Origin of the sequence: Achromobacter sp. Marseille-Q4962, assembly GCF_943737005.1 — a bacterium.
Lineage (GTDB): Bacteria > Pseudomonadota > Gammaproteobacteria > Burkholderiales > Burkholderiaceae_B > Achromobacter.
This window is the reverse complement of sequence record NZ_CALSFU010000024.1, coordinates 1-56751: the sequence shown is the minus strand read 5'-3', so window position 1 is coordinate 56751 and position 56751 is coordinate 1. Positions and strand designations below refer to the sequence as shown.

The following is a 56751-nucleotide window of genomic DNA, read 5'->3' as shown; positions in this document are numbered from 1 at the left end:
TGGGCAACCGCGTGGTGGAAAGCGGGGATCATGTGCCCGCCCATTTCGAGCACGAATACAGGCAGCGCGAGCACGGCCGCCACGACGAGATCGCGCAGCAGCGCGTGGCGCTCGGCTTCCTGGCGGGCGTCCAGCGCATCCGGCTCCGCCTCCTGGCCCGACACGGGCGTGGCTTCGTAGCCGGCCCTGGCCACGGCCGCCGTCAGCGCCGCTACCGACACGCCGCCCACGGCCGCGACCTGGGCCCGGCCATTGGCCAGGTTGACGCTGGCGCCCGTGACGCCGGGCACCGATTTCAGGGCTTTCTCGACCCGGCCCACGCATGAGGCGCAGGTCATGCCGCCGATGGCGAGGTCCAGCTCGTGCGTCGGCACGTCGTAGCCCGCCTTGCGCACCGCCTGCACCACCGCCTGCGCGTCGGGGGCCCCGTCGAAAGCGATGTCGGCGCGCTCGGTGGCGAGATTGACGCTGGCCTTGGCCACGCCGGGCACCGCGCCCAGGGCTTTCTCGACGCGGCGCACGCAGGAAGCGCAGGTCATGCCCTCGATGGGCAGGGCGAGCGCAGCGGCGCGATGTAGGCTTTCCATGGCAACTCCTGGTGTCCTGGGGCGCGGCAATGCCGCGATGATTCACACTCCAGGTTCACACTCTAAGGATTACCACCATGGGAAGGTCAAGCGGCAGGCCGGGTGGCGGCGACGAGGTGGCGCGCAAGTTCGGCCAGCTGCTCGTCCTTGCGGGCCTGGGCCGCATGCGCTTCCTGCAGCCCCTCTTCAGCCCGCGCCAGCCGCGATTCGAGCGCCTCGATCTGCTGGCGCGCCGCGTTGAGCGCCTGAATGGCCGTGTTTGCCCTGCCCTCCAGCGCGGCCCGCTGCCGAGCCAGCGCCGCGGCCGACTCCGCCTGCAGCGTCTGGGCCTTGCGTTCGGCGGCGCGCGTGGCTTCGGCCAGCGCCGCTTCCATTTCGCGCACGCGCGCCTGCAGGCCCTGCTCGCGCGAGGCGGCCTCGTCCAGCCGGGCGCGCAGTTTCCGCGCCGCTTCGCGCTCGGCGTCCAGCGCGGTCAGCCAGCGGCGCTCATGCGCCGCGTGCCGGGCTTCCAGCGCCTGCTGCGCCTCCTGGTGGGCGATGCGCGCCTGGCGGTGCTCGGCCTGCTCGGCGTCGGCGCGCGCCCGGGCCTGGGCCAGTTCGGCGGCCAGGGCCTGGACCTGCGCGTCCTGCTGGGCCAGCCGCGTCTCGGCGGCCTGCAGGCGCGCATTGCTGTCCCGCAACTGCGCGCGCGCCAGCTCCACGGCTGCCGCCAGGTCTTGCTCGCGCCGCTGGAGCGCTTGCTCGCGGGCTTGCAGCGCCTCGGCGCGGGTCGCCAGCGCGGCCTGGCGTTCGTCGCATTCGGCCATGCGCTGGCGGTGCGCTTCGGCCTGTTCCTGGCGCGCCGTGGCCAGGGCCGTTTCCCATAGTTGCGCGGCGGCCTGCCGCACCGGATCGGGCGCGGCAGGCGCCGCCGCGAATGCGCCGGGGTCTTTGATGCGCGCGCCGAGCGCGCGGAACCAGCTTTCCAGGTGCGGGCTGACCGTATTGGGCGAACCGCGCCCGATCTTCTGCCTGACCCGCTCGATGGTCGGCCGCGCGCCCTCCATGAGCAGCGCATCGGCCGCCGCCCATACGTCTTGTTCGCCTATGCCCGTTGCCATGCTCGCCTCCTTGCCTGCCCGGCTTGATTGCCCGGCGCGTTGCGGCCAAACTACTCACGATAAGAGAACATTATCGTGATTTATCTGTTCTATACGTTAGATATCATACATCATATGTATTATTTATTATTTCCTACAGGATGCGGCACGCCATGAAACCCGGCCAGCGCGCCCTGCCCGTCAAATGGCTGGATCCGGACACGCTGGACCGGCGGGCCGAAGCCGCCGCCCGCGCCTTGCTGCGCGAAGGCAGCGCCCCCAACACGCTGGCCAGCTACCGCAGCGCGCTGCGGTACTGGGCGGCCTGGTACGAATTGCGCTATGGACGCCCTTTTGCCCTGCCGCTGCCGGAGGCCGCCGTCATGCAGTTCGTGGTGGACCATGCCCAGCGGGCCGAGGGCCGCGCGCTGGTGTGCGAATTACCCGCGGAAATCGACGAGGCGCTGGTGCGCCAGGGCGCCAAGGCCCGCCTGGGGCCGCCCAGCCTCAATACGCTGATGCTGCGGATATCGGTGCTGTCCAAGGCGCACGATGCCCTGCGCCACCCCAATCCGTGCCGCAGCGCGGCGCTGCGCGAGCTCTTGTCGCGCACCCGGCGCGCCTACGCGCGCCGCGGCGCCGGGCCTCGCCAGAAGCCCGCGCTCACGCGCGAGCCGCTGGAGGCGTTGCTGGCAACCTGCGACGATTCGCTTTGCGGTTTGCGCGACAGGGCGCTGCTGCTGTTTGCCTGGGCAAGCGGCGGGCGGCGCCGCTCCGAAGTGGCGCAGGCCACCGTGGAGAACACGGTGGCCACGGCCGACGGCTACCTGTACCGCCTGGGCGCCTCCAAGACCAACCCCTCGGGGGCGCCGCGCGCCGACGACGCCAAGCCCATCGTGGGCGTGGCCGCCCAGGCGCTGGCCGAGTGGCTGCGCGCCAGCGGCATCAGGCACGGCGCCCTCTTCCGGCGAATACGCCGCGGCGGGGTGGTGGCCGAGCCCCTGGCGCCGGCGGCCGTGCGCGACATCGTGCGTAAACGCTGCCGGCTCGCGGGTCTGGAAGACGCCTACTCCGCGCACAGTCTGCGCTCGGGCTTCGTGACCGAAGCCGGGCGCCGGCAGGTGCCCCTGGGCGACGCCATGGCCATGACGGGTCATGCCAGCGTCAGCACGGTCATGCGGTATTTCCGCGCGGGATCTGCCGCGCAGTCTCCCGCCGCCCGCCTGCTGGAGCCGCAAGACGATCGCGCGGATCCGGCCCCCGGCAGTTCCGCCCCGGACTCCGTCGCGGCGGACCGCGCCGGGCCTTAGGTTTCCCTTTCCGCCGATGCGCGCGCTTTTTTCGTTCGCGCGCAATCTGCCGCCGAGGCGAAATAAAACGCAGGTATCCGCAGCCAATTGAAATTCAAACCGGGACCACAACGTTTTATTTCATGCCAATTATCAAGAAATGTATTTTCTGTGGCACAGGGACGCCGCCCGTTCATATTTAAAGTATTCTCCGCAGCAAACAGAACGGGCATCCCCTCCGGTATATGCTGCGCAGCGCTTTTTCCGTGAAATCCCTGGAACGCTATTTTCTGCTTCTCGCAGTGGCGGTCCTGGTTCCGGTATCCATACTGACCGGCATGCTGCTGATGCATAACTGGAAGGCATTTTCGTCGGCGCGCGAGGCGCAACGCGGATTCGACATCGTCCGCGCCACGCTCCAGGCGATGGAACGGGTTTCGGCGGAACGCGGCCCCATGAATGCGGCATTCGGCTTCGATTATCCCGTGCCGGCTTCCGCGCTCGAGCGCGTGCGCATCGCGCGCGAACAGAGCGAAGCCAAAATCGCCGATCTGCTGGCGCTGTATCGTGCGCCGCTTTATCCGGATTCGGCGCCCGAGTTCAATAATGTCCAGCGGATCCGCCATCTTCTTCTCGAAGCGCGCGAAATGGCGGACCGGCTTTTCGCCACGCCGCATGCCGAAGTGTCGGGCCGCGTCTTTCTCCAGGCCGTGGAGAAAATGGTGGCGATTATCCCGGAACTGCAGGCATCCATGGCGGGCGGCGTGGCCAGAGTGCTGCGCAACGACACGGACGCGCCCAGCCTGCTCGCGCTCTCCCTGCTGGCGGCGGAGCTGCGCGAGCAGGCCGGGCTGCTGGGTTCGATGTTCACGCCCGCGCTGGTCAAGCAGAGAAAGCTGACGCAGGACGACGAGTACCGCATCGAGCACACCCTGGGACGCATCGACACGCTGCGCGCGCTGATCGCCGCGCGTATCGACACGCTGCCCGAGCCGCGGCCCTCGGCGGCATACCGGAGACTGCTGCAAGGGTATTTCGGCGAGGGGCTGCAATATATTGCCAAGGTGCGCGACGAGGCGGCGCGGCAGCCCGCGCCGGTCACCACGGCCGAACTGGCGGCCAGATATGTGCCGATGATGCGGTCGATCACGGAGTTCCGCGACGTGATGCTCGCGGACCTGCAGGCGCACATCGAAGCCCAGCGCCGCGAATCGTTGCGGCTACTGACCGTTACCCTGCTGGCGGCCGCCACGCTGGCCGCGGCCTTGCTGCTGTCGCTCGGGCAATTCCGCCGCCGCGTGATCCGTCCGTTCGTGCAGGCCACCCGGCTGATCGGCGCCATCGCCGACGGCGGGCCAGTGGGCGAAATCCCGGTGGGAAAGTACCGCGGCGAGGTGGACGGGATGTTCCATGCGCTCAATGTCCTCAAGGACAATGCCGCCACGCAGCGCCAGCTCCAGCGCGAACGCGACCGCCTTATCGAAGACCTTGCCCATATGGCGGAAACCGATTTCCTGACGGGCCTGCTCAACCGCCGTGCGTTCGAAACGCACTTCGAGACGCTGCGCAGCCAGTGGCGCGGCTCCCCGCCCGTGCTGGCGTTCATCCTGTTCGACATCGATGAGTTCAAGCGCGTGAACGATACCTGCGGCCATGCGGCCGGCGACCAGGCGCTGCGCACGGTGGCCGATCTGTGCCGCAAGACCTGGCGGCAGTCGGATGTGGTGGCGCGAGTGGGCGGCGAGGAATTCGCGGCGCTGTGCCTGGGCGAAAGCGTGGCGCACGTGGTGGAAATGGCCGAGCGCATGCGCTCGGCGATCGAACGCGCCGAAGTGGTGGCCGACGGAGGCTTCCGCTTCCGCATTACGGCGAGCTTCGGCGTGGCGTGCCTGCGCTGGCACAAGGGCGCGCGCAGCGACACGCTCTTTCGCCATGCCGACGAAATGCTCTACCAGGCCAAGACGGGCGGGCGCAATCGCGTGCTGTACCAGGCCTGGGGAGAAAGCAGCGACGCCGCGCCGGCGGCGCAAAACCTGCGCGGCCAGACGGCGGGGCATTGAGCGGAGCCCGCGGCCGCCCCGGCCCTCCGGGCGCGCCGAAACCCCGCCGCGCCGAAGCCCGCTACATCCAACCCGGGGGACGCCTGAACGCGGAGCGCCGAAACGCGGGCGCGCCGAGGCCGTGGAGGGATCGGGATGCGCAACGCATCAATGCACAGGGCGGGCAATCCTGCGATTGCCCGCCCTGTAAGGAAGCCTTGCCGACCGGCGCCCTGCGCCGGCCCTGGCGCGCATTACGCAGCGCGGCGGCGCTCCGCTTCGCCGGAATGGTCCTGGGCCGATTTCACCGGCTTGGATTCGGATTCCTTTTTCTGGCCGGGAGCTTTCCAGTTAAGCGGAGCGACTTCAAAGTTCCATTTCTTGCCAATGAATTTCTGCGACATGCGCGCTCTCCTGTATGCGGGCCCCGGACTCCCCCGCCCTCGTGCGCAGCCCCGGATTCAGCGCGCCGAATAATTGCCGGTGGTGGCGGGGGACGGCAATTCAGGCGCACCGCGAAAGGGATGTCGGCGTTTATTGTTGTTTTTGATATTTGACATATCTTGGCCGGCAATTCGAAGATTTTAGCACAAAAATCGCCGAAATAACAGAATTATCCTGTCACTTTCAGGAACGTTCCGCGGAATGGCCGTCAATATGGCCCAGCGACCGGCCGGGATCCAGCCGGTCGCGCAGGCGCTGCTTGAGCGTCTTGGCGTCGGGGAAACCGCCGTCGCGCTTGCGGTCCCAGATGAGATCGCCGTTGCAGGTAATCTGGAAAATGCCGCCGGTGCCGGGCTGCAGCGCCACCTCGCCCAGATCGGTGGAAAACGTGGAAAGCAGTTCCTGCGCCATCCAGGCCGCGCGCAACAGCCATTGGCATTGCGTGCAATAGGAAATGACGATGCGGGGGCGGGTCGAGGGCGTATCCATGGCCCATCCATTCTATCTATCGCACGCCGCGGCGGCCGCAATTTCCGGCAGGTCCGCAGGGCCTTCGGCGGAGAGCCCCCCGCCGGCGCAACGGCCCGCCCCGCGGACTATAGGATAATTTCAGGTTTTTTCAGGGCCGGAGCGGCAGCCGGCAGGGACAATGGCATTTGCGGAGGCGCCGGCGCGGCGCGCATGGCTGGTTGGATTGCTGATGGGGCTGGTGACGCTGGCGCCCATGGCGATCGATATCTATCTTCCTTCTCTGCCCGCGATGGCGGCGGCGTTCGGAGCGCCGATGAGCGGCTTGCAGGCCAGCATCACGCTCTTCATTTTCACCGTGGGCCTGGGCCAGGTGCTGATCGGGCCGCTTGCGGACCGGCACGGCCGCCGGCCCGTGGCGCTGGCCGGCGTGGCGGCATACCTGGCGGGCTCGGCGCTGGGAGCGCTGGCTCCTTCCATCGAGACGTTCTATGCGGCGCGCGTGGTCCAGGGGCTGGGCGCGTGCGCGGCTTCGCTGGTGGCGTTCGCGGCGGTGCGCGACCGCTACAGCCCCACGGAAGGCGCGCGCATCTACAGCTATCTGAACGGGGCGTTGTGCCTGGTCCCCGCCCTGGCGCCGATGGTGGGCGGATTGCTCGCCATGCACGCGGGCTGGCGCAGCACCTTCGGTTTCATGGCGGCGTTCGCTCTGGCGCTGGCCGTCCTGCTGGTCCGGCGCTTCGAGGAAACCCATGCGCGGCACGAGCGGGCCGCCAGCGCGCCGCTCTACAGCGTGGCGCGCTACAAGCCCATCGTGGCGAGCGCGCGCTTTTACTACTACGCGGCCTTCGCGCTGGCCGGCATGGCCATGATCCTGGTGTTCGTGTCGGCCGCGCCCGTGGTGCTCGTGCAGCAGCTCGGCTATTCCGAACTGGGGTTTTCCGCCTGGTTCGGCGGCAACGCCGCCATCAATATCGGCGCGTTCTTTCTTGCGCCCCTGTTCATCAGGCGTTTCGGGCGCCGCGCCATGGTGCGCACCGGCATGGCGGCCCTGCTCGCGGCCAGCGCCATGCACGTGGCGGCATGGCTGTGGCTGCCTTTGTCGGCGGCGGCCTTCATGGCGCCGGTCGCCGTGCTGACGGTGGGTTTTTCGCTGGCCCTGGGTTCGGCGCTGAGCCTCGCGCTGGAGCCGTTCGCGGATCGCGCCGGCACCGCCGCCGCAGTGTTCGGGCTGCTGGAAATGAGCGGCTCGGCGCTGGCCGCCACGCTGCTGCTGGAAAGCGGCATCGCGCCGCAGGCCGCCATGGCGCTGGCGGGCGGAGCCATCGTGGGCCCCCTGTGGCTGCTGGCCGGGCGCATGAACCGCGAAACGCCGCCGGCCGCGCGGTCCTGAGGCGGCGCCGAAGCGTTAACATGCCCCAGCGCGTGCCGGCGCCGGCAAAGACCGGCCCGGCCCCGAATCCCGACCATGAGAGGAGAACGCCATGCCCGCCTTGCAGACCGCTGCCGAAGCCCCCATGCTCGAACGTTCCGACGACGGCGGCGTCACGACCTTGCGGCTGAACCGGCCCGCCCGGTTCAATGCGCTTTGCGCCGGCCTGCTGGACGCCCTGCAGCGCGAGCTCCAGGCCCTGGAGCGCGATGCCTCGGTGCGTTGCGTGGTGCTGGAAGCGGCGGGCAAGGCGTTCTGCGCCGGCCACGATCTCCGGGAGATGCGCAGCCAGCCCGACCTGGATGACTACCGCGCGCTGTTCCGCAAATGCAGCGCGGTCATGCAGGGCCTGCAGGCCCTGCCGGTGCCGGTCATCGCCAAGGTGCAGGGCATCGCCACGGCGGCCGGCTGCCAGCTCGTGGCCAGCTGCGATCTGGCCGTATGCGCCGACACGGCGCGCTTCGCGGTGTCGGGCATCAACGTCGGGCTCTTCTGCTCCACGCCCGCGGTCGCGCTGTCGCGCAATATGTCGGCCAAGCGCGCTTTCGAAATGCTGGTCACCGCCCGGTTCATCGACGCCGCCCAGGCGCTGGACTGGGGCCTGGTCAACGATGCGGTGCCCGCCGAGCGGCTGGACGCCCGCGTGGCGGAGCTGGCGCGGGACATCCTGGCCAAGAGCCCGGCGGCCATCCGCTACGGCAAGCGCATGTTCTACCGGCAGCGGCAGATGGCCCTGGGCGACGCTTACGAATACGCGGCGGACGTCATGGCGCACAACATGATGGAGGACGACGCCCGCGAGGGCATCGACGCGTTCCTGGAAAAGCGCCCACCGCGCTGGCGCCGGGCCTGAACGGCCCGGGCCGCCGCCGGCCCCGTCCTCACGACGGCATCCAGCCGAGCAATGCGCCGCCGGCCGCGCCCATGACCGCCACCCAGAACGGCGGGCAGCGCGCGTAGACCAGCAGCGAGAACAGCCCCAGCGCCAGCGCGAAGTCGGCTTTGCCGTGGATGGCACCCGTCCAGACGGGGTCGTACAACGCGGCCAGCAGCAGCCCCACCACGCTGGCGTTGACGCCGGCCAGCAGGTTGCGCGCGCCGGGCCGGCGGCGCAGGTTTTCCCAGAACGGCAGCGCGGCCACCAGCAGCAGCATGCCGGGCAGAAAGATGGCGGCCAGAAGCGCCAACGCGCCCAGCGGGCCGGAAGACGCCGCACCCAGGAAGGCCGCGAAGCTGAAGAGCGGCCCGGGCATGGCCTGGGCCGCGCCGTAGCCGGCCAGGAACTCCGGCCCGGACGGCATGCCCGTGGCCTGTGCGGTGGATTCCAGCAGCGGCAGCACGACATGGCCGCCGCCGAACACCAGCGCGCCGGCGCGGTACACGCCCCAGACCTGGGCGGCCAGGGCGGACCCCGACCCCACCGACCAAACGGGCAGGACGACGAAAAGCGCGGCAAAGAGCGCCATGGCGGCGAAGGCGGCGGCGCGCGGCACGACCGGGGCCGTGTCGCCGAATTGCGGGCGCGGCGCCACGTCGAGCAGCGCCATGCCGGCAATCGCGCCCAGCAGCAGCGCGGAGAGCTGCGAGGCCGGCCCGGGCAGCGCCAGGCACATGAGGGCGGCGGCGATCGCCAGGCCCGCCCGCAGGCGGTCCGGGCAGAGCGTGCGGCCCATGCCCCAGAGCGCCTGCGCCAGCACGGCCAGCGCGGCGATCTGCAGGCCGCGCACCGCGCCGGTCTGGACCAGCCAGGCGTTGCCCGCCAGGCCCAGGCCCAGCAGCGCCATCAGCAAGGCGCTGGGCAGCGTGAAGGCCAGCCAGGCGGCGAGCATGCCGGCCCAGCCGGCGCGGCGCAGTCCCAGCGCCATGCCGAGCTGGCTGCTGGCCGGCCCGGGCAGGAACTGGCACAGCGCCACCAGATCGGAGTAGGCGTAATCGTTCAGCCAGCGCCGGCGGTCCACGAACTCCGCGCGCAGGTATCCCAGGTGCGCGGCCGGGCCGCCGAAGCTCGTCAGGCCCAGGCGCAGGAAAGCCAGGAAGACTTCGCCGCAGGATCCGCGCGACACCGGCGCGCGCGCATGGGCGGCCGGCTGGCTGGCAACGTGCTCGTCATGGGAGGAAGGCGGCTGCGGCATGAGCGGGAGACGGGCGGATGCGGGGCAGCGCGTCGCCGCCCGCTGGACAACCTATTTTTCACCATCCCGCGGGCGGCTTAAAGCACTTTCACAATTTTCAAACAAATGGGCCGTCCGCCGCCGCGTCCCCGTCCGCCCGTGCAGACCGGAACGCCCGCGCCTGCTCGATGCGCAGGCCGGCGCGGCGCGTGATCTCGAACCGCCACGCGCCCCACTCCAGCACCTGTCCGGCGGCGGGGATGGCGCCCGCCAGGCGCAGCAGGAAACCGGCCAGCGTGGCGTCCGGACCGGCCTGGCCCAGGGCCGGGGCGTCCAGCACGCGGGCCGCGTCGTCCACGGTGAGGCGTCCGTCCAGCAGCCAGGACCCGTCGGGCAGCGGCAGCGCCGGAGGGCGGTCTTCCTGGTGCTCGGGCAGATCGCCCGCCACCGCCTCCAGCACGTCGATAGGCGTTACCAGCCCTTCGCAGACGCCATGCTCGTCCACCACGATCAGCAGGTGGTCGCGCCCGTCCCGCAGCGCTTCCAGGGCCCGCAGCACGGGCGTGGTTTCCAGCACGTAGCGCGGTTCGCGCGCCAGTTCCACGAGGTCCGGCGGCCCCGGCAGGCGCAGCAGGGGCAGCACCTGCCGGAAGTGCACGACGCCCAGCACGTTGGACGCGTCGCCCGCGCACAGGGGCAGGCGCGAATGGCCCGAGGCGAATTTGCGCACCACGTCCTCGGCCGTGTCTTTCACGTCCAGCCAGACCATGTCGCCGCGCGGCACCATGATGCTGCGCACGTCGCGCCCGCCCACGGCCAGCACGCGCTCGATGATGGAGCTTTCCTCGGGCGCGAAGGCCGCGCCCTCCTCCGCCGCGCCCTCGCCTTCCACCAGCGCCGCGAGCTCTTCTCCCTGCGCGCCCGCCGGCCCGCCGCCGCTCAGCAGTTTCAGCACCGCCTGCGCCGTGCGCTGGCGCCGGCTCAGGCCATGGGCGCTCCTGGCCCGGTTGCGCCGCGCAAGCTGGTTGAACAGCTCGATCAGGATGGAAAAGCCGATGGCGGCGTAGAGATACCCCTTGGGCACGTGGAAACCCAGCCCTTCGGCCACCAGGCTGAAGCCGATCATGAGGAGCAGGCCCAGGCACAGGATGACCACGGTGGGATGGCGCGCCACGAAATTCATCAGCGGACGGCTGGCCAGCATCATCACGGCCATGGCCGCCACCACTGCGATCATCATGATGCTCAGATCCTGCACCATGCCCACGGCGGTAATCACCGAATCCAGCGAGAACACGGCATCGAGCACCACGATCTGCAGGATCACCTGCCAGAACACGGCATGCTGCGGCTTCTGCGCGCCCTGGTGGGCCTGGCCCTCCACCCGCTCGTGCAGTTCCATCGTGCCCTTGAAGAGCAGGAAAGCGCCGCCCAGGATGAGGATGAGGTCGCGTCCGGAGATTTCCGCGTCCAGCACGGTAAACAGCGGCTGCGTCAGCGTCACCACCCAGGCGATGCCCGCCAGCAGACCCAGGCGCATCGCCATGGCCAGGCCGAGGCCGATCAGGCGCGCGCGGTTGCGCTGGTGGACGGGAAGCTTGTCGGCCAGGATGGCGATGAACACCAGGTTGTCGATGCCCAGCACGATTTCCAGGACGATCAGGGTCGCCAGGCCCAGCCAGGCGGTGGGATCGGAGATCCAGTCGAAGATCATGGGTATTCCAGAGTATGGGGACGGGATGCGGCGCGCCGCCGGCTCGGGCGCATGCGCAAGCATGCGCGGCATGGCGCGCGGAAGGGGCGGGAGGGAATGGGCGCGGCGGGCGGCGGCGCGCGCGCCGGAAGCGGCGCGATCGGCCGCCGGGAGAACCGGAAGGAAAGCCGCGTCGGGCGCGGCCTGCTACAAGGGGGATCGTCGTTCATGGAGGGCGGCGCGCCGCTGCCCGGACACTGCCCGGCAGGCTGGAGCCGCCTGGCTCGCTGGCTTACCAAAACCTGAATAATACCTGAATACCCGGTCGCCGGCCCGCCCCGGCAGGCCGAACCTGGTGTTAACCCTAGGTTGCGTCTATACTGCGGCCACCTGCAACCAATCGAGATCATTGTGAATAACGACGGATGTCGTCAGATCACGACTGCACGCGCCGCTTGACGCAGGATCCGCAGCACCGGCTGCCGGCTCCTGCCTGAGAGCAGGACGAGGCTGTCCGGTGTCCGCCCCTCCCCTCCGGGTCGCCCTTTCCAGGTCGCCCTTTCCGGGCCGCGGGCCCCGGCCCCGAACCCCTTCTTCCCTACCTCCCGCCCGGCCTTGCGCACGCGCGGCCGGAGGCGGCGCGCGCATGCGGACTGTGTTCCCCACCCGCTGAAGAACGGAGGCGCCATGCGCAATTTCGAGAACGTCCAGCTGCTTACGCTGGCCAACACCCTGATCAGCCTGTGCACCGCGTTTGTACTGGGCACCATCGTCGGCTTCGAACGCCAGTTCCGCCAGCGCACCGCCGGCCTGCGCACCAACGCGCTGGTGGCGGTCGGGGCGGCGATTTTCGTGGACATGGCGTTTCGCGTCGGAGGGGCCGACGGCGGCTCCCGCGTCATTTCCTACGTGGTGTCGGGCGTGGGTTTCCTGGGCGCGGGCGCGATCATGCGCGAGGGCGGCAGCGTGCGCGGCCTGAACACGGCGGCCACCCTGTGGGGATCGGCCGCGATCGGCGCATGCGCCGGCGCCTCGTTGCTGCTGGAAGCCGTGGCCGCCACGCTGTTCGTGCTGGCCGCCAATACGCTGCTGCGTCCCCTGGTGAGCTACGTGAACCGCCAGCCGGTGGATGCGCAGACCACCGAGGCCACCACCGTGATCAGCCTGTTTGCGCCCGCCGCCGGACGCGAAGCGGCCCTGGCCGCGCTGGAAGAAGCGCTGGAGGCGGAGCAGCTGCCCCTGTCCGCGCTGCGCATCGACCCCTACGGCCAGCACGAAGTGGAAATCGAAGCCGAACTGGGCGAAGCGGCCTTCGACGAGCAGGACCTGGACCGCGTCACGGCCCGCATCGCGCGCGAGCCGGGCGTGCGCAGCGCCCACTGGGCGGCGCGCACCGTGTAAGACGGGTCCGCGCGCCGGGCCGGGCACGGCGCTTGCTGAACGCTGCGCTTCCTGTCACCGGACCCGCCATGCCAGCCGCAGACTCCGCCGCTCCCAGGCTGACGGTGCTCACCGTCAATACGCACAAAGGCTTCACGAGCTTCAACCGCCGCTTCATGCTGCATGAATTGCGCACGGCGCTGCGCACCGCCGCGCCCGACGTGGTGTTCCTGCAGGAAGTGCTGGGCGAGCACCAGGGCCATGCGGAGCGCCACAAGACCTGGCCGCCCGGATCGCAGTACGAGTTCCTGGCCGACACGCTGTGGACCGACTATGCATATGGGCGCAACGCGGTCTATCCCGAAGGCCACCATGGCAACGCCGTACTGTCCCGCTATCCCATCCAGGCCCACGTGAACCACGACGTAAGCATGAGCGGCCACGAGGCCCGGGGCCTGCTGCACTGCGTCCTGCGCCCGCCGCACGCGGCCGCGCCGGTGCACGCCATCTGCGTGCACCTCGGGCTGCGCGAGCGGCACCGGCGGCGCCAGCTAGAGCGGCTGTGCGAGCTGATGGCCCGCGAGGTTCCGCCCGGCGAGCCGCTGCTGGTGGCGGGCGACTTCAACGACTGGCGGCAGCGCGCCGACGCGGTAATGAACGGCTGCGGCGCGCGCGAAGTGTTCACGAGCCGCGCGGGCCGGCCCGCGCGCACGTTTCCGGCGCGCTGGCCCCTGCTGCGGCTGGACCGCATCTACGTGCGCGACGTGCGCGACTGGCGGCCCGTGCCCCTGGCATCGCGCGTATGGTCCCGCCTCTCGGACCACGTGCCCATCTGCGCGGAGATTTCGCTATGAGCGTGCAGGGCCGCCCCCAGGTCGAATACCGCGGCGCGCCGCGCGAAAGCACGCCCGTGAGCCTGCCGTGGCGCGAGAACAACCGCTACGAGCTGCTGGAAAACGGCACGGAGTTCTTTCCCGAGGTGCTGCGGGCCGTGGCGGCGGCGCGGCGCGAGGTGCTGATCGAAACCTTCATTCTCTTCGAGGACGCGGTGGGCCGCGAATTGCAGCGCGCGCTGATCGACGCGGCCCGGCGCGGCGTCAGCGTGGACCTGACGGTGGACGGCTACGGTTCGGACAGCTTGAGCCCCGCCTTCGTGGAAGCGCTGACCGCCAGTGGCGCGCGCCTGCATGTGTTCGACCCCCGCCCGCGTTTCCTGGGCGTGCGCACCAATCTGTTTCGCCGCATGCACCGCAAGATCGTGGCCGTGGACGGCGAACTGGCGCTGGTGGGCGGCATCAATTTCGCGGAAGACCACCTGCCCGAACACGGCCCCGAGGCCAAGCAGGACTATGCGGTGCGCGTGGAGGGCCCGCTGGCCGCGGACATCGCCGATTTCGCGCGCGCCGCGGTCGCGCCCGGCAATCCGCGGCGGCGCCGGCCCCGCGCGGTGGAAGGCACGCCGGCCGGCGACGGCGGCGGCCGGCTGGTGGTGCGCGACAACGAGGCGCATACCAGCGACATCGAGCGCTATTACCGCGCGGGCGTGCGCGCCGCCCGCCGCGACGTGCTGATCGCAAACGCTTATTTCTTTCCCGGATGGCGGCTGTTGCACGACCTGGCCAACGCCGCGCGGCGCGGCGTGCGCGTGCGGCTGGTGCTGCAGGGCGAACCCGACATGCTCATCGCCCGCCTGGCGGCCAGCATGCTTTACGACTACCTCATCGACGCCGGCGTGGAAATCTACGAGTACTGCCGCCGGCCGCTGCACGCCAAGGTGGCGTGCGTGGACGACGACTGGTCCACGGTGGGCTCCAGCAATCTGGATCCCTTCAGCCTGGCGCTGAACCTCGAGGCCAATGTGGTCGCGCGCGACAGCCGGCTCAATGCAGCGCTGCGCGGCAACCTGGACCGCCTCATCGCCGAGGACTGCAAGCCGGTGCCCCTGTCCACGCCCTCGCGCCGCCGCCTGCGGCGCCTGTGGGTGGGCGTGGTGGTGTTCCACTTTCTGCGCCGCTTTCCGGCCTGGGCCGGCAGCCTGCCCGCGCACAAGCCGCGCCTGAAGTCGTTCGCCGATCCGCCGCGCGAGGAAGCGGCATGAGGGTCTTCCGCTCGTCCTTCATGCGGGCGCTGCGCCACCGCTGGCCGCGCATCAAGCGCATGTTGCCCTGCGCGGTGCTCGTGGCGGCCGCCGTCCTGCTCTATTACTTCGGACGCTCGGTCGACTGGGCGCAGGTGTGGCGCGCCATGCGCGCGATTCCGCCCGCGGGCGTGGCGCTGGCCGCCGCGCTCTCGCTGGCGGGCTACCTGGCCTACGGCGGCATGGACCTGCTGGCGCGCCGCTACACCGGCCACGGGCTGCCCTGGCCCGCCACGCTGGGCGTGGCCATGCTGAGCTACGCGCTCAACCAGAACCTGGGCGTGCTGCTCGGCGGGCTGGGCGCGCGCCTGCGGCTGTATGCGCGCCTGGGCGCCCGCAAATCGGTCGCCACGCGCGTGGCCCTGTTTTCCGCCGCCAGCAACTGGATCGGCTACGGCTGGCTGGCGGGCGCCCTGTTCCTCGCGGGCGCGGTGCCGGCGCCGCGCGGCTGGGAAATCGGCGCGGGCGCGCTGCGCCTGCTGGGCGCCGGACTGCTGGCCGCCTCGCTGGCCTATGTGCTGGTGTGCGCTTTTTCGCGCAAACGGTCGTGGACCTGGATGGGGCAGCATGCCGCTCTGCCGGGCTGGCGCATGGCCCTGGCGCAAAGCGCGGTGGCCGTGCTGTCGTGGTCGGCGATGGGCGCCGTCGCCTATGTGCTGTTGCAAGGCCGGGCCCCCTACGCCGCGGTGCTCGGCATTCTGCTGTGCGCGAGCTTCGCGGCGGTGATCACGCGCGTGCCCGGCGGACTGGGCACGACGGAGGCCATCCTGGTGACCGGGCTCTCGTCGCGCCTGCCCGCGCCGGAGGTGCTGGGCGCCGCGCTGGCGTACCGCGCCGTCTACGCGCTGGCGCCGCTCTGCCTGGCCCTGGCGGCTTTCGCGCTCATCGAACTGCGGGCACGCTCCCGGCCCGCCCGAGCGCCCGGCGCAACGCGCGATCGAACGGTTCCAGCCCCGCCGCCCCGCACCCGCCCCTGAGATGCACGCGCAGGCAGGGGCGGCCGCGCGCGCGCAGCTCTTCCATGTCGCCCAGCGCCTGGGCGGCCTGGGTCGCGGCAAAGCCCAGCGCGTGCCCGGGGGCCTCCCGTTCCCGCTCGCGCTCGGCCGTCAGGAACAGGAACACGCCGCCGCCGGGGCCGCCCTTGTGCAATTGGCCGCAGGAATGCAGGTAGCGCGGTCCGAAGCCCGCCATGGTGGCCGCGCCGGTATGGCTGCGCAGCAGGCGCCGCCATGCCGCCAGCCGTTCGCCGTGCCGGGCATCGCGGGGCAGATAGGCCAGCAGCGCCACATAGCCGCCCGGGCCCGCCAGCGAGACGTGCCGCGCCAGCGCCTCCTCCACCGAGGCGGCCGCCGGCACGTCGCCGTACAGACGCAGGCCGGGGCTCTCCATCGCCGGCCCGGGCTGCGGGCAGACGCCGCCGGCGCGGCGCGCCGCCAGTTCGCCCGCGCGCCGCTTGCTGGCTTCCACGTCGGGCTGGTCGAAAGGGTTCACGCCGAGAACCGCTCCCGCGATGGCCGTGGCTACCTCCCACCGGAAGAATTCCTGCCCCAGCGATCCGGGGCCCGCAATGTCGAAGCGCAGTACCGGGCGCCCCGCCCGCTCCAGCGCCTCGCACAGCGCGTCCTGCTCCGCGCACGGGGCGCGCGGCTGGCGCAGTTGGATGAAAAGACGGTCGGGGCCGTAATCGGCCGGCCGGCCCGGCGGCTCGCCGTCCACCGGCACGATGCCGACGCCGTTCTTGCCGGTGGATTCGGCCAGCAGCTGTTCGAGCCAGGCGCCCAGGGCCTCCAGCCCGGGACATGACAGCAGGGTCGCCTTGTCGCGGCCCGCGCGCGCCGCCACGCCCAGCAAGACGCCCAGGACCAGGCCGGGATTGCGCCGCGGCAGCGCATGGACCGAGCAGGCGCGCAGCATGGGCCGCGCGTCCCGCAGGAAAGCGCCCGGGTCGTGTCCGAGCAGCGCCAGCGTGACAAGCCCGAAGGCCGACAGCGCCGAATAGCGCCCGCCGACGGAAGGCTCGCCTTCGAAGACCGCGGCGTAGCCGTCCTGCAGCGCCTGCCGGTGCAGGGGCGTGCCGGGATCGGTGATGGCGATGAAGCGCCGCCCGGCTTCCTGGCGTCCGAGCAGGCCGCACAGCCTGCCGTGGAAGTAGGACGCCAGCATGCGCGATTCCAGCGTGGCGCCGGACTTGCTGGCCACCACGAACAGGCAGCGCAACGGGTCGATGCGGCTTTCGACCTGGCGGATCTGCTCCACGTCGGTGGAATCCAGCACGTGCACGCTCAGGCCGAGCGCGCTGGGGCGCAGGATGCCGGCCAGCACTTCCGAGCCCAGGCTCGCGCCGCCCATGCCCAGCACCACCGCGTCGGCGTAGCCCGCTTCCCGCAGGCGCATGCAGGCCGCCGACAGGCGCGCGCAATTGCGCGGCCGGGCCGCGGGCTCCAGCCAGCCCAGCCATTGGGACTCGTCGCGGCCGGTCCACAGCGAGGCGTCGCGCGCCCACAGGCGTCGGATCCACCCGTCGCGCCGCGCGATGGCGAGCTGGGTGTCGAGCGCGCGCGACAGGGCCTCGGGCAGCGCATAGCGGAAGCCGTTGAGCCGGGCGCGCCCGCGGGTCCGCCGCGCGCGGGGCGCCAGCGGCAAGGGACGCGGCAGGGAGTAGCTGGAACTGCGCAGGAGCATGGCGGAAAAGGCGCACGATGGCGCATGAGAACGATGGACGAACGCCGCCCCAGCAAACGCCATGCCCGGGCCCGCCGCCGGGGAACGCCGGCCCTGGCCGGCGCGGGCGGCAGAATTTTCCGCCCGGCGTCTGCGCCGTTTTCCGCGCCACCCTCCGGCCCGCGGCAAAAGGCGGGCGGGCACGGCGCTTGCTGCCGGCTCGGCATGGAACCACGATCCGCCCCTCATTCTTCCGGGCCGCCCTCCCTGGTGGTCGCGTATCCGCAGCGGCGAGGCGCCTCGGAGCACGAGATCGCCTCGCAGGAAGCCGTGGCGCTGCGGCTGGCGGCGCTGCTGGGCTGCGAGTTCCTGCCGCGCTTTCGGCCCAGCCGCCACCGCGACCTGCCGGTTCCGTACTACGTGCCCGACCGCACCATCACGAGCCTGGCCCGCGCGGCCAGGCTGGGCATCCGGCGCGCCGCCGACCTGTACGGCGGCGTGACGCCCCACGCCTACCTGGCCGGCAAGTCCATCACGCACGGCCTGGTGGATGCGCGCGCCAAGGCGCCGGCGGGCTGGTCGCGCGACCTGGCCGCGCAGCTCGAAGACGTGGTGCTGCGCGGCTATTCCGCCTTCACGCTCGAAGACGCGGCCCGCGCCGGCTCGCGCCTGCTGCGGCAGGGAGCCGTGCGCCTGAAGCCGCCCGACGCCAACGCGGGGCGCGGCCAGCAGGTGGTGCGCAGCGAGCAGGAACTGGAAGCCGCGCTCAAGCGGCTGGCGCCCGCGCAGGTGCGGCGTCTGGGACTGGTGCTGGAGGAGGATCTGGAAGACGTCGAAACCTACAGCGTGGGCTGGGCGCGCGTGGGCAGGCTGGAGATTTCCTATGTGGGAACCCAAAGCCTCACGCGCGACAACAAGGGCGCGCAGGTCTATGGCGGCTCCACGCTGCTGTGCGCGCGCGGCGGTTTCGATCATCTGCGCGCCCTGCCCCTGTCGGAGAACGAGCGGCGCGTCCTGGCCCTGGCCTGCCGCTACGACACCGCCGTCTCGACGATTTACCCGCAGTTCTACGCGTCGCGGCGGAACTACGACGTGGCGCTGGGCCGTTCGGCCGACGGCCAAGCGCGCTGCGGCGTGCTGGAGCAGTCGTGGCGCCTGGGCGGCGCCAGCGTGGCCGAACTGGCCGCCATGCAGGCATTCGCGCTCTCGCCCGCGCTCGCCTCGGTGCGCGCCATGACCTGCGAGCGCTACGGACCCGACGCGCCCGAGCCCAGCGCGCAGCAGCGCATCTACCGGGGACAGGATTCCACGGTGGGATTCATTACCAAGTCTGGCGGCATTCTGGAGGACACGCATGGCCGCGCTCAGTGAAGGCATCGAAATCGAGGTGGCCGGGCAGCAGCTGGCCGGCACCTTTCTCACGCCGGACACCAAGGTGCCGGGCGTGCTGTTCATCCATGGCTGGGGCGGCAGCCAGCGATTCGACCTGGCCCGCGCCAAGGGCATCGCGGCCCTGGGCTGCATCTGCCTCACCTTCGACCTGCGCGGCCATGCCGCCACGCAGGCGTGCCAGCGCGAGGTGTCGCGCGACGACAATCTGCGCGACGTCATGGCGGCCTATGACCGGCTGGCCGCGCACCCTTCGCTGGATACCGGCTCGGTGGCGGTGGTGGGCAGCAGCTACGGCGGCTACCTGGCCGCCATCCTGAGCAGCCTGCGCCGGGTGCGCTGGCTGGCGCTGCACGTGCCGGCGCTCTACCGGGACGACGAATGGCTGCTGCCCAAGAACCAGCTCAACCGCGAAACGCTGCGCGCCTACCGCAGCGGACGCGTGGAGCCGGAAGAGAACCGGGCGCTGGCGGCCTGCGCCACCTTTCCGGGCGACGTGCTGATCGTGGAATCGGAGCACGACACCTATATCCCGCACTCCACCATCATGAGCTACCGCGCGGCGTTTCGCCGCTCGCATTCGCTGACGCACCGCATCGTGGACGGGGCCGACCACGCGCTGAGCGACAAGGCCTCGCAGCGCGCATACACGTCGATACTGGTGAACTGGATTACCGAGATGGTGATGGGCGCGCGGATGGGCGTTCCGCGCGTCGTGCCCTGATTCCGGCCTGACTCCGGCGCTGAACCGCGGGTCCGGCGGGGCTACTGGCCAAACAGATCGGAAATGGCCTCGCCCAGGTTCTTCACGGCGCTGCCCACGCCTTCGGCCGCGCCCTCCGCTCCCACGCCGATGGCCCTGCCCAGGCCGCTGGCAATCTGCGCGGAGAATCCGCGCGTGACCGAAAAGCGGGGGTTGTCCAGGTTGCCGGAGAGCGCGAACGTCAGGCGCACGTCGCCCTGGCGGTCTTTGAGGGCGGCGAGCACCGCCTCGCGCGGCAGCGAGAACAGCTGACCCTCGCCCGCGAATTGCAGCCGGTGCAGGGTGACGGCGCCGTGGGCGCGCAGCTCGCGCTGGTCGACCACGGTTTTCATGTCCAGGTCCATGGCCCCGCCCGCCAGCGAGGCGGCGCCGTTCTCGGCCAGATAGGGCGCGGCGTGGCGGATGTCCAGGTTGCGCACCGCGACCTGCATGTCGGCGTCCGAGCCGCCCGGGACCACCCAACCGCGCGCGCGCACCCTGGCGGGGCCACCGCGGTTGCCCGCCGGGCCGGCGGACACCACGCCGTCGAATTCGATGCGGGCGCGCTGGCCCTCGGCCGGCAGCGCCAGCGGGGCCAGGCGGGCCTGCACCGCCTCGAAGGGAATGCGGTGGGCAGGCCGCGCAATGACGGCGTCGAGGAAATCGAGCCGGCCGCCGCGCAGCTCCACCTGCTCCGCCCGCATGCCGCGTCCGCGGCCCGGCTCGCTGCCGCCGGCGCGCAGCTTCAGGGAGGATTGCAAGGCCGGCGCGATCTGCATGTCGCCATCCGCCGCGCGCAGCACGGTGAATTCGAAACCCTCGATGAGGATGTGGTCGAACACCGCCTCGTCCTGGAGAAACGACGTCCAGCGCGGCGTGAGCGCCACCCGCCGCGCGCGAACCGGCGCCTCGCCGGCCGCGCCCTGGATGGTCACGTTGGACAGCTCCACGCGCCGCCAGCCCACGCTGATGTCGCCGATGGCCGCGCGCGGCCCCAGCGCAGCGGCCACGCGCTGCTGCACCACGCGGGTGGCCGCGAAAGCCAGCACGGCCGCGATCGCGGCCAGCATGAGAACGGCGGCGAGCAGCGAACCCAGGAACGAGCCCTTGCCGGAAGGCGCTTGCGTGTGTGCGGCCATGATGGTCGGTATGAGAGCGCCCGCATTCTTGCGGACATAAACCTGACATGCTGCGGTAAATCCGGGCGGGCGGCAATGCACAAGAAGGATGAAGCAGACCGATTCCGAGCCGCTCCCCGCCGGCCGTCCGCGCGCCCCACGCGCCTTCCCTCGGATGGCGTCAGCGCCGGCCGCCCGACCCCAGGCAAATGCCCGCCAGCAATCCTATGAGCGCGGCGCCGGCCATGGTTTTCCAGGCGTTCTCGTGCACATAGCCGTCCGTGGCGCGCGACACTCGCCGCGCGCGCTCCAGGGCCGCGTCTTCCCAGTGCCGCGCGTGCTCGCGCGCCGATTCGAGGCGTCGCCTCAGCCGTCCGCGCGCGGCCTCCACGTCGTCGCCGTAGCCGGCCGTGCTGTGCAGCAGCGCCTCCACGCTGGAGGCCAGCTCGCGCAGCACGCGCGTGGCGTCGTCGTCGCGGCGCAATTTGTTCGTCCATGCATGCCTGTCCATGGCTGCTCCTTGAATCGGGATCTGTGCATCGGGGTATCCGCTGCCGCCGGCGCGGCGGCCGGCGGGCCGTCAGAGCTCGCGCCCGGCCCGCATCCATGCGCGCTGACGCTCGCCCGCCTCGCCCAGGCGGTCGATGCCCGGGGTCTGCTGCGGGTCCAGGCCCGGCATGGGGTTGGGCAGGCTGTCGGGCGGCCATCTTCCGTTCGAGTCCGGCACGCGCGTGGTAGCGCTGGGATGGGGCCCTTCCGCAGGGCTCTGGTCGGGGACGGACGACGGCCGGCCCGGGCCGGGCGTCTGGGTCTGGGGTTGGGATCGGTTCGTCATGATGGACTCCTTGCCCGTCGAGAGCGATGGAGGGAACTTTCCGCGCCGCCAGCAATCCGCGTGCCCGGAACCGTCCGCCGGCGCGCGGGCCGCTCCCAAAATTACAACGGCGGCAACAACGGCAGCCCTGCCGCGCCCGCGCGCCGGCTTGGCGCCGTGCTGAAACATTCCGGGCACGGCGCTTGCTGCAGGAGCGGCACTGCAGTGGGCGGCCCCCATTTTTTTCGAGCCGCCCGGCGACAACCGGGAGCAAGCATGGCGACGACCACGATATTGATAGTAGCCGCAGAAGCGTTTCCCCTGGCAAAGACCGGCGGGCTGGGCGATGCCATCACCGGCATGGCGCGCGCGCTCGATGAGGCCGACATCGCGGTAACCGTGCTCTTGCCCGCCTATCGGGGCGTGCGCCGTCAGTTGCAGCGGGTGCGCGTGGCCGCGGAGTTCGCGCCGATGCCCGGCGGGCCGGCCAGGCTGCTCCAGGGCGCGTGCCCGCGCTCCGGCATATCGTTCCTGCTGCTCGAAAACGATGCGCTCTACGACCGCGCCGGCCTGTACGCGGACGAATGCGGCGCGGAATATCCCGACAACGGCCTGCGCTATGCGGCGCTGGCGCACGCGGCGGTGCGCATCGCCCAGGGCGCGGGCGGGCTGCCCCGCCCCGATCTGGTGCATGCGCACGACTGGCACGCCGCGCTCGTGCCCCTGTTGCTGCGCGCGGCGGGCGTCAACGGCGTGCGCAGCATACTCACCATCCACAACCTGGCGTTCCAGGGCCAGTTTCCCGTCGAAGACGCGGCCGGGTTCGGCATCGACGCCGCCTGGTGCAACGAAGATGGCCTGGTCGCGTGGGGGCGCCTGAACTTCATGAAGGCCGGCATCCGCTACGCCGACCGCGTCACCACCGTGAGCCGCACCTATGCGCGGGAAATCCTCACGCCCGCCTTCGGCTGCGGACTGGACGGCCTGCTGCGCGCCCGCGGGGCGGACCTGCTGCCGATTCCCAACGGCATCGACCCGGTGCTGTGGAATCCCGTGCGCGATCCGCATCTCGGCGATCTCCGCTTCGGCCCCCGCGACCTGGGCAACAAGGCGCTGTGCAAGGCCGCGCTGCAGAAGGCGTTCGGGCTGGCCGTGCGGCCCGACGCCACCGTCCTGGCCATGGGCAGCCGCCTGACCGAACAGAAGATGGCCGACGTGGCCGCGCAGGTGCTGCCCGCCGCGCTCGATCGCCATCCCGACCTGCAGGTCGCCATACTCGGACAGGGCGAACGCCGCTTCGAGCAGCGCCTGCGGGCGCTGGAGCGCGCCTACCCGGGGCGCTGCGGCGCGCACATCGGCTACGACGAAGCCACCGCCCACCAGCTGCATGCCGGCACCGACCTGCTGCTGCACGGCAGCCGCTTCGAACCCTTCGGCCTGACGCCGCTCTACGCCATGCGCTACGGCGCCCTGCCCATCGGCTCGCGCGTGGGCGGCATGGCGGACACGATCGAGGATCCGGGCCCGCGCGCCCCGCTGTCGGCCATGGCCGGCGCCAACGGCTTTCTGTTCGACGGCGACAGCCCCGAGGCCATGGCCGGCGCCGTCGACCGGGCGCTCGCCCTGCGCGGCCAGCACGTGCTGTGGCGCGCCATGCAGCGCAATGCCATGACGGCCGACTTCAGTTGGCGGTCCGCGGTAACGCTGTACGCGAATCTCTACCGCACCCTGGCCGGATCTCATCCGGCCGGGCCCAAGCTGCTGCCCATGCCGGCCGCGTCCGCGTCGCTGGCCGGCGGGTCCGTGCTGGCGCCGCGCCGGCACGCGGCTTCTTCCCGGCCGGCCGCGGCATCGTTGTAAGGACCGCCATTGCACAAGGAGCGCCCGGTGTCTCCCGCCCAGCCCTCGATGGCCCCGAACGTGCCAGCCCCTGCGGCGTGCAGCGTCCGCCTCGAAGCGCGGGACGGCCCGCCGGACGCCGCGCTGTGCGCCCGCGCGCGCGCGCAGGGCGCGACCGCGCTGATGCTGCCCGCGCCCTGGATCGGAGCCTCGGGCGCCGCCGCGAGCGCACCGGCGGACGCCGACACGGCCCTGCTCGAGGGCGCCCCCGCGCCCATTGCGCAGTGGTTCGCCGCGGCGGCGCGCGCGGCCTCGGCGCACGGGCTGGCGCTGATGGTGGAGCTGCGGCTGGACCGGGTGGCGCGGCAGGCCGTGGCCGCCACGCGCGGGCCGGGCTGGTATCAGCCGCGCGCGGAATTCCCCGCCCGCGACCCACGCCTGCCGGCCGAAGACCTGGACATGCTGGCCCTGCGCCAGGGACCCGCGCCGCCCGGTTTCGTGCAAGCGTGGGCGGAACGCCTGGCGGGGTGGACGGCCCATGGCGTGGCGGGATTCCTGTTCCACGCGCCCGACAGCCTGGAGGCCGCCCAATGGCTGGCGCTGAACACGGCGCTGCGCAATGCGCGCGAGGACGTGGCGCTGCTGGCCTGGACGCCGGGCCTGCCGGCCCCGGCGGCGACGGCGCTGCGCGAGGCGCGTTTCGACGGCCTGGTGTCGTCCCTGCCCTGGTGGGATTACAAATCGTCCTGGTTCGCCGACGAGGACGCGCGGCTGCGCGGCGCGGCGGCGGTGATCGCCGCGCTGTCGCCGGCGCAGCAGGCCGACGCGCGGGCCGTGTGGTGCGCCGCCCTGGCCGGCGACGCGCTGCTGCTCGAGGAAGGCGGCGAGCCGTCGGAAGAGCTGGCCGGGGCCCGGCGCTGGATGGAACAGGCCCGCCTGCGCGGCCCGCTGCACATGCTGGGCGGGCGCGACGGGCGGGCCACGGTGTTGCTGCGGGCCTCGCGCAACGGCGGCGCGGCGGCGCTGGCCGTCAACCCCCGCGGCGCGGACGCCGCGGCGATCGACTGGGACGCCATCGCCCCGCTGCTGCCCGCCGGCCGGGTGTCCCGCGACGACGCGCCGCCCCATCGCCGCCTGCGGGACGACAGGCTGCCCCCGGGCGGCTGCGCGCTTTTCATGCTGGCGCCCGCCGAGCCGGTGCACGAACCGGGCCCCCGGGCGCGGCCGCGCACCGAGGGCGGCGCCGCCGCGCGCATCGTCATCGAGCAGGTGACGCCGTCGGTGGACGGCGGCGCTTTCGCGGTGAAGTGCATCGCCCACGAACGCGTCACCGTGCAGGCCGACATCTATATGGACGGCCATGACCGGATCGCCGCCGAACTGCGCTGGCGCGCCGTCGACGAGACGCGCTGGCGCGCCGAGCCCATGCGCCACGAATCCAACGACCGCTGGGAGGCGAGTTTCCGGCCGCACCGCGTCGGCCCGCACGAATTCGCCGTCTGCGCGTGGCTGGATGCGTGGGAAAGCTTCCGCCATGAGCTGGAAGTGAAGCACCGCGCCGGCGCCGACGTCGGCCTGGAAGTGCAGGAAGGCCTGGCGCTGCTGCGCGCGGCCCTGGCCCGCGCCGGTGACCTGAACGACGACGATGCGCGGCGGCGGCTGGCCGAGACGCTGGCGATGTTCGAGGACGACGCCGCGCATTCCGCCGAAAGCCGCATTCCCGCGCTGCTCGAAGAGGGGCTGGCGCAGGCGATGCGGGTAGCGGCCGAACGCTCCTTCGAGACGGAAAGCCCCGTGCCCTTTCCGTTGTGGGTCGACCGGCGCGAAGCGGGCTTTGCCAGCTGGTATGAGCTCTTCCCGCGTTCGCAGGCGCGCGAACCCGGCCGCCACGGCACCTTCGACGACGTGATCGCGCGGCTGCCCGACATCCGCGACATGGGATTCGACGTGCTGTACATGCCGCCCATCCATCCCATCGGCGAGCGCAACCGCAAGGGGCGCAACAACAGTCTGCGGGCCGAGCCCGGCGACCTCGGCAGCCCCTACGCCATCGGCTCGGCGAATGGCGGGCATGACGCCATCGAGCCCGCGCTGGGCACGCTGGACGACTTCCTGCGGCTGGTGGATGCCGCCGCGGCCCACGGCATGGAGCTCGCCCTGGACTACGCCATCCAGTGTTCGCCCGACCACCCCTGGCTGGCCCAGCACCCGGACTGGTTCTCCTGGCGGCCGGACGGCTCGCTGCGCTATGCAGAAAACCCGCCCAAGAAATACGAGGACATCGTCAACGTGGCCTTCTACGGCGCCACCGGCCGGCACATGCGCCGGCTGCCGCTGTGGCGGGCCCTGCGCGACGTGGTGCTGTTCTGGGTGGAGCACGGCGTGCGCATCTTCCGCGTGGACAATCCGCACACCAAACCCCTGCCGTTCTGGCAATGGATGATCGCCGAGGTCCACGCCCGCCACCCGGACGTGATCTTCCTGTCGGAAGCGTTCACCCGGCCGAAGATGATGTACCGGCTGGCCAAGATCGGCTTCACCCAGTCGTACACCTACTTCACGTGGCGCAACGACAAGGAAGAGCTCGACGACTACCTGCGCGAGCTGTCGGCCCCGCCGGCGGCCGACTTCTTCCGTCCGAACTTCTTCGTGAACACGCCGGACATCAACCCCGTGTTCCTGCAGACCTCGGGGCGGCCCGGCTTTCTCATCCGCGCCGCCCTGGCGGCGGCCGGCTCGGGCCTGTGGGGCCTGTACAGCGGTTTCGAGCTGTGCGAATCGGCCGCGCTGCCCGGCAAGGAAGAGTACCTCGACGCAGAGAAGTACGAGCTGCGCCAGCGCGACTGGCATGCCCCGGGCAATATCCGCGCCGAAATCACCCGGCTGAACCTCATCCGCCGCGCCAACCCCGCCTTGCAGACCCACCGCGGCTATACGCCGACGGAAAGCGGCAACGGCCGGGTGCTGGCTTTCTACAAGGCCACGCCGGGCCTGGGGAATGTGGTGCTGGCCGCCATCAGCCTGGACCCGCACGGCGCGCAGGAAGCCTGGATAGAAGCGCCGCTGTGGCTGTTCGGCCAGCCCGACACCGGCGAACTGGCCGCGGAAGACCTGCTGGCCGAAACGCGCGAGACCTGGCGCGGCAAGACGCGCCGCGTCGTCCTCTCCCCCGATCAACCCTACCGCCTGTGGCGCCTGTCGCTGGGCGGCTGAACCGCGTGGCATCATGATCAGCGAAACCCAAGCCCCCCTGGACGACGCCCTCTGGTACAAAGACGCCGTCATCTACCAGTTGCACGTGAAATCGTTCTTCGATTCCAACGACGACGGCGTGGGCGACCTGCCCGGCCTGATCTCCAAGCTGGACTATATCGCCGGGCTGGGCGTCAATACGATCTGGCTGCTGCCGTTCTACCCGTCGCCGCGGCGCGACGACGGCTACGACATCGCGGACTACCGCGGCGTGCACCCCGACTACGGCACGGTGGGCGACGTGCGCAAGCTGATCCGCGCGGCGCACGCGCGCGGGCTGCGCGTGATTACCGAACTGGTGGTCAACCACACCTCCGACCAGCATCCGTGGTTCCAGCGCGCGCGCCGCGCCAGGCCGGGCTCGGCCGCGCGCAACTACTACGTATGGTCGGACAACGACAAGGCCTACGCCGGCACGCGCATCATCTTCTGCGACACCGAGACCTCGAACTGGACCTGGGACCCGGTGGCCAACGCCTATTACTGGCACCGCTTCTATTCGCACCAGCCCGACCTCAACTACGACAACCCGCAGGTGCTCAAGGAAGTACTGTCGGTCATGCGCTACTGGCTGGACATGGGAGTGGACGGCCTGCGGCTGGACGCCGTGCCCTACCTCGTGGAGCGCGAAGGCACCAACAACGAGAACCTGCCCGAGACGCACGCGGTGCTCAAGCAGATCCGCGCGGTGATCGACGCCGAGTATCCGGGGCGCATGCTGCTGGCCGAGGCGAACCAGTGGCCGGAAGACGCGCAGGAGTACTTCGGCGCCGGCGACGAATGCCATATGTCGTTCCATTTTCCGCTGATGCCGCGCATGTACATGGCCATCGCGCAGGAAGACCGCTTTCCCATCACCGACATCATCAAGCAGACGCCCGACATCCCGGAAACCTGCCAATGGGCCATCTTCCTGCGCAACCACGACGAGCTGACGCTGGAAATGGTGACCAGCCGCGAGCGCGACTACCTGTGGAACGTGTACGCCGCCGATCCGCGCGCGCGCATCAACCTGGGCATACGGCGCCGCCTCGCGCCCCTGCTCGAGCGCGACCGGCGGCGGGTGGAACTGATGAACAGCCTGCTGCTGTCCATGCCCGGCACGCCGGTGCTGTACTACGGCGACGAGCTCGGCATGGGCGACAACGTGCACCTGGGCGACCGCGACGGCGTGCGCACGCCGATGCAGTGGTCGCCCGACCGCAATGGCGGCTTCTCGCGCGCCGACCCCGAGCGCCTGCCGCTGCCCGTGCTGATGGGGCCGCTGTACGGCTATGAGGCCGTCAACGTGGAGGCGCAGCAGCGCGACCCGCATTCGCTGCTCAACTGGACGCGGCGCCTGCTGGCGCAGCGGCGCCAGAGCCACGCCTTCGGGCGCGGCGCGCTGCGCTTCATCTTTGCCGGCAACCGCAAGATCCTGGCCTATCTGCGGCAGTGGCGAGAAACCACCATTCTGTGCGTGGCCAACCTGTCCAACGCGGCGCAGCCGGTGGAGCTGCACCTGCAGGAATTCGCCGGCCGGGTGCCGGTGGAAATGCTGGGAGGCACGCCCTTCCCCGCCATCGGCGAGCTGCCCTACCTGCTGACGCTGCCGCCCTACGCGTTCTACTGGATGGACCTGAGCCAGGACGCCGCGCCGCCGGACTGGCACGCCAGCGCGCCGCAGCAGATGCCCGAGCTGCCCACGCTGGTGCTGCGCTCGCGCGGCGGCGCGGTGCTGACCGACGGCTCGCGCAACACCCTGGAAACCGAAGTGCTGCCGCAGTACCTCGCGCGCCAGCGCTGGTATCCGGCCAGCACGCCGCCCCGGCGCGCGCGCCTGGTCTACGCCACGCCCTTCACCCAGGGCCGGGGCGAGTATTACTGGGCCGAGCTGGAGCCGGCGGACGGCGACGGCGGCGCGCGCGCCCAGGCGCCCTTCATGCTGGTGTGGGACGAGGCCGCGGCGGTGCAATACCCCATCGCGCGGGTGCGGCGCGGCGCCGAGGTCGGCGTGCTGGCCGACGCCTTCCTGCAGGAGGAGTTCGTGCTCGACATCGTCCGGGCGCTGCGCGCCGGCCGCGAGCTGGACGGCCGCGACGCCGGCAAGCCGGGCGACAAGCCCGGCGTCATCCGGTTCCTGCCGGAGGCCGGCCTGCAATCGGTGGAGCTGGACGAGCCGCCGTCGATGCAGTGGATCAGCGCGGAACAGACCAACAGCTCGGTGATCGTGGACGGCAAACTCATTTTCAAGCTGATCCGCACCGTGCGCGGCGGCGTCTCGCCCGAGGCCGAAATGACGCGCCACCTGACGCGCGCCGGCTATGCCAACGTGCCCGCGCTGCTGGGCGAAGTGCAGCGCGTGGACGCGGACGGCGTACCCTACACGCTGGCGGTGGCCCATCAGTACGTGGTCAACGAAGGCGACGCCTGGGGCTGGACGCTGGACTACCTCAAGCGCACGCTGGCCAACGCCTTGCTCGTGGGCCAGAGCGCCGACGAATTCGAGGCCGGCATGGAGGGCTATGCGGTCATGGCCGCCACCATCGGCCAGCGCCTGGCCGAGCTGCACAACGTGCTGGCCACGCCCACCGACGACCCGGCGTTCCGTCCGCACGCCTGCACGCCCGACGACGCGGCCGCGCACGCGGCCCAGGTGCAGGGCCTGCTGGAGCAGGCCGCGCAAGACCTGCGCCAGGCGCTCGGCCGGCTGGAGACGCCCTCGCAGGCATGCGCCGAGTGGTTCTTCGAGCACCGCGAGCGCCTGGCCGAACGGGTGGCGCGGCTGGCGCGCGCCGAGGCCGGCACGCTGCGCGTGCGCGTGCATGGCGACTTCCACCTGGGGCAGGTGCTGGTGGCGCAGACCGACGCCTATCTCATCGACTTCGAAGGCGAGCCCATCAACAACCTGGAATCGCGGCGCGCCCTGGCCTCGCCCTGCAAGGACGTGGCGGGCATGCTGCGCTCGCTGGACTACGCCGCCGCGGCCGCGGCCCGCAGCGAAACCGTGGGCGGCGCGCCGCTGGACGCGGCCGCCGGCGCGCCCGACACGCCGGGCGCGCCCAATGCGCCGGCGGAGCTGCGCGATGCGCTGCTGGCGCGCTTTCGCCGCCGCGCCAGCGAAGCCTTCCTGGAAGGCTATCGCGGCGCGCGGGCGAGCTCTCTCGCCCTGGACGGCGAGCAGGAGTCCGCCATGCTGCGGCTGGCGCAGATCGAGAAAGCGGCGTATGAGGTCAGCTATGAAGCCCGCCACCGTCCCGACTGGATCTCGATCCCGCTCTGCGCGCTGACCGAGCTTGCCCGCGACACCCTGATGTCGGCCGCCATCGACGCGCAAGGAAACGCCCAATGACGTCAGCCGCAGCCTTTACCGACCTCGAACCCGGCGCGCTGGCCGCCCTGGCCTGCGGCGCGCACAACGATCCCTTTTCCGTGCTGGGCCCGCACGGCGGCCAGGTGCGGGTTTTCGCGCCCGGCGCGCTGGGCGTGGACGTGCTGGACGAAACCGGCGCGCGGCACCCGCTCGCCGCGCAGGATCCGGGGCTGTATGCCGGCCCGGCGCCCTGGGCGCGGCCGGGCGACGGCAGCTCGTACCGCCTTGCCATCCGCTGGCCCGACGCGGAGCAGATCACCGCGGACCCCTATGCCTTCGGCCCGCTGCTGGATGACGCGGCGCTGCGCGAGCTGGCGCAGGGCTCGTGGCGCCGCGCCGCGGGCGAGCTGGGCGCGCGTCTGGCCCGGGTGGACGGCGTGGACGGGCTGCGCTGCGCGGTGTGGGCGCCGAATGCCGCCCGCGTGGCCGTGGTGGGCGACTTCAACGGCTGGGACGCGCGCCGCCACGCGATGCGCCTGCGCCACGCGGCCGGGGTATGGGAGATTTTCATTCCGGGCGTGGCGCCCGGCGCCCGCTACAAGTACGCGCTGACCACGCGCGACGGCGTCCAGCTACTCAAGGCGGACCCCATGGCGCGGCGCAGCGAGGCGCCGCCGGCCACCGCCTCGGTGGTGGACGACCCCGCGCCCTACGCCTGGCGCGACGACACATGGATGCAGGAACGCGGCGTCAGGCAGGCGCCCGAGGCGCCCATTTCCATCTACGAAGTGCACGCCGCCTCCTGGGCCCCGTCCGACGGCGGGGAATGCGCCTGGGACCGGCTCGCCGCCCGGCTGCCCGCCTACGCCAAGTCGCTCGGTTTCACGCATGTGGAGCTCATGCCCGTCATGGAGCACCCTTTCGGCGGCTCCTGGGGCTACCAGCCGCTGGGCATGTTCGCGCCGTCCGCCCGGCTGGGGCCGCCGGCCGCCTTCGCGCGCTTCGTCGACGCCTGCCATGCCGCCGGCATCGGCGTCATTCTCGACTGGGTGCCCGCCCACTTTCCGGACGATCCCCACGGCATGGCGCGTTTCGACGGCAGCGCGCTCTATGAGTACGAAGACCCGCGCGAAGGCTACCACCCCGACTGGCACACCATGGTCTACAACCTCGGCCGCACGGAGGTGAAGGCCTTCATGATCGCCAGCGCCATGCATTGGCTGGAGCGTTTCCACGTGGACGGCCTGCGGGTGGACGCCGTGGCGTCCATGCTCTACCGCGACTACAGCCGCGCGCCGGGCCAGTGGATTCCCAACCGCTACGGCGGCCGCGAAAACCTGGAGGCCGTGCAGTTCCTGCAGGAGCTCAACAGCGCCGTGCGCGCGGAGCACCCCGACGCCATCATGGTGGCCGAGGAATCCACCGCCTGGCCCGGCGTGACCGCGCCGGCGGATCAGGGCGGGCTGGGCTTTCACTACAAATGGAACATGGGCTGGATGCACGACACGCTGCACTACATGGCGCACGACCCCATTCACCGCAAGTACCGCCATCACGACGTCACGTTCGGCATGGTCTATGCCTACAGCGAGCGCTTCATCCTGCCGCTCTCGCACGACGAGGTGGTGCACGGCAAGGGGTCGCTGCTGGGCAAGATGCCCGGCGACGCGTGGCAGCGCCTGGCCAATCTGCGGGCCTACCTGGGCTTCATGTGGGCGCATCCGGGCAAGAAGCTGCTGTTCATGGGCGGCGAGCTGGCGCAGCCCGCCGAATGGAACCACGACGCCCACCTCGACTGGAACCTGCTGGACGCGCCCGGCCACCGCGGCATGCAGCGGCTGGTGGCCGATCTCAACGCCCTCTATGCGGAACTGCCCGCCCTGCACCGCCTGGACGCCGACCCGGCCGGCTTCTCGTGGGCCGTGATGGACGACCACGACAACAGCGTGCTGGCTTTCGTGCGCACCGACGGCGCCCAGCAGCTGCTCGCCGTCTGCAATTTCACGCCCGTGGCGCGCCACGATTACCGCGTCGGCGTGCCGCGCCACGGGCGCTGGGTGGAGCGCATCAATACCGACGCCGTCTGCTACGGCGGCTCGGGCATGGGCAACCAGGGCGGCGCGAACACCCGCGACACGCACGCTCACGGGCACCCGCAGGCGCTTTCGCTGACCCTGCCGCCGCTCTCGGCCCTTTTCCTGCTCCACCTAGGCCAGGGCGACTCTTGACAGGCTGAATTCCCATGGATCCCACCCAACTGCACCGCATCCAGGGCGGCAAGCCCTACCCCCTCGGCGCTTCCAGCGACGGCCTGGGCGTGAACTTCGCCGTGTTCTCGGCCCACGCCACGCGCATCGAGCTGTGCCTGTTCGACCCCAAGGCGCGCAAGGAGCTGCGCCGCTTCACGCTGCCGGAATGCACCGACGAGATCTGGCACGGCTACCTGCCCGACGCGCAGCCCGGGCTGATCTACGGCTACCGGGCGCACGGCCCCTACGACCCGCGCAACGGCCACCGCTTCAATCCGCACAAGCTGCTGCTGGACCCCTACGCCAAGCAGCTCACCGGGCCGCTGCACTGGAGCGACGCGCTGTTCGGCTACCGCATCAACCACGCCCGGGCCGACCTCAGCCTGGACCGCCGCGACAGCGCGCCCTGCATGCCCAAGGCCGTGGTCACCGAGGAAGCGCCCTTCAACTGGGGCGACAGCATGGCGCCCCGCACGCCCTGGACCGACACCACCCTCTACGAAATGCACGTGCGCGGCGTGTCCATGCAGCGCGAGGACCTGCGCCAGCCGCTGCGCGGCACCTGCGCCGCCCTGGCCGATCCGCGCTTCATCGAGCACCTGCAGCGCCTGGGCGTGAGCGCCGTGGAGCTCATGCCGGTGCACGCGTTCCTGCAGGACCGCTTCCTGCTCGAACGGGGCCTGCGCAACTACTGGGGCTACAGCACGCTCTCCTTCTTCGCGCCCGAGCCCGCCTACGTCGGCCAGGGGCCCAACGAGTTGCGCCGCGCCATACGGCGGCTGCACGCCGCCGGCATCGAGGTGATCCTGGACGTGGTCTACAACCACACCTGCGAAGGCAACGAACTGGGGCCGACGCTCTCCTGGCGCGGTCTGGACAACGCCAGCTACTACCGGCTGGTGCCGGGCGACGAGCGCTACTACATCAACGACACCGGCTGCGGCAATACGGTCAATGTCTCGCACCCGCGCGTGCTGCAGATGGTGACCGACTCGCTGCGCTACTGGGCCGCCTCCTATGGCGTGGACGGTTTCCGCTTCGACCTGGGCGCAACCCTGGGCCGCGAGGGCACGGGTTTCGACCCCGGCTCGGGCTTCTTCGACGCGGTGCTGCAGGATCCGATGCTGTCGCGGCTGAAGCTGATTTCCGAGCCCTGGGACGTGGGCCCCGACGGCTACCAGCTCGGCCATCATCCGCCCGGGTTCGCCGAATGGAACGACAAGTTCCGCGACGCCACGCGCCGCTACTGGCGCGGCGACGAAGGCATGCGGGGCGAGATGGCGGCGCGCCTGTGCGGCTCGCGCGATTTCTTCGATCACCGCCACCGCCGCCCCTGGGCCGCGGTGAACTACGTGGCCTCGCATGACGGCTTCACGCTGGCCGACATCGTGAGCTACGACGGCAGCCACAACGAAGCCAACGGCGAGAACGGCCAGGACGGCCATGGCGAAAACTACAGCCACAACTGGGGCGAGGAAGGCCCCACCGACGATCCCGACATCCTGCAGACCCGCGTGCTGCTGCAGCGCGCCATGCTCGCCACGGTGTACCTCTCGGATGGCACGCCCATGCTGCTGGCGGGCGACGAATTCGGCAACAGCCAGGAAGGCAACAACAACGCCTACTGCCAGGACGCCCCGCTTTCCTGGCTCGACTGGACGCAGGCGCAAAGCGACGCGGGACGCGAGCTGTCGCGCTTCGTCGCCCGCCTCATCGCCCTGCGGCGCGCCCACCCCAGCCTGCGCGCCGCCCGCTACGGCAACGCCGCCGAGGAGCTCAGTCCGGGCGTGCCCGCCATGTCTTGGTTCGACACCGAAGGCCAGGCGCTGGACGAAGCCGCCTGGCAGAATCCCGAGGAGCGCACCCTGGCCCTGCGCCGCGCGGCGCGGCGCGAAGACAGCAGCGTGGACATCACACTGCTGCTGCTCAATCCCGGCCACGAGGCCGCGACCTTTCTGCTGCCGCAGCCCGCCGAGCACTGGATACGCGAACTGGACAGCGGCACCCTCGCGCCGGCCGCGCCCCTGTCCGACGCACGGGTTCCGGTGGGCCCCCGCAGCGTGGTGCTGCTGTCGGCGGCCAAGGTGCAGGGAGCGGCGCCATGAGCATGCGTTCCGCCGGCGCGGCGGCTCCGCCCGCCTATTCGTATGCCCATGGCGCGCTGCCGCTGGGCGGCGGGACGACGCGGTTCCGCCTGTGGGCGCCCACCGCCCCGCCGGGCCTGGCCCTGGAGATCGAAGGCCGTCCGCCCATCGCGCTGCGCCGCGACGCCCAAGGCTACGTGCAGGCCGACGTGCGATGCGGGCCGGGCACGCGTTACCGCTACCGCCTGGACGCCGCCACGCTGGCGCCGGACCCTGCCTCGCGCCTGCAGGACGGCGACGTGCACGGCGCCAGCGTGGTGGTCGACCCCGCCGGCTACCGCTGGCGGCATCCGTCCTGGACCGGCCGGCCCTGGGAAGAAACGGTGATCTACGAAGTGCACCCGGGTCTGGCCGGCGGTTTCACGGGCGTGCAAGCGCGCCTGCCCGAGCTGGCGCAGCTAGGCATCACCATGGTGGAACTCATGCCTATCGCCGATTTCCCCGGCCCGCGCAACTGGGGCTACGACGGCGTGCTGCCCTATGCGCCCGACGCGGCCTACGGCACGCCGGACGAACTCAAGCGGCTGGTGGACGCCGCGCATGGACTGGGTCTGGGCATGATGCTGGACGTGGTCTACAACCATTTCGGACCCGATGGCAACTATCTTTCCGCCTACGCCGCGCCGTTCTTCCGCCACGACGTGCCCACGCCCTGGGGCGACGCGATCGACTTCCGCCAGCCTGCCGTCAGTCTTTTCTTCAAGGAAAATGCGCTGTACTGGCTGGACGAATTCCGCTTCGACGGCCTGCGCCTGGATGCCGTGCACGCCATCGCCGGCCACGAATGGCTGCACGAGCTGGCGCAGTTCCTGCGCGAGCGCCTGCCGCCCTCGCGCCGCACGCATCTCGTGCTGGAAAACGACGACAACCGCGCCTCGCTGCTGCGGCGCGACTACCGCGCGCAATGGAACGACGACGCCCACCACGTGCTGCACCATCTGCTCACCGGCGAAAGCCGAGGCTACTACGCCGATTACAGCGCCGAACCGGCGCAGGCGCTGGCGCGCTGCCTGGCCGAAGGCTGGCTCTACCAGGGACAGCCCTCGGCCTACCGCGGCGGCCAGCCGCGCGGCGAGCCTAGCGGCGGTCTGCCGCCCACGGCCTTCGTGCTCTTTCTGCAGAACCACGATCAGACCGGCAACCGCGCCCGTGGCGAGCGGCTGACGGCGCTGGCCGCCAGCCCCGAACGTCTGCGCGCGGCGGTGGCGCTGCAATTGCTGTCGCCGCAGATTCCCCTCGTCTTCATGGGCGAGGAGAACGGTTCGCGCGCGCCCTTCCTGTATTTCACCAGCCACCCCGATCCCGCCCTGGCCGACGCGGTGCGGGAGGGACGGCGGCGCGAATTCGCGCGCTTTCCCGAGTTCGCCGCGCCGGGCGCGGCCGCCGCGCTGCCGGACCCGAATGCGCCGGCCACCTATGAGGCCAGCAATCCCTGGACGCCCGAGCCCGACCAGCAGATCTGGCGGGCCTATTACCAGTCGCTGCTGCGGCTGCGGGCGGCGCGCGTGGTGCCGCGCCTGGCGGGCGCCTCCAGCCTGGGCGCGCAGGCGCTGGGCCGGCACGCCGTGCGGGCCCGCTGGCGGCTGGGCGATGGCGCCGTGCTCACCCTCTACGCCAATCTGGGCGGACAAGCGCAGGAGGCGCCCCGGCCCGAGTCCGGCGACGCCCTGCTCTTCGAGTCGCTGGCCGGCGTTCGCGATGCCCTGGCCACGGGCAGCCTGCCGGGCGACAGCGCCGTCTGGCTGCTGCGGGAGCCCGAGGCATGAGCGCCCGCGGTCCCGAAGACGCCCGCGCCGAAGTCCAGGCGCTGTCGGCGCTGGCGGCGCAGGCCGGCATCGCCGAGCACTGGACCGACGCGCGCCGGCAGCCGCGCCGGGTGGCGCCCGATACCCTGCGCGCCATCCTGGCCGCGCTGGAACTGCCGGCGGGTTCCCCGAGGCAGATCCGCGACAGCCGCCGCCGGCTGGCCGCCGAAGACGCGCGCTCGCTGCCGCCGCTGCTGGTCGCGCGCGCGGGCGGCATGGTGGAAGTGCCCGGACCGGCGGGCCGCTACCGCATCCGCTGCGAATCGGGGCGCGCCGAGGAAGGCACGCTGCGGCCGGACGAAGCGCTGCGCGTTCCGGACGAACCGGGCTACCACGCCCTGTCCACGCCCGCGGGCGAAACGACGCTGGCCGTGGCGCCGCCCCGCGCGCCCGCGCTGGACATGCTCGCGGGCGCGGCCGCGCGCTGCTGGGGCCTGAGCGCGCAGGTCTACAGCCTGCGCCACGCGCCGCCCGGCGACCCCGGCGGCACGCAAGGCTACGGTCATTTCGGCGCGCTGCGCGCCCTGGCCGAGGCCGCGGCGGCGCAGGGCGCCGACGTGCTCGCCATCAGCCCGGTGCATGCGATGTTCGCCGCCGAACCCGGGCGCGACAGCCCGTATTCGCCGTCGAGCCGTCTGTTCCTCAATACCCTGTACGCCGAACCCGGCTGCGTGCTGGGCGGATCCGCCCTGCGCGCGGCCATGGCCGGCCTGCCCGACGGCGCACTGTCCTCGCTGCGGGCGCTGGAAGCCGGCGAGCTGATCGACTGGGAAACCGCGGGCCGCTGGCGGCAGCAGTTGCTGCGCGCGCTCCACCGGCGTTTCGTGGACGCCGCGCCTGCCGTCTTGCGCCAGCGGTACCGGCGCTACCGCGAGGCCCAGGGCCGCCCTCTGCGCGATCACGCGGTATTCGAGGCCCTGCATGCCGCGCAGCGCGATGGCGGTGGCAGCCCTCTGCCCTGGACGCAATGGCCGCAGGCGCTGCGCGACCCCGGTTCCGCCGCCGTGGGCGAATACGCGGCCGCGCACGCGCGCGAGGTCGACTTCCACGAATTCACGCAGTGGCTGGCAGCCGACAGCCTGGAGCGCGCGCAGCGGGCCGCGCGCGGCGCGGGCATGCGCATCGGGCTGCTGGCCGACCTGGCCGTGGGCGACAGCCCCGACGGCAGCATGGCCTGGGGCCGGCAGGCCGAGCTGCTGCGCGGCCTGTCCATCGGCGCGCCGCCCGACCTGCACAACACGCTGGGCCAGAACTGGGGCCTGACAGCGTTCTCGCCGCGCGCCCTGCGCCTGGGCGGCTATGCGGCGTTTCTCGCCATGCTGCGCGCCAGCCTCGCGCATGCGGGCGGCGTGCGCATCGACCACATCCTGGGCATGGCGCGGCTGTGGCTGATTCCCGAGGGCGCGGCGGCCCGCGAGGGCGCCTACCTGCGCCTGCCCCTGGACACCCTGCTCAACCTGGTCGCGCTGGAAGCGTGGCGGCGCCGCGCCATTGCCATCGGCGAAAACCTGGGCACGGTGCCGGAAGGGTTCGACGAGCGCCTGGCCGACCACGGACTGCTGGGCATGGACGTGCTGTGGTTCATGCGCGGTCCGCCCTCCGCGCCCGGCGCGCCCGCGCCGTTTCTGCCGCCGCCGCGCTGGCCGGCCGGCGCGGCGGCCATGAGCACCACGCACGACCTGCCCACGCTGCGCGGCTGGTGGGCCGGGCGCGACATCGACTGGCGCGCCCGGCTCGGCTTGCTGGGCGAATCGGACGATGAAACGGCGCTGCGCGCCGAACGGGCGCAGGACCGCGCCCTGCTGTGGCGGGCCGCCGCAGCCGGCGCGGCGGGCGGGCCGCCCGAGGCCGTGCCCGACGACACGTTGCTGCGCTATGTTTCCGCCAGCCCCTGCCCGCTGGTGCTGCTGCCCATGGAAGACCTGGCGGGCATGCTGGAGCAGCCCAACCTGCCCGGCACGGTTGCGCGGCATCCCAACTGGCGCCGCCGGCTGCCGCAGCAAGCATGCGAGTGTTTCGCCAGCCCGGACAATCTCAGGCGCCTCGACGCGGTCCGCCAGGGCCGCGACGCCAGGCCGCCCCCCCGGCCCGCCGCCGGGGCAGACACCGCCGTGCGCGGCAGGAGGCCGCCTCCATGAGCCTGCCGGACCCGTCCGCATACGCCGGCCGCAGCGCGAGTCCGCCCCGCGCCACCGTCCGCCTCCAGTTGCATGCCGGCTACACCCTGCGCGATGCCTGCCGGCAGGTGGACTACTACGCGCGGCTGGGGGCAAGCCATCTGTACCTGTCGCCGATCACCCAGGCGCGGCCGGGGTCCGCCCATGGCTACGACGTCTGCGACCATGGCCGCGTCAGCGATGACCTGGGCGGCGAAGCCGCGCTGCTCGAGCTGGCCGACGCCGCCCACGCCCGGGGCCTGGGGCTGATCGCCGACATCGTTCCCAACCACATGGCCGCGCATGTCGACAACCCCTGGTGGCGCGCCGTGCTGGAGGAAGGCCGCGCCAGCGCCTACGCCGGCCACTTCGACATAGATTGGGATGCGCCCGATCCCGCGCTGGCGGGCAAGGTGCTGCTGCCCGTGCTGGGCGAGCCCTACGGCGAGGCGCTGGAAGCCGGCGCCATCCGCCTGCGGCGCGTGGACGGCCGCTACGCCGTGGAAACCGCGGGCCAGCTACTGCCGCTGGCGGCGCGCTCGCTGGACCAGGACGCGGCTGCCGACGACGTACTGCGGCGCCACGACCCGGCCCGGGCCGACGGACGCCGGGCGCTGCATGCCGTGCTGGAGCGCCAGCACTACCGCCTCGCCTGGTGGCGCACGGCGGCCGACCAGATCAACTGGCGACGCTTTTTCGAGATCAGCGAGCTGGCGGGCGTGCGGGTGGAGGATCCCGCGGTGTTCCGCGACGTGCATGCGCTGGTGCTGCGCCTGTATGCGCAAAGCGTCCTGGACGGCGTGCGGGTCGATCACGTCGACGGGCTCGCCTCGCCGCAGCAATACCTGGACCGGCTGCGCCGCGCCCTGGCCGCAGCCGGCGCGGCGCGGCCCGCCGGCTGCGGCCAGCCCTATATCGTGGTCGAGAAAATCCTCGCGCCGGGCGAGACGCTGGACCCGCGCTGGGAGGCCGACGGCACCACGGGCTACGACTTCCTCGACCAGGTCGGCGCCCTGCTGCACGATCCCGCCGCCCTCCCGGTGCTGGAAGCATGCTGGCGCGCCCTGGGCGGCGACGCCCGTCCCGCCTCCCTGCAACTGGAGGACGCGCGGCGGCGCATGCTGGAGCGGCATTTCGTCGCCGAACGCCTCGCGCTGGCGCGCGCGCTGGCCGCCGCCGCGGGCCAGGACACGCGCACCCGCGACTGGACCGCGCCCGCCATCGGCCGCGTGCTCGAAGCCGTGCTGACGGCTTTTCCCGTCTATCGCAGCTACGCGGAAAACGGCGGACGCAGCCCGGCCGACCTGGCCTGTTGCCGCCAGGCATGGCGGCGCGCCGCGCAATTGCTGGCGCTGCGGCCCGGCATGGCCGATGCCCGCCTGCTGGGCGCGCTGGACGAATGGCTGGACGGCCGCGGCGCGCCGGACGAGGCCGCGGCGCGCGCCCGCGCGGCGGCGCTGCGTCGGTTTCAGCAACTGACCCCGCCGCTGGCCGCCAAGGCGCTGGAAGACACGCTTTTCTACCGGCACGGTCCGCTGCTCTCGCGCAACGAAGTGGGCGCGGCGCCCGGGCGTTTCGCGCTGGAGCCGGGCGAATTCGCGGCCCTGTGCCGGGAGCGCGGCCGCCGCCATCCCCGCGCCATGCTCGCCACCGCCACCCACGACCACAAGCGCGGCGAAGACGCCCGCGCCCGGCTGGCGGTGCTCAGCGAACGGCCGGCGCAATGGGCCGCGCAGGCGCGGGCCTGGGTCGGCGCGCTGGCGCACGGCCCGGCGCCGGCCGCGACCGATGTGTACATGCTGCTGCAGACCCTGGTGGGCGCCTGGCCGGCGGGCTGGACGGCCGCGCACCCGCGCGAGCGGCCCGGGGAAACGGCCGCATGGCTCAAGCGCATCGCGCAATGGCAGGTCAAGGCGCTGCGCGAGGCCAAGCTGCGCACCAGTTGGACCGATCCGGACGCCGGCTACGAGAAGGCCGCCGCCGACCTCGTGCAGAGCCTGCTCGGCGCCAATCTGCCCGTGCTCGAGGAAGTGGCCGGCTATGCCGCCGAACTCGAACCCGCCGGCTTCATCAACGGGCTGGCCCAGACGCTGCTGCGCAACACCCTGCCCGGCGTGCCGGATCTCTACCAGGGCGCCGAGCTCTGGGACTTCAGCATGGTCGACCCCGACAACCGCCGTCCGGTGGACTACGCCCTGCGCGCGCGCCTGCTGGACGCCGCGCTGGCGCGGCCCCATCCCGACACCTCGCCGGCGGCCTGGACCAGCGGCGCGGTCAAGCAGGCGCTGATCCAGCGGCTGCTGGCGGCGCGCCGGCGGGTGCCCGGGCTCTATGCCCACGGCGATTGCGAACGCCTGGAAACCGCCGGACCCCGGGCGGCCCACGTGTACGCCTGCGCGCGGCGCAGCGCGCACGGCACGGCGATCATGATCGCGCCGCGCCTTTGCGCCTGGGCGCTGCGCGGCTACGCGCGGGGCGATGCCGCGGGCGCCCGGGCATTCTGGGCCGGCACCCGCGTGCGCCTGGGCGCGGCGGCTTCCCGGACCGCGCTCTACGACGCCATCCAGGGCACGGGACTGGCCGGCAGCGCGGGCGCGGCCGAACTGGCGCTGGACGAGGTGCTCGCCGACTGGCCGGTGGCCCTGCTGCTTGCCATTCCGCCTGCAGCATAGCCGCGCCCGGCCCGCGGGCCTGCCGCTTTTACTCGGTGGCGCTACAGGTCCGGCGGCGCAAGACGGCCGCCTCGCCGTAAGCCTCCAGCCACGAGGACGCGTAATCGGCCGAAGCGCGCAGCGGCGTGCCGTTCCTCTGCTGTTCGCGCAGGCGCGCGATGAGCTCGTCCGCCGGCATGGGCCGGCCCAGCGCGTAGCCCTGGCCATAGCGGCACCCCGCCGCGCGCAGCACGGGAATGTCGCCCAGGTTCTCGACGCCTTCGGCGACCACGCGCCACCCCAGCCGCGCCGCGAGTTCCGACGCCGCGCGCAGCACTTCGAAGGTGGCCGCGCTGTGGCGCATGCGCGTGACGAAATACTGGTCGATCTTCACCTCGGCCAGCGGCAGCGCGCACAGCAGTTTCATCGACGCATAACCGGTGCCGAAGTCATCCAGGCTGGCCTCGCAGCCGGCCTGCGCCAGCTTCAGCAGGGACGCGCGCAGCACGTCCACGTCGCGCATGGGCTGGTCTTCGGTGAGTTCGACGCGCAGCATGGTCGGCGGCAGCTCGGCGCGCCGCACCTCGCCGAGCAGGAAATCCACGCAGCGCATGTCCGACAGCGTGGAGGCCGGCGCATTGATGGCCACCGGCACCGTGACGCCCGCGCGCCGCATGGCGGCCAGTACGTCCAGCACGCGCAGCGCCACCTTCTGGAAAAACGCGGCGTCCAGGCCCAGCCGGTTGATGGCGGGCACGAACTGCGCGGGCATCAGCATCCCCAGCCGGGGATGCTGCCACCGCGACAGCGCTTCCGCCGACGCGATCCGGCCGGTGAGCAAGTCCAACTGCGGCTGCACCAGCACGCGCAGGCCGTCGTTGCGCTGCCCGCCGTCGCCCAGCACCATGGCCGCGATCTCATGATCGCTGGCCGCCTGATCGGATCCAGCCGCTGCAGGGAGAGCCATGCACTGCTCCTCGTAGGCTGTTCGGGGAAGACGAAGGCGGGAGAGGCCCGCCTGTCTCACTCGTTTTTGTAGGCGATTTCCGGGCTTTATTCCAGCAAATCGGCGCGCCGCGCGGCGCCGGATGCCGATCAGTTGTAACCATGCGTACACGGAATGGCCGCCGCCGGCGCGGCGGTCTTGCGCACATGGTAGGGTTGGCGCTTTCCGCAGTCCCCGTTTGCTCGATGAGCCTGTTGTCTTCGTGGCGCGCGTCGGCGCGCAATATCCTGTGGCTGGACGCGCTGCAGGCGGCCGCCATCAGCGCCGCGCCGGTCGTGCTCGCCGTGCTGGCCGGCGAACCCCGGTTGGGATGGAGCGCCATCGCCGCGTTCTGGGCGTGTTTCGGCGATCCGGGCGGGCCGTTGCGCCAGCGCGCCGGCGCCATGCTGGCGCTGGGCCTGATCGGCGGACTCTATTGCCTGCTGGCCACGGCATCGTCGCCGCACCTCTGGCTGCTGCTGCCGCTCACCTTTCTGTGCTGCACCTTCGGCGGCCTGCTGCGGGTGCTGGGCCCGGCGGCGGCCATTATCGGCACCCTGCTCTCCGCGGGCTTCGTGGTCGCCGCCGAACTGCCGGCCCCCACCCTGGCCGATTGCCTCGGGTACACGCTGTTCTTCCTGGCCGGCGCGGTCTGGGCCATGCTGATGTCGGCCCTGGTCTGGCGCAGGCGGCCCTGGAAAGACGCCACGCGCAGCGTGGCGCATTGCTACCAGGGGCTGGCCGACTTCGCCGACGCGCTGGCGCGCATGTATTCCGGCCTGGTGCCTGATGCCGACCGTCCCCAGGCATGGAGCGCCGTCACCCGGCCGCAGCGCAGCGCCTTGCGCGCCCTGCTCGAAGCCGCGCGCGGCCGCATCGGCGAAGTGCAGGACGCCCGGCCCTCGCGCCGCGCCCGCGCGCAGCAGCTCTTCTTCCTGCTCGGCAACGCCGAAGACAGCTTCATCGCCCTCGTGGCCGCCGCCGACCTGCTCGAGTCGCACACCCCGCGCTGGCTGGGACGCAGCGCCGGCGCCCACCTCGCGCACGCGCTGCACCGTTACGCCAGCGTGGCCAACGCCATTGCCGGCGTGTCCGACGTGGCCGACCCCAGGCAGGCGCAGCGCCTGCGCGACCGGCTGGAGCATTGCCGCGCGGGCCTGCGCGAACTGCGCGGCGCCCCGGCCGCCTATGCGCCGGATCTGTCCGCCATCCTGCCCGTGCTCGACCGCCTGCTGCGCAACGCCGCATCGGTGGCGCAATCGCTGTTCGACCAGGGCGCGGCCGCGGCCGCGCCGTCGCTGCCGGCGCACGCGCGCGATCCGGCGCGCCGGGCATGGCGCGCCCTGCGCCAGAACATGCGGCGGGATTCCGACGCCTTCCGCCACGCGCTGCGCGTGGGCCTGGGCGCCACCATCGCCGTGGCGCTGTCGCGCACCTTCGCCGTCAACCACGGCTACTGGATGTCGCTCACCCTGGTGTTCATTCTGCAGCCGTATTTCGCCACCACGTGGCAGCGCACCCTGGAGCGCGTGGCGGGCAGCGTGGCCGGCGCGATCGGCGCCTCCCTGCTGGGTTTGCTGCTCGGCAGCCCGCTGTCCGTGGCGCTGGCGGTGCTGCCCATCGCCTTGGGCACCTTCGCCGCCCGCACCGTCCACTACGCGCTTTTCACCTTCTTTCTCACCTCCCAGTTCGTGCTGGTGAGCCACATCCAGCAGCCCGAGATCTATGAGCCCACCCTGGCCGCGCTGCGCGCCTTCAACAGCGTCCTGGGCGGGGTGCTGGCGCTGCTGGTCGGGTTCCTGGCCTGGCCCGAGAAAGCGCCGCGCCAGCTGGCGGGCGCGCTGGCCGACGCCTTGCAGCGGCACGCGGACTACGTGCGGGCGCTGGCCGACGCCAAGGCCGGCCCGGGCGCCGCCCCGCCTGACGCCGCGGGGTCCGACGCGGCCCGGCCTGGCGCGGCCCGGCCTGGCGCGGCCCGGCCTGACGCGGCCCGGCCACAGGTCGAGGCGCTGCGGCGGGCGGCCTGCCTGGCCGCCGACAACGCCGAGGCCGCCTTGCAGCGCCTGCAGCAGAATCCCGTGCACCGCGAGCGCAATGTGGAAACGGCGGTGGGCCTGCTCAATGCGATGCGCCGCGTGACCGCGGCCGGCACCGTGCTGGAACTGCAGCCCGGCCCGCCCGAGGGCTCGGAAGCGGCCGCTGCCCTGCGGGCATACGGCCAGATCCTGGCCGCGGCGCTCTCGGGACGCGAGGCCGGCCAGGCTCCGCGCCTGAGCCCGCCCCCGCCCCTCGCGGCGGATGCCGCCCTGTCCGGGCCGCTGGCGCGCATCGGCCAGCAGGCGCGCCAGATCCGGCAGTTGCGCGAACGCGCCCAGCGGGCGTGAGCCGGCGGGCCGCCCGGAGCGCACGGGCAGCCTCCCCGCGCCGCCGGACCGTCCCCAGGACAAATTGCCGGATTGCGCAACGCGCGGGCGGCCGGATGCGCCCGCCCGCCTCGGGCCGCCGCCGCTTGATCCAGGTCAAGAAGCCGGGCGCCGGTCTGTCCGACCATTTGGGCATGGACGCTGACAAGGAGGCCGCCATGTACCGCCGCATCGCTTTGCACCTGGACCAGGGTTACGATTGCCAACGCCGCACCACCGTCGCCCTGGCGCTGGCCCGGCGCCACAAGGCGGAGGTGCTCGGCATCTACGCCAGTTCCGCCCCGCCGCAGTATTACTACGGGGAATCCGTGCTGCTTTCCCGCGCGCTCGACGTCATGAAGCAGGTGCTGGCCGAAGACCGCGCCGCGGTGCAGAACGGCTTCCTGGCCTCCGCTTCGGCGGCCGACGTGGCGGCTTCGGTGCGCAGCGCCGAAAGCTCGCCCAGCGCGTGCATGGCGCTGTACGGCCGCACCGCCGACCTCATCGTGCTGAGCCAGGAAAACCCTCGCGACACCGACGCGGCCCATGAAATCGAATTCGTGGAACAGACGCTGCTGTCCGCCGGACGGCCGGTGCTCGTGGTGCCCTCCAGCGGCACGTTCACGGGCGTGGGCGAGCGCATCGTCTACTGCTGGGACCGCAGCCGAGAGGCGGCGCGCGCGCTGGCCGACGCCATGCCCCTGCTCAAGCACGCCGGCGAGATCGTGGTGCTCACCATGGACGAGGGCGAATCCACGACGACGCGCGAGCCCGCCATTCCCTTCGCCGAGCTAGCCACGTATTTCGAGCTGCATGGCGTTCCCGAGCCGCGGCACGTCAGGCGCGACATCCGCGGCGTGGGCGTCGGCGCCACTATCCTCAACACGGCCGCCGACCACAGCGCCGACCTCATCGTGATGGGCGCCTACGGCCACAGCAAGCTGCGCGAATGGGCCATGGGCGGCGCCACCGCCTCGGTGCTCAAGAGCATGACGGTGCCGGTGCTGTTCTCGCACTGAGGGCGGCAGGCTCCCTGCCCGCCAGCGCGGCGGACGCTGCTATCCGCGGTGTCCCGCATCGGGCACGGGGGTGAGCACGGGGCGGCCCGCGAAGTGGGCGGCGGCGTTCTGCAGGAAGAGACTGACGGTGTTCTCCACCGCCTCGGGCGAACGGCCGGCGCTGTGCGGCGTGAGCACCACGTTGTCCAGGCGCTTGAGCGCCTCGGGCACGTCGGGCTCGCCCTCCACGACGTCCAGGCCCGCGCCGGCGATGCGGCCTTGCTCCAGGGCGGCGATGAGCGCCTGCGTATCCACCACGCTGCCGCGCGCCACATTCACCAGGTAGCCTTGCGGCCCCAGCGCGTCGAGCACCGTCTCGTCGACCAGGTGGTGCGTGGCGGCCCCGCCCGGCGCGGCCACCACCAGGAAATCCGAGTCTCGGGCCAGCGCGCGCACGTCCGCGTAATGCGCATAGCCGCTTTCCGGCCGGGGACGGCGCGTGCAATAGCCCACCCGCATGCCGAAACCCAGCGCCCCGCGCCGGGCGATTTCCCGGCCGATGTGCCCCAGCCCGATCAGCCCCAGGCGCTTGCCCGCGACCTGCGGCCCCATGAAGCCGCTCCAGCCGCCCCGCCGCACGGCGGCGTCCGCCTGCGGCAGGCGGCGCGCCGCGCCCAATAGCAGGGCCATGGCGTGATCGGCCACGGACACCGCATTGGTGCCGGGCCCGTGCGTGACGACGATCCCGCGCCGGCGGGCCGCGTCCAGGTCGATGTTTTCATAGCCCACGCCCAGCGAACACACGATTTCGAGGCGGGGCATGGCCTGCATTTCGTCGCCGCGCAGGCCCGTGGCGCCCCGCGTGAGCACGATGCGGATGTCCTGCCCGCGCTCGGCGATGGTCCGGGCGCGCGCCTCGGCCGTGGGCGCCCAGACGGGGGCGAAACCGGATTGTTCGAAGCGCGGCAGGTAGTCTTTGACGCTCTCGATGAGGATCAGCAGGGGAATGCGCATACAACGCGGCACGGCGTGCCCGGGGGAGTCGGAAACCCCGCGATGTTACGCCGGCCCCGCGCCCTCCGCCAGGCGGCGCGCCGCGCGGTGGAGGACGCGCGAAAAGGCGCTATAGCCGTCCCATGAGCAGCAGCACGATCAGCACGATGACCACGATGCCCAGCAGCCCGCTCGGGTAATACCCCCAGTTGCGGCTGTACGGCCAGGCCGGCACCGCCCCGATGAGCAGCAGGATGAGAATAATCAGCAGTATGGTCGACATGGCGACTCCTTTTCTTCTTGGTGGAAATGGCGGCGCGCCCTGTGGCGGCGCGCCCTATGGCGGCGCGCCCCCTGGCGGCGACCCTTCAATGCGGCGCGGGCGCGGTCTTCTGCTTGTCCGGCGCCTCGCTCGGAGGCAGGTCCACGTCGGGCTCGTCGGTATCGGGGTCGACCGGCAAGTCTCCGGGCGGCGACCCCGGCGGGATCGGCTCGGGCTTGGGCGGGACGTGCATGCGATGGAACGCGGGCATGGCGGGTACCTCCTTTGCGTTGATGCGGCAGCCGGCGGCGCGGCTTCAGCGCCGGGCCAGCGCGAATACGCGCAGCATTTCACGGTTGAATGCCGGCAGGTCGCCGGGCCTGCGGCTGCTGACCCAGCGCCCGTCCACCACCACTTCCTCGTCCACCCAGTGGGCGCCGGCGTTCTTCAGGTCGTCGGCCAGAGACGGCCAGCTCGTCATCCTGCGGCCCTTGACCAGGCCGGCGGAGATGAGCAGCCAGCCGCCATGGCAGATGACGGCGATGGGCTTGCCGGCCTCGTGCATGGCGCGCACGAATTCCCGGGCCTTGGCGTGCATACGGATCTCGTCGGCGTTGATGACGCCGCCGGGCAGCAGCACCGCGTCGAAATGCTCCGGATCGGCCTCGGCGAAGATCAGTTCGGCCTCGACGCTGTCTGCCTTTTCGTGGTGATTCATGCCCTGCACCGGCTCGCGCCGTGCGGAAACGACCACCGTGCGCGCGCCCTGCGCCTGCAGCGCATCGCGCGGGCTGGTCAGCTCGATCTGCTCAAAGCCGTCCACCACGAGAATGGCGATGTTGGCGTCCTGCAATTCCTTGTCCATGCGTGGCTCCCATGTGCCCGGATACCGATTGCCGGTTGAGGCCACGCCCGCAGCAATTGGCGTGCCCGGGACGCCCGGCTGCCCCGTTGCGCCCGCCGTTGCGGAAGGCGGGGAGCGCCCCGGGGTTTCAGAGCAGGGACGAGCGCGCGTTCCTGGCGCGGGGCTGCGGGGCGCTGCCGTCGGCCCAGTTGGATTCGGTCTGCTCGTCCACGCGCACGCGCGCGTCGCGCGCCGCTTCGTCGGGCGTGTTCTTGTCGGGCACGGGCGGCAGATTGGGGACTTCCACGGGCGAATCGGGCGGCAGCACCTTGGCCTGCAGCGACACCCGCGCTGCGCGGCCGGCGGATTTCTCTCCGGATTTCATGCCTGGCTCCTGCGGTGGCGATGTCTCCATGCTACTGCGGGCAGGCGCCGGAGGGGGGCCGGCGAAATTGCAAGCGGATGTGGCCGGTCGGCGGGCGCGCCGTTTGCTGGGGCGCTTGCCCTGCGGCAAGCCTGGAATACAAGGAGATGCAATGCAAAGCCCACAATTCCGCAAATCTGTGCAAGCCTGTGAGGAATGCGCCGCCGCCTGCGACCACTGCGCTGCGATGTGTCTTGCCGACAACCCGCAGTCCATGCAATCCTGCATCCGGTTCGACCTGGAATGCGCGGCCGTGTGCCGCACCGCGGCGCGGCTCGTCGCCCGCGGCGGAATGTTTTCCATTGCCGCATGCAGATTGTGCGCGTTGGCGTGCGACGCCTGCGCCCGCGAGTGCGCCTCGTTCGCGGCGCAGCACTGCCAGTCCTGCGCCAACGCCTGCCTGGCATGCGCCCAGGCGTGCCGCCACATGGACCCCGCCTAGCGCGGCGCCGACCGGGCCGGCCCGCGCGCCGCTTTGTCTGCCCGACCACAGGAGCATCCGATGGCCTCTACCCATAATCCCGCGCCCTCCGATTTTCCCGAGAACGGACCGGACGACGGCGTCGCGCGCCGGCGCGCCCGCAGTCCGGAAAGCTGGATCGACGATCTGGAGGAGACGCTGCGCGACCCTGCCAACGCGGACATCGACGCGCTCAAGGCCCGCCTGTCCGACCAGCTCCAGGCCACCCGCCAGAGCCTGCGCGCGGCGTCGGAAACCGCCAACGACCTGGTCAGGGAAACGCTGGACTGCACCGAGGAATATATCCAGGCCCGCCCCTGGCAGGCCGTGGGGCTGGTGGCGGGCGCCGCCTTTCTGTTCGGCGTGCTGGTGGGCCGCCAGTAAGCCCGCGGCGGCGGGCGCGCAGGCGGAAAACCGCGGCAGCCGCCGCGTCCGGAGCCCCGGGCACGGCGGTTGCTGACGCATGCGTGCCGCGCGGCCCGCCCCCGCGGGGGCGGGCCGCGCGTTCTCCCTTTCAGGAGCCGGACATGCCCAGAACTATCTGGAAAGGCGCCATCGCCTTCGGCCTGGTGCACATACCTATCGTGGTGTACGCCGCTACCCGGCCGCACCGCCTCGATTTCGACTGGATAGACCGGCGCGACGACTCCCCCGTCGGCTACCAGCGCATCAACAAGCGCACGGGCAAGTCCATCGCGGCCGAAGACATCGTCAAGGGCTACGAGTACGAGAAAGGCGAGTACGTCTATCTCAGCGACGAGGATTTCCGGCGCGCCAACGTCGCCGCCACGCAGACCGTGGACGTGCAGGGATTCGTGGACGCCGCCGAGATCCCCATCTTCTACTACGACACGCCCTACTACCTTGCGCCCGACCGGCGCGGCGCCAAGGGCTATGCGCTGCTGCGCGACGTGCTGCGCAAGAGCGGCAGGCTCGGCCTGGCCCGCGTGGTGCTGCACACCCGCGAGCACCTGTGCGCGCTGCTGCCCCAGGCGGAGGCGCTCATGCTCATCACCCTGCGCTATGCCGACGAGATCCTGCCCGCCGGCGAACTGGAGCTGCCCGCGCCGCGCCCGGCCGACGCGCCTACGCCGCGCGAGAAGGAAATGGCGCTGCGGCTGGTGCAGGACATGGCCATGGAATGGGATCCGGACGCCTTCCGCGACGAATACCGCGAAGACCTGCTCGACGCCATCGACCGGAAGATCAAGGCGGGCAAGACCCACGTGCTCACCGAAGCCGGCGAGGCCCCCGCGCGCCGGTCGGCCAAGGTGATCGACCTCATGGCCATGCTGAAGCAGAGCATAGAAAGCCGCGGCGGCAAGCCGTCCGCCGCGCGCAAGAAGGCGGCCTCCGCCGCTTCCGCGGGCGCCGGGGCCGCCAAGGCCGCCGCCAAGGCCGGCGCGCGCAAGACCGGCGCCCGCAGCGCGCCCTCGCGGCGCAAAGCGGCCTGAGGAGTCCCCATTGGACCAGCCCCTGAGCGAATACCGCAAGAAGCGCGATTTCCGCGCCACCAGCGAGCCCCCCGGCCGCGCAGCCCGCCAGGCGCGGGGCCGCGCACTGTCGTACGTCATACAGCGGCACCAGGCCAGCCACCTGCATTACGACTTCCGGCTGGAGCTGGACGGCGTGCTGGTGAGCTGGGCCGTGCCCAAGGGGCCGAGCCGCGACCCCGGCGTCAAGCGGCTGGCCGTGAGGGTGGAAGACCATCCGCTGGAGTACGGCAAGTTCGAGGGCGACATCCCCGAAGGCCATTACGGCGCCGGCCACGTCGACATCTGGGACAGCGGCACCTGGATACCGGAGGGCGACCCCGGGCGCGGGCTGGCCCGAGGCCATCTGCATTTCACGCTGCGGGGCGGCGCCATGCGGGGCGAATGGGTGCTGCTGCGCCTGGGCCGCAACGGCAAGCAATGGCTGCTGCGCAAGCTGGACGACCGCTACGCCGTCCCCGGCGACGATGCCGAAGATCCGGCAGGCGCGGCCGGCGGGACGCCTCGCCGGCGGCAAGACGACGACCCTCAAGATAACGGCCCGCTAGACGGCGCCGCCCGCCGGCGCAAGGCCGCCGCCGGGGCGGCGCGGGCCGGACGCAAGGCCGCCATGCCCGCGTCCATCGAGCCTCAGCTCGCCACCCTGGTCGACCGCCCGCCCGACGGCCCGGGCTGGTCCTATGAAGTGAAATACGACGGCTACCGGGTGCTCTGCCGCATCGGCAAGGGCAGGCGCGGCGTGGACTTCCGCAGCCGAAACGGCGGCGACTGGACGGCACGCATGCGGCCGCTGGCCGACGCCCTGGCCCGGCTGGACCTGGGCGCGGGCTGGATAGACGGCGAAGTCGTCAGCCTGGACGAGCGCGGGCTGTCCGATTTCCAGCGGCTGCAGAACGCGCTGGACGGCGAACAGCAAGGGCTGGTCTTCGTCGCCTTCGACCTGCCCTACTGGAACGGGCGCGACCTGCGCGCGCTGCCGCTGTCCGAACGCCAGGCGCGCCTGCAGGCGCTGCTTGCGGATCTGCCCGCCGACGCCCCGCTGCGCATGACGCAGCGCCTCGAAGTGAACGACGGAAAGCAGGGACGCGCCGCCTGGGGAGAAGCCTGCCGGCTCGGACTGGAGGGCCTGATCTGCAAGCGGCTGGACGCGCCCTACTCGGCCGGGCGCGGCAAGGACTGGCTCAAGCTCAAATGCCGCCCGCGCCAGGAGTTCGTGATCGGCGGGTATACCGCGCCGTCCGGGTCGCGCCGCCATTTCGGCGCGCTGCTGGTGGGGCTGCGCAAAGGCGGCGCGCTGCAGTATGCCGGCCGGGTCGGCACCGGCTACACCGCCGAGGTCCTGGCATCGCTGCACCGCAGGCTGCGGGCCCTGCACACCGGCCGCAGTCCCTTCTCGGCGCCCCTGCCCGGTTCCGGCCGCTACGGCAGCGGCCGCCCAGGCAGCGTGCAATGGGTGCGGCCGGAACTGGTTGCCGAAGTGAACTACGCCGGCATTACCGACGACGGCCTGCTGCGCCAGGCCTCGTTCGCGGGCCTGCGCGAAGACAAGCCTGCCTCGCAGGTAAGCGGCGAAACCCCGGCCGACCCGCCCGCCGCCGACCCGTCCCGCGGGGCAGCGCCGGACGGGGTGCGCGTCACCCATCCCGACCGCATCGTGCTGCGCAAGCCCGACACTCGCAAGCTCGACCTCGTGCAGTACTACGAGTCGGCCGCCGGGCTGATGATGCCGCATCTGCGAGGACGCCGTGTCGCGCTGCTGCGCTGCCCCGAAGGCGTGGACGGCGAGTGCTTTTTCCAGAAGCACATCAGCGGCGCCCTGCCTCCCGGCCTGGAACGGCAAGGCCAGGACCTCGTCATCCGCGAGCCGCGCGGCCTGCTCGAACTGGCGCAGATCGGGGTCATCGAGTTCCACACCTGGGGGTCGCGCGACCCTCGCGGCGACAATCCGGACCGCATCACCATCGACCTCGACCCCGGCGAAGGCGTGGACTGGCGCGCCGTGGCCGAGGGAGCCAGGCTCGTCCAGGGGCTGATGCGCGAAGTGGGGCTGGCGCCCTTTCTCAAGACCACGGGCGGCAAGGGGCTGCACCTGGTGGCCCCGCTGCGTCCCACCCAGGACTGGGACACGGTGAAAGACTTCAGCCACGCCCTGGCCAGCGAGCTGGAACGGGTGATTCCCGAAAGATTCATCGCCAGTATGTCCAAAGCGCGGCGGCGCGGACGGATATTCGTGGACTATCTGCGCAACGGCAACGGCGCGACGGCCATCGCCGCCTATTCCGCGCGCGCCCGCGACGGCGCGCCGGTATCCATGCCGCTACCGTGGGAGGCCCTGGACGAGGCGCGGGATCTGCGTGGCGACGCCTGCAACATCCGCAATGCGCTGGCGCTGGCGCGCGAGTACGGCGACGCCTGGAAAGACTACGAGGCGTCGCGCCGCACCCTGGGGCCGCGCATGCTGAAAAAGCTCGGCATGTGGGGGAACGACGCACCCGGATCGCATTAGCGGCCGGCGACACGGCGGGCGGCTCGCCGGCCGCGCCGCCGGGCAGGATTTGCCGCGGCGTCGCCGGCGCCTGCCGCAATGCCCGCGCCTTCTTTTAGCTGATCGGCCAGCATGGGCAGCGCGCCGCCGGCAGCGCAGCCCAGAGCAGCACGGCCAGCGCGGCCGCGCTGGCGCGCCGCCACCCCGGCGCGGCGGATAGCCTGGCGGACGTGGCCACGGCTCGCCTCATTGTTGCGCGGTCGTCGATGTGGGCTCCGCCTGCTGCGGCGGCTTGAGCGGGTCGAAGTCCTCCCAGCGCCCCTGCGCCCAGCGGCCCCGGGCGCGCTCGATGTCGTGGCCGCCGCCCTCGCGCAGCACGCGCCGGGCCAGCCCTTCCTGGGCCGGGGTCACATGCAGCGCCAGCATCACGCCGGCCTGCCGCAGGGGCGGATGCGGTAGCGGCTGTCCCGCCGCGGGCCGCCGCACCCGTCCTGTGATCCACAGCGCGCCCGCCAGCGCGCCCAGATAGGCGCCCACGCCGGCCGCGATGATGACGAGCAGCGTCGAGCCCGCCATGCGCGAGGCCAGCGCGCCGCCGATCACCGCAAACACCAGCCCCAGCGCCGCCGCGCCGGCCACCGCGCCGAAATGCGCGCCACGCGCGTCCGGATCGGCGGCGCGGTCGCCGCCGATGGGGTAGCGGGCATGCTCGCCCGCCGTGTTGATGTAGAAGGTATGGATGGCGTCCTCCGGAAAGCCTTCGGCATGCAGGCGCGCGGCAACCGCGCTGGCCTGGTCGAAAGTTTCCAGGCGCGCCGCAACAATCAGGGACATGGCGGCCTCCTCGCGGAATGAATGCTCCCCGGGACAGCAACTTCCATGCCCGGACGCCGCCGGCGTCGGCCGGCACGGCGCTTGCTGCACCGCCGATTGCTGGCCTGCCGCTTTCCGGCATGCCTCATGCGCGCGGCGGAGGCCGGCACCGCGACGCCCCGCGCCGATCTGCACCGCGCCGGTCTGCACCTCGCCGGGATGCCCCGCGCCGGCCTTGGCGCGCACCGACGGCAACGCCTGCCATGGGAGACAGCCATGCCCCGCAAACCCTTGCCCCTGCCCGACACCGATGACAGCGGCCGGCCCGATCTCGGGCCGAGCGATTCCTCCGACTCCGCCAGCGACCTGCCGCCCGGCATGGCCGGCACCGACAGCGACGCGCAGTCCACCGGGGAACGCGAAAGCGTGGATCCGGACGACGACACGCGGGACGGCCTGGACATCGCGCCCGACCGCGTCGCCGACGCGGACGAGGCCGGCGTCTCGCGCCGCCGGCGCTGACCCGCAGCGGACGCGCCCGCGCCCTGCGCAAGGCGCGCCCTTGCACAGGCGCGTCCGGGCGGGTTGCGTCAGCCTCGGGAGGCGGTTTTTCGGCGCACGTGCGGGCCGTCAGGCATCGCCCGGCTGCTTGCCGGGATACGGCCCGCCTTCCTCGTATTCCGGTCCCTTGCGGTGCGGCGTCTTGTCGGCCTCGCGCCGCACGGGCGGCGGCGCTTTGCCGAAGCCCGGCTTGTCCGCGCCGAATTGCCCGCTCCGCCGGGCGGCCTCGCCCTCTTCGCGCGGCCGGTTGGCCTTGGGCGCGTCGCGCTCCGGCCCCGGCGTTCCGGCGGCGGGAGGTTGCTTGTGCTGGCTCATGAGGATTCTCCTTGCAGGGTCGGTCCGGTCGCGGACCGTGCGTCCGTGGATCGCGCGGCGCAAGCCGCGTGCCCGCGCCGGGCATGGCAATTGCTGCCCAGGGCTGCGCCGCGCAACGCGGCCGGAGACGAGAAAGACGCTGGCGCCAGGAACGCCGGCAGCAAGGTCCGGAGAGAGAAAAATGCGATGCGCTTTCGCGGGGGATCCGAAATGCCCGCAGCGCCGGTCCGGGCGCGGGCGGGCCGCGGAGTCAGCCCTTGGCCTCGCCGTCGTCGCCGGGGACGTGATAGCCCGCCGCGGCGTACTCTTCGAGGCGGTTGTAGAGCGTCTTGGGGCTGATGCCCAGCACGGCGGCGGTCTGTTTCTTCACGCCCTTGCACCGTTCCAGGGTGGCGAGAATCAGCCTGCGGTCGGCGTCGGCCAGGGTTTCGCCCACCGGCACCGTCACGTGCTCCACGGCCGGCTCGCCGCCCGGGGACACCTGGGGCGCCAGCATGTCCACGTCGAGCTCGTCGCCCTCGGCCATGATGAAGGCGCGCCGCACGAAGTTCTTGAGCTCGCGCACGTTGCCCGGCCATTCGTACTGGCGCAGCACTTCCAGCGCATGCGCGGAGAACGCTTTGTTGCGCCCCGTCTCGCGGTTCTGCGCTTCGAGGAAACGCTCGGCCAGGTAGACGATGTCCTCGCCGCGTTCGCGCAGCGGCGGCAGTTCCAGCGGAAACACGCTCAGGCGGTAATACAGGTCTTCGCGCAGCTTGCCTTCCTGCACCGCCTGCTCGGGGTTGCGGTTGGTGGCGGCCACGATGCGGATGTCGCAGGAAATCTCGCGATTGGTGCCCACGCGCATGAACTGGCCGGTTTCCAGCACGCGCAGCAGCTTCACCTGCAGGTCCGGCGGCATCTCCGTGACTTCGTCGAGGAACAGCGTGCCGCCGTCGGCCCGCTCGAAATATCCCTTGTGCTGGCGGTCGGCGCCCGTGAAGCTGCCGCGCTCGTGGCCGAACATCTCGCTTTCGATGAGATTGGGCGATATCGCGCCGCAGTTGACCGCGACGAACGGGCGTTGGCGCCGCCCGCTCAGTTCGTGGATGGCATGCGCGGCCAGCTCCTTGCCCGTGCCGCTCTCGCCGATCAGCAGCGTGGTGACGTCGGTGGGCGCCACCCGGGCGATCTGCCGGTACAGCTCGCGCATGGGCGGCGAAGCGCCGTACATCTTGCCGAAGCGACCTTCTTCCTCGAAAGGCGTGCCGGGCGGCACCTCGCCCGAGTTGGCCAGGATGCGCGAAAGGATGAGATTGAGCCGGTCCATGCTGATCGGCTTGACCAGGTAGTCGGTGGCGCCCAGCCGCAGCGCCTGCACGGCATTGTCCACGGTCCCGTGGCCGGTCATGACCACGACCTCGGCGCTGGCGACGGCCACGTTCTTGAAAATGTCCATGCCGCTGCCTTCCGGCAGGCGCACGTCGGTGAGCACGAGATCCGGCGCCTGGCGGTCGAGCTGGATCATGGCGTCCTTGATGGAAGCGGCCACCGCCACCGAAAAACCGCTGTCCCGGCCGATCTCGGCCAAGGTCTCCCTGATGGCTTCGTCATCGTCCACGATAAGCAGGTGAGGCATAGCGACTCCGCTCGACATGCGAAAGGGTTGGGCGCGCCCGGGCCTCCGGCCGGCCGCGTTCAACGTTCTGCCCGAGGCGGGAACCCTGCCCCGCCCAGGAATCGGACAAGCTCCGATCGGCACAATACCGACTCTAGCGCCGGCCGGCGCGCCGATTTGCCACATTGCAATAACGTTTTCGATTCCTTGCATCTGGTCGCAGATACCCCTGCGCCGCGTCTCTAACATTAAACGAATATCGAGGAAATCTCCCATGCCAAACCGCACCATGGCGCAGCGTGGGGACACGCTTGCCTGCACCGAAGGCATTCTGGAGACGGCGGGCATGTCCCCCGTCATGCGCAAACTGGCCAGCCAGATCCAGCTCGCAGCCGCCACCGACGCCAGCGTTTTCGTGGTGGGCGAAAGCGGCGCCGGCAAAGAGCTGGTGGCCCGCGCCATCCACGCGGCGAGCGACCGCAAAGACCAGCCCTTCGTGGCGGTGAACTGCGGCGCCATCAGCGGCTCGCTCGCGCATGCCGAACTGTTCGGACACGAGAAAGGCAGCTTCACGGGCGCCGTGACGCAAAGCGCCGGCTATTTCGAATCGGCCAGCGGTGGCACCCTCTTCCTGGACGAGGTCACGGAAATGCCGCCCGACATGCAGGTGCATTTCCTGCGCGTGCTCGAAACCGGCACCTACCAGCGCGTGGGCGGCTCCGACCTGCTGCGGGCCAACGCGCGCATCATCTGTGCGAGCAACCGCGACCCCGCCGCCTCGGTGGCCGACGGCAGGCTGCGGCAGGACTTCCTGCACCGCCTGCTGGTGATCCCCCTGCGCGTGCCGCCCCTGCGCGAGCGCGAGGCAGACGCGGTGATCCTGGCCCAGCGCTTTCTCGACGCCCTGAACGAACGCCACCAGACCCGCAAGGTGTTTTCGCGCCGCATGCTGGACGCGATGGCGCGCTATGACTGGCCCGGCAACGTGCGCGAACTGCGCAACGCCGTGCAGCGCGCCTACATCCTGGCCGACGCGGAACTCAACCTGGAACTGGCCGCGCGCCCGCGCGCCGCCCGCCAGGCGGAAGTGCGCGACGGCCAGCTCAGCCTGCCGCTGGGCACGCCGCTGGGAGACGCGCAGCGCGAATTCATCCTGGCCACGCTGGCCCACTATGCCGGCGACAAGCGCCTGGCGGCCGAATCGCTGGGCGTAAGCCTGAAAACGCTCTACAACCGTCTGGACGTCTACGAAAAAGGCGACCCGGGCGCGCCGCGCGGCTGAGCCCCGCCTGGGCAATTCTTACCGGCTGCTTGTAAACACCGCCACGGACGGCCGGCGGGCATGGAT

At 71.7% G+C, this 56751-nt stretch carries 46 protein-coding genes (1 of these 46 only partly in view); 27 read left to right on the top strand and 19 right to left on the bottom strand.

Annotated elements, in window-relative coordinates:
* Together NGJ44_RS19055 and NGJ44_RS19050 are read right to left on the bottom strand one after the other, a co-directional pair.
* On the bottom strand, nucleotides 1-587 hold the beginning of the coding sequence (locus NGJ44_RS19055) for a heavy metal translocating P-type ATPase (RefSeq protein ID WP_251865114.1). The gene continues 1882 nt to the left of window position 1, outside the view; the window shows 587 of its 2469 coding nt (coding positions 1-587); the start codon lies at nucleotides 585-587; its stop codon lies off the left edge, out of view.
* Nucleotides 588-673: 86 nt separating this feature from the next.
* A complete protein-coding gene (locus NGJ44_RS19050; RefSeq protein ID WP_251865112.1) occupies nucleotides 674-1687 on the bottom strand; it encodes a DNA-binding protein in 1014 nt (337 codons plus the stop codon).
* 152 nt (nucleotides 1688-1839) lie between these two features.
* Between NGJ44_RS19050 and NGJ44_RS19045 the strand changes: the two genes are divergently transcribed.
* Nucleotides 1840-2976, top strand: a complete 1137-nt coding sequence (locus NGJ44_RS19045) for a site-specific integrase (protein WP_251865110.1) — start codon at nucleotides 1840-1842, stop codon at nucleotides 2974-2976.
* 245 nt (nucleotides 2977-3221) lie between these two features.
* Entirely contained in the window at nucleotides 3222-5015 is a 1794-nt protein-coding gene (locus NGJ44_RS19040; protein WP_251865108.1) for a GGDEF domain-containing protein, read from the top strand.
* Nucleotides 5016-5248: 233 nt separating this feature from the next.
* On the opposite strand, the gene NGJ44_RS19035 is transcribed toward NGJ44_RS19040, so the two are convergent.
* Nucleotides 5249-5398, bottom strand: a complete 150-nt coding sequence (locus tag NGJ44_RS19035) for a hypothetical protein (protein WP_160318574.1) — start codon at nucleotides 5396-5398, stop codon at nucleotides 5249-5251.
* Nucleotides 5399-5621: 223 nt separating this feature from the next.
* Nucleotides 5622-5927: an Rdx family protein gene (locus NGJ44_RS19030; RefSeq protein WP_053245185.1), complete on the bottom strand. Its 306-nt coding sequence runs from the start codon at nucleotides 5925-5927 to the stop codon at nucleotides 5622-5624.
* A gap of 160 nt (nucleotides 5928-6087) precedes the next feature.
* On the opposite strand from NGJ44_RS19030, the gene NGJ44_RS19025 reads away from it, so the two are divergent.
* Together NGJ44_RS19025 and NGJ44_RS19020 are read left to right on the top strand one after the other, a co-directional pair.
* A complete protein-coding gene (locus NGJ44_RS19025) occupies nucleotides 6088-7299 on the top strand; it encodes a multidrug effflux MFS transporter (protein WP_251865105.1) in 1212 nt (403 codons plus the stop codon).
* A 91-nt stretch (nucleotides 7300-7390) separates the two neighbouring features.
* A complete protein-coding gene (locus NGJ44_RS19020; protein ID WP_251865103.1) occupies nucleotides 7391-8191 on the top strand; it encodes an enoyl-CoA hydratase in 801 nt (266 codons plus the stop codon).
* Between the two features lie 28 nt (nucleotides 8192-8219).
* Here NGJ44_RS19020 and chrA read toward each other — a convergent pair whose 3' ends face one another.
* Complete coding sequence (chrA, locus tag NGJ44_RS19015; RefSeq protein WP_251865101.1) at nucleotides 8220-9470, bottom strand: chromate efflux transporter; 1251 nt, start codon at nucleotides 9468-9470, stop codon at nucleotides 8220-8222.
* 97 nt (nucleotides 9471-9567) lie between these two features.
* A complete protein-coding gene (locus NGJ44_RS19010; protein ID WP_251865099.1) occupies nucleotides 9568-11163 on the bottom strand; it encodes a TerC family protein in 1596 nt (531 codons plus the stop codon).
* Between the two features lie 51 nt (nucleotides 11164-11214).
* Between NGJ44_RS19010 and NGJ44_RS19005 the strand changes: the two genes are divergently transcribed.
* From NGJ44_RS19005 to NGJ44_RS18985, 5 genes are all read left to right on the top strand, one after another.
* Nucleotides 11215-11448 (top strand): hypothetical protein, encoded by a 234-nt coding sequence (locus NGJ44_RS19005; protein WP_251865097.1) that lies wholly within the window; start codon nucleotides 11215-11217, stop codon nucleotides 11446-11448.
* Between the two features lie 381 nt (nucleotides 11449-11829).
* Nucleotides 11830-12543, top strand: coding sequence for an MgtC/SapB family protein (locus tag NGJ44_RS19000; RefSeq protein WP_251865095.1), 714 nt, complete (start codon nucleotides 11830-11832; stop codon nucleotides 12541-12543).
* Between the two features lie 68 nt (nucleotides 12544-12611).
* Nucleotides 12612-13376 carry an endonuclease/exonuclease/phosphatase family protein gene (locus NGJ44_RS18995; protein WP_251865093.1) on the top strand — a complete coding sequence of 255 codons (765 nt, stop codon included), beginning with the start codon at nucleotides 12612-12614 and terminating at the stop codon, nucleotides 13374-13376.
* A gap of 56 nt (nucleotides 13377-13432) precedes the next feature.
* Nucleotides 13433-14620 (top strand): cardiolipin synthase ClsB, encoded by a 1188-nt coding sequence (gene clsB, locus NGJ44_RS18990; RefSeq protein ID WP_251865144.1) that lies wholly within the window; start codon nucleotides 13433-13435, stop codon nucleotides 14618-14620.
* A complete protein-coding gene (locus NGJ44_RS18985) occupies nucleotides 14617-15636 on the top strand; it encodes a lysylphosphatidylglycerol synthase domain-containing protein (protein ID WP_251865091.1) in 1020 nt (339 codons plus the stop codon). Before clsB ends, NGJ44_RS18985 begins: the two co-directional genes overlap by 4 nt.
* Here the strand turns inward: NGJ44_RS18985 and NGJ44_RS18980 are convergent.
* A complete protein-coding gene (locus NGJ44_RS18980; protein WP_251865089.1) occupies nucleotides 15542-17341 on the bottom strand; it encodes a phosphoglucose isomerase-related protein in 1800 nt (599 codons plus the stop codon). The two genes, NGJ44_RS18985 and NGJ44_RS18980, sit on opposite strands and share 95 nt — an antisense overlap.
* A gap of 204 nt (nucleotides 17342-17545) precedes the next feature.
* Between NGJ44_RS18980 and NGJ44_RS18975 the strand changes: the two genes are divergently transcribed.
* Complete coding sequence (locus NGJ44_RS18975; protein ID WP_251865088.1) at nucleotides 17546-18691, top strand: DUF3182 family protein; 1146 nt, start codon at nucleotides 17546-17548, stop codon at nucleotides 18689-18691.
* Nucleotides 18675-19433 carry an alpha/beta hydrolase family protein gene (locus tag NGJ44_RS18970; protein ID WP_251865086.1) on the top strand — a complete coding sequence of 253 codons (759 nt, stop codon included), beginning with the start codon at nucleotides 18675-18677 and terminating at the stop codon, nucleotides 19431-19433. Before NGJ44_RS18975 ends, NGJ44_RS18970 begins: the two co-directional genes overlap by 17 nt.
* A 41-nt stretch (nucleotides 19434-19474) precedes the next feature.
* Here NGJ44_RS18970 and NGJ44_RS18965 read toward each other — a convergent pair whose 3' ends face one another.
* From NGJ44_RS18965 to NGJ44_RS18955, 3 genes are all read right to left on the bottom strand, one after another.
* A complete protein-coding gene (locus NGJ44_RS18965; RefSeq protein WP_251865084.1) occupies nucleotides 19475-20590 on the bottom strand; it encodes a DUF748 domain-containing protein in 1116 nt (371 codons plus the stop codon).
* Between the two features lie 160 nt (nucleotides 20591-20750).
* The gene (locus NGJ44_RS18960) at nucleotides 20751-21080 is read right to left on the bottom strand and encodes an ElaB/YgaM/YqjD family protein (protein ID WP_251865082.1); all 330 of its coding nucleotides are present in this window, start codon (nucleotides 21078-21080) and stop codon (nucleotides 20751-20753) included.
* Nucleotides 21081-21149: 69 nt separating this feature from the next.
* Nucleotides 21150-21404: a hypothetical protein gene (locus NGJ44_RS18955; RefSeq protein WP_251865080.1), complete on the bottom strand. Its 255-nt coding sequence runs from the start codon at nucleotides 21402-21404 to the stop codon at nucleotides 21150-21152.
* Between the two features lie 255 nt (nucleotides 21405-21659).
* Between NGJ44_RS18955 and glgA the strand changes: the two genes are divergently transcribed.
* Genes glgA through treY form a run of 8 tightly spaced genes read left to right on the top strand, consistent with a single transcriptional unit; the run spans nucleotide 21660 to nucleotide 40792 of the window.
* Nucleotides 21660-23243: a glycogen synthase GlgA gene (gene glgA, locus NGJ44_RS18950; RefSeq protein WP_251865078.1), complete on the top strand. Its 1584-nt coding sequence runs from the start codon at nucleotides 21660-21662 to the stop codon at nucleotides 23241-23243.
* A 48-nt stretch (nucleotides 23244-23291) separates the two neighbouring features.
* Nucleotides 23292-26435, top strand: a complete 3144-nt coding sequence (locus NGJ44_RS18945) for a maltotransferase domain-containing protein (RefSeq protein WP_502802150.1) — start codon at nucleotides 23292-23294, stop codon at nucleotides 26433-26435.
* 13 nt (nucleotides 26436-26448) lie between these two features.
* Nucleotides 26449-29805, top strand: coding sequence for a maltose alpha-D-glucosyltransferase (gene treS, locus NGJ44_RS18940; protein ID WP_251865076.1), 3357 nt, complete (start codon nucleotides 26449-26451; stop codon nucleotides 29803-29805).
* Complete coding sequence (gene glgB / locus NGJ44_RS18935; protein WP_251865074.1) at nucleotides 29802-31994, top strand: 1,4-alpha-glucan branching protein GlgB; 2193 nt, start codon at nucleotides 29802-29804, stop codon at nucleotides 31992-31994. The genes treS and glgB overlap by 4 nt, the downstream gene beginning before the upstream one ends.
* Nucleotides 31995-32008: 14 nt before the next feature.
* On the top strand, nucleotides 32009-34120 hold the full coding sequence (gene glgX, locus NGJ44_RS18930; protein ID WP_251865073.1) for a glycogen debranching protein GlgX: 2112 nt from the start codon (nucleotides 32009-32011) through the stop codon (nucleotides 34118-34120).
* A complete protein-coding gene (gene treZ, locus NGJ44_RS18925) occupies nucleotides 34117-35925 on the top strand; it encodes a malto-oligosyltrehalose trehalohydrolase (RefSeq protein ID WP_251865071.1) in 1809 nt (602 codons plus the stop codon). Before glgX ends, treZ begins: the two co-directional genes overlap by 4 nt.
* Complete coding sequence (malQ, locus tag NGJ44_RS18920) at nucleotides 35922-38102, top strand: 4-alpha-glucanotransferase (RefSeq protein WP_251865069.1); 2181 nt, start codon at nucleotides 35922-35924, stop codon at nucleotides 38100-38102. The genes treZ and malQ overlap by 4 nt, the downstream gene beginning before the upstream one ends.
* Entirely contained in the window at nucleotides 38099-40792 is a 2694-nt protein-coding gene (gene treY, locus NGJ44_RS18915; RefSeq protein WP_251865067.1) for a malto-oligosyltrehalose synthase, read from the top strand. Before malQ ends, treY begins: the two co-directional genes overlap by 4 nt.
* A gap of 28 nt (nucleotides 40793-40820) precedes the next feature.
* On the opposite strand, the gene NGJ44_RS18910 is transcribed toward treY, so the two are convergent.
* Nucleotides 40821-41738: an EAL domain-containing protein gene (locus NGJ44_RS18910; protein ID WP_251865065.1), complete on the bottom strand. Its 918-nt coding sequence runs from the start codon at nucleotides 41736-41738 to the stop codon at nucleotides 40821-40823.
* Nucleotides 41739-41962: 224 nt separating this feature from the next.
* On the opposite strand from NGJ44_RS18910, the gene NGJ44_RS18905 reads away from it, so the two are divergent.
* Together NGJ44_RS18905 and NGJ44_RS18900 are read left to right on the top strand one after the other, a co-directional pair.
* Nucleotides 41963-44140, top strand: a complete 2178-nt coding sequence (locus NGJ44_RS18905; RefSeq protein ID WP_251865063.1) for an FUSC family protein — start codon at nucleotides 41963-41965, stop codon at nucleotides 44138-44140.
* Between the two features lie 173 nt (nucleotides 44141-44313).
* The gene (locus NGJ44_RS18900; RefSeq protein ID WP_235490498.1) at nucleotides 44314-45177 is read left to right on the top strand and encodes a universal stress protein; all 864 of its coding nucleotides are present in this window, start codon (nucleotides 44314-44316) and stop codon (nucleotides 45175-45177) included.
* A gap of 39 nt (nucleotides 45178-45216) precedes the next feature.
* On the opposite strand, the gene NGJ44_RS18895 is transcribed toward NGJ44_RS18900, so the two are convergent.
* The 5 genes from NGJ44_RS18895 to NGJ44_RS18875 all read right to left on the bottom strand — a co-directional run bounded on the left by NGJ44_RS18895 (nucleotide 45217) and on the right by NGJ44_RS18875 (nucleotide 47640).
* Nucleotides 45217-46170: a 2-hydroxyacid dehydrogenase gene (locus tag NGJ44_RS18895; protein WP_251865061.1), complete on the bottom strand. Its 954-nt coding sequence runs from the start codon at nucleotides 46168-46170 to the stop codon at nucleotides 45217-45219.
* Between the two features lie 109 nt (nucleotides 46171-46279).
* Nucleotides 46280-46432, bottom strand: coding sequence for a DUF3309 family protein (locus NGJ44_RS18890; RefSeq protein ID WP_082308452.1), 153 nt, complete (start codon nucleotides 46430-46432; stop codon nucleotides 46280-46282).
* Nucleotides 46433-46517: 85 nt separating this feature from the next.
* Nucleotides 46518-46682 carry a hypothetical protein gene (locus tag NGJ44_RS18885; protein ID WP_200908055.1) on the bottom strand — a complete coding sequence of 55 codons (165 nt, stop codon included), beginning with the start codon at nucleotides 46680-46682 and terminating at the stop codon, nucleotides 46518-46520.
* Nucleotides 46683-46727: 45 nt separating this feature from the next.
* A complete protein-coding gene (locus NGJ44_RS18880; RefSeq protein WP_053245853.1) occupies nucleotides 46728-47276 on the bottom strand; it encodes a type 1 glutamine amidotransferase domain-containing protein in 549 nt (182 codons plus the stop codon).
* A gap of 127 nt (nucleotides 47277-47403) precedes the next feature.
* On the bottom strand, nucleotides 47404-47640 hold the full coding sequence (locus tag NGJ44_RS18875; RefSeq protein ID WP_053245852.1) for a hypothetical protein: 237 nt from the start codon (nucleotides 47638-47640) through the stop codon (nucleotides 47404-47406).
* Between NGJ44_RS18875 and NGJ44_RS23205 the strand changes: the two genes are divergently transcribed.
* The 4 genes from NGJ44_RS23205 (at nucleotide 47639) to ligD (ending at nucleotide 52138) form a co-directional block, all read left to right on the top strand.
* Nucleotides 47639-48121: a four-helix bundle copper-binding protein gene (locus tag NGJ44_RS23205; RefSeq protein WP_502802148.1), complete on the top strand. Its 483-nt coding sequence runs from the start codon at nucleotides 47639-47641 to the stop codon at nucleotides 48119-48121. The genes NGJ44_RS18875 and NGJ44_RS23205 overlap by 2 nt on opposite strands.
* A gap of 60 nt (nucleotides 48122-48181) precedes the next feature.
* Nucleotides 48182-48523 carry an ElaB/YgaM/YqjD family protein gene (locus tag NGJ44_RS18865; RefSeq protein WP_251865059.1) on the top strand — a complete coding sequence of 114 codons (342 nt, stop codon included), beginning with the start codon at nucleotides 48182-48184 and terminating at the stop codon, nucleotides 48521-48523.
* A gap of 143 nt (nucleotides 48524-48666) precedes the next feature.
* Nucleotides 48667-49593, top strand: a complete 927-nt coding sequence (ku, locus tag NGJ44_RS18860) for a non-homologous end joining protein Ku (protein ID WP_251865057.1) — start codon at nucleotides 48667-48669, stop codon at nucleotides 49591-49593.
* Between the two features lie 10 nt (nucleotides 49594-49603).
* Nucleotides 49604-52138, top strand: coding sequence for a DNA ligase D (gene ligD / locus NGJ44_RS18855; protein ID WP_251865055.1), 2535 nt, complete (start codon nucleotides 49604-49606; stop codon nucleotides 52136-52138).
* A 225-nt stretch (nucleotides 52139-52363) separates the two neighbouring features.
* On the opposite strand, the gene NGJ44_RS18850 is transcribed toward ligD, so the two are convergent.
* Complete coding sequence (locus tag NGJ44_RS18850) at nucleotides 52364-52951, bottom strand: hypothetical protein (protein WP_251865053.1); 588 nt, start codon at nucleotides 52949-52951, stop codon at nucleotides 52364-52366.
* 255 nt (nucleotides 52952-53206) lie between these two features.
* Between NGJ44_RS18850 and NGJ44_RS18845 the strand changes: the two genes are divergently transcribed.
* Nucleotides 53207-53452 (top strand): hypothetical protein, encoded by a 246-nt coding sequence (locus NGJ44_RS18845; protein ID WP_251865052.1) that lies wholly within the window; start codon nucleotides 53207-53209, stop codon nucleotides 53450-53452.
* Nucleotides 53453-53560: 108 nt separating this feature from the next.
* On the opposite strand, the gene NGJ44_RS18840 is transcribed toward NGJ44_RS18845, so the two are convergent.
* Nucleotides 53561-53806: a hypothetical protein gene (locus NGJ44_RS18840; RefSeq protein ID WP_251865049.1), complete on the bottom strand. Its 246-nt coding sequence runs from the start codon at nucleotides 53804-53806 to the stop codon at nucleotides 53561-53563.
* A 250-nt stretch (nucleotides 53807-54056) separates the two neighbouring features.
* On the bottom strand, nucleotides 54057-55424 hold the full coding sequence (locus NGJ44_RS18835; RefSeq protein ID WP_053246639.1) for a sigma-54-dependent transcriptional regulator: 1368 nt from the start codon (nucleotides 55422-55424) through the stop codon (nucleotides 54057-54059).
* Between the two features lie 337 nt (nucleotides 55425-55761).
* Here NGJ44_RS18835 and NGJ44_RS18830 point away from each other — a divergent pair, with 337 nt between their 5' ends.
* Nucleotides 55762-56685 (top strand): sigma-54 interaction domain-containing protein, encoded by a 924-nt coding sequence (locus NGJ44_RS18830; protein ID WP_502802149.1) that lies wholly within the window; start codon nucleotides 55762-55764, stop codon nucleotides 56683-56685.
* Nucleotides 56686-56751: the final 66 nt, after the last annotated feature.

Excerpts from the sequence above, each read along its gene's own strand:
- treY (WP_251865067.1), top strand. The coding sequence starts at position 38,099 with ATGAGCCTGCCGGACCCGTCCGCATACGCCGGCCGCAGCGCGAGTCCG.
- NGJ44_RS18895 (WP_251865061.1), bottom strand. The coding sequence starts at position 46,170 with ATGCGCATTCCCCTGCTGATCCTCATCGAGAGCGTCAAAGACTACCTG.
- NGJ44_RS18880 (WP_053245853.1), bottom strand. The coding sequence starts at position 47,276 with ATGGACAAGGAATTGCAGGACGCCAACATCGCCATTCTCGTGGTGGAC.
- NGJ44_RS19050 (WP_251865112.1), bottom strand. The coding sequence starts at position 1,687 with ATGGCAACGGGCATAGGCGAACAAGACGTATGGGCGGCGGCCGATGCG.
- treS (WP_251865076.1), top strand. The coding sequence starts at position 26,449 with ATGATCAGCGAAACCCAAGCCCCCCTGGACGACGCCCTCTGGTACAAA.
- NGJ44_RS19000 (WP_251865095.1), top strand. The coding sequence starts at position 11,830 with ATGCGCAATTTCGAGAACGTCCAGCTGCTTACGCTGGCCAACACCCTG.
- NGJ44_RS18985 (WP_251865091.1), top strand. The coding sequence starts at position 14,617 with ATGAGGGTCTTCCGCTCGTCCTTCATGCGGGCGCTGCGCCACCGCTGG.
- treZ (WP_251865071.1), top strand. The coding sequence starts at position 34,117 with ATGAGCATGCGTTCCGCCGGCGCGGCGGCTCCGCCCGCCTATTCGTAT.
- ku (WP_251865057.1), top strand. The coding sequence starts at position 48,667 with ATGCCCAGAACTATCTGGAAAGGCGCCATCGCCTTCGGCCTGGTGCAC.
- NGJ44_RS19020 (WP_251865103.1), top strand. The coding sequence starts at position 7,391 with ATGCCCGCCTTGCAGACCGCTGCCGAAGCCCCCATGCTCGAACGTTCC.
- NGJ44_RS18830 (WP_502802149.1), top strand. The coding sequence starts at position 55,762 with ATGCGCAAACTGGCCAGCCAGATCCAGCTCGCAGCCGCCACCGACGCC.
- glgB (WP_251865074.1), top strand. The coding sequence starts at position 29,802 with ATGACGTCAGCCGCAGCCTTTACCGACCTCGAACCCGGCGCGCTGGCC.
- NGJ44_RS18885 (WP_200908055.1), bottom strand. The coding sequence starts at position 46,682 with ATGCCCGCGTTCCATCGCATGCACGTCCCGCCCAAGCCCGAGCCGATC.
- NGJ44_RS18845 (WP_251865052.1), top strand. The coding sequence starts at position 53,207 with ATGCCCCGCAAACCCTTGCCCCTGCCCGACACCGATGACAGCGGCCGG.
- NGJ44_RS18945 (WP_502802150.1), top strand. The coding sequence starts at position 23,292 with ATGGCCCCGAACGTGCCAGCCCCTGCGGCGTGCAGCGTCCGCCTCGAA.
- NGJ44_RS18955 (WP_251865080.1), bottom strand. The coding sequence starts at position 21,404 with ATGACGAACCGATCCCAACCCCAGACCCAGACGCCCGGCCCGGGCCGG.
- NGJ44_RS18905 (WP_251865063.1), top strand. The coding sequence starts at position 41,963 with ATGAGCCTGTTGTCTTCGTGGCGCGCGTCGGCGCGCAATATCCTGTGG.
- NGJ44_RS19035 (WP_160318574.1), bottom strand. The coding sequence starts at position 5,398 with ATGTCGCAGAAATTCATTGGCAAGAAATGGAACTTTGAAGTCGCTCCG.
- NGJ44_RS18995 (WP_251865093.1), top strand. The coding sequence starts at position 12,612 with ATGCCAGCCGCAGACTCCGCCGCTCCCAGGCTGACGGTGCTCACCGTC.
- NGJ44_RS18910 (WP_251865065.1), bottom strand. The coding sequence starts at position 41,738 with ATGGCTCTCCCTGCAGCGGCTGGATCCGATCAGGCGGCCAGCGATCAT.
- NGJ44_RS19005 (WP_251865097.1), top strand. The coding sequence starts at position 11,215 with ATGCGCAAGCATGCGCGGCATGGCGCGCGGAAGGGGCGGGAGGGAATG.
- NGJ44_RS18850 (WP_251865053.1), bottom strand. The coding sequence starts at position 52,951 with ATGTCCCTGATTGTTGCGGCGCGCCTGGAAACTTTCGACCAGGCCAGC.
- NGJ44_RS18900 (WP_235490498.1), top strand. The coding sequence starts at position 44,314 with ATGGACGCTGACAAGGAGGCCGCCATGTACCGCCGCATCGCTTTGCAC.
- NGJ44_RS18980 (WP_251865089.1), bottom strand. The coding sequence starts at position 17,341 with ATGCTCCTGCGCAGTTCCAGCTACTCCCTGCCGCGTCCCTTGCCGCTG.
- NGJ44_RS18875 (WP_053245852.1), bottom strand. The coding sequence starts at position 47,640 with ATGAAATCCGGAGAGAAATCCGCCGGCCGCGCAGCGCGGGTGTCGCTG.
- NGJ44_RS18970 (WP_251865086.1), top strand. The coding sequence starts at position 18,675 with ATGGCCGCGCTCAGTGAAGGCATCGAAATCGAGGTGGCCGGGCAGCAG.
- NGJ44_RS18975 (WP_251865088.1), top strand. The coding sequence starts at position 17,546 with ATGGAACCACGATCCGCCCCTCATTCTTCCGGGCCGCCCTCCCTGGTG.
- NGJ44_RS19030 (WP_053245185.1), bottom strand. The coding sequence starts at position 5,927 with ATGGATACGCCCTCGACCCGCCCCCGCATCGTCATTTCCTATTGCACG.
- chrA (WP_251865101.1), bottom strand. The coding sequence starts at position 9,470 with ATGCCGCAGCCGCCTTCCTCCCATGACGAGCACGTTGCCAGCCAGCCG.
- NGJ44_RS18890 (WP_082308452.1), bottom strand. The coding sequence starts at position 46,432 with ATGTCGACCATACTGCTGATTATTCTCATCCTGCTGCTCATCGGGGCG.
- glgA (WP_251865078.1), top strand. The coding sequence starts at position 21,660 with ATGGCGACGACCACGATATTGATAGTAGCCGCAGAAGCGTTTCCCCTG.
- NGJ44_RS18840 (WP_251865049.1), bottom strand. The coding sequence starts at position 53,806 with ATGAGCCAGCACAAGCAACCTCCCGCCGCCGGAACGCCGGGGCCGGAG.
- malQ (WP_251865069.1), top strand. The coding sequence starts at position 35,922 with ATGAGCGCCCGCGGTCCCGAAGACGCCCGCGCCGAAGTCCAGGCGCTG.
- NGJ44_RS19025 (WP_251865105.1), top strand. The coding sequence starts at position 6,088 with ATGGCATTTGCGGAGGCGCCGGCGCGGCGCGCATGGCTGGTTGGATTG.
- NGJ44_RS23205 (WP_502802148.1), top strand. The coding sequence starts at position 47,639 with ATGCCTGGCTCCTGCGGTGGCGATGTCTCCATGCTACTGCGGGCAGGC.
- NGJ44_RS19045 (WP_251865110.1), top strand. The coding sequence starts at position 1,840 with ATGAAACCCGGCCAGCGCGCCCTGCCCGTCAAATGGCTGGATCCGGAC.
- NGJ44_RS18865 (WP_251865059.1), top strand. The coding sequence starts at position 48,182 with ATGGCCTCTACCCATAATCCCGCGCCCTCCGATTTTCCCGAGAACGGA.
- NGJ44_RS18960 (WP_251865082.1), bottom strand. The coding sequence starts at position 21,080 with ATGGACAGGCATGCATGGACGAACAAATTGCGCCGCGACGACGACGCC.
- glgX (WP_251865073.1), top strand. The coding sequence starts at position 32,009 with ATGGATCCCACCCAACTGCACCGCATCCAGGGCGGCAAGCCCTACCCC.
- NGJ44_RS18965 (WP_251865084.1), bottom strand. The coding sequence starts at position 20,590 with ATGGCCGCACACACGCAAGCGCCTTCCGGCAAGGGCTCGTTCCTGGGT.
- NGJ44_RS18835 (WP_053246639.1), bottom strand. The coding sequence starts at position 55,424 with ATGCCTCACCTGCTTATCGTGGACGATGACGAAGCCATCAGGGAGACC.
- NGJ44_RS19010 (WP_251865099.1), bottom strand. The coding sequence starts at position 11,163 with ATGATCTTCGACTGGATCTCCGATCCCACCGCCTGGCTGGGCCTGGCG.